This is a genomic window from Mesobacillus sp. (assembly GCF_057785455.1).
In genome coordinates this window covers 1-57,335 of the sequence record NZ_JBYNSB010000044.1, presented here as the reverse complement: position 1 = coordinate 57,335, position 57,335 = coordinate 1, and the positions used below count along the sequence as shown (strand labels likewise).

At 42.9% G+C, this 57,335-nt stretch carries 58 protein-coding genes and 2 pseudogenes (1 of these 60 running past the window's edge); 8 read left to right on the top strand and 52 right to left on the bottom strand.

What is annotated here, in order from left to right:
* The 12 genes and pseudogenes from AC3EBE_RS17525 to AC3EBE_RS17470 all read right to left on the bottom strand — a co-directional run.
* Positions 1-17, bottom strand: the 5' portion of a protein-coding gene (locus AC3EBE_RS17525; RefSeq protein ID WP_488596332.1) for a recombinase family protein. 1,552 nt of this gene lie to the left of the window's left edge; only the first 17 of its 1,569 coding nucleotides appear in the window; the start codon lies at positions 15-17; the stop codon falls past the left edge of the window.
* Between the two features lie 81 nt (positions 18-98).
* Positions 99-1,100 (bottom strand): annotated as a pseudogene (gene kamA, locus AC3EBE_RS17520) (lysine 2,3-aminomutase); the annotation flags it as partial.
* Positions 1,101-1,282: 182 nt separating this feature from the next.
* Positions 1,283-2,677: a sigma-54 interaction domain-containing protein gene (locus AC3EBE_RS17515; RefSeq protein WP_488596331.1), complete on the bottom strand. Its 1,395-nt coding sequence runs from the start codon at positions 2,675-2,677 to the stop codon at positions 1,283-1,285.
* A gap of 53 nt (positions 2,678-2,730) precedes the next feature.
* A complete protein-coding gene (gene ablB, locus AC3EBE_RS17510; RefSeq protein ID WP_488596330.1) occupies positions 2,731-3,597 on the bottom strand; it encodes a putative beta-lysine N-acetyltransferase in 867 nt (288 codons plus the stop codon).
* Between the two features lie 135 nt (positions 3,598-3,732).
* A complete protein-coding gene (locus AC3EBE_RS17505) occupies positions 3,733-5,154 on the bottom strand; it encodes an aldehyde dehydrogenase family protein (RefSeq protein WP_488596329.1) in 1,422 nt (473 codons plus the stop codon).
* 172 nt (positions 5,155-5,326) lie between these two features.
* Positions 5,327-6,592 (bottom strand): peptidase, encoded by a 1,266-nt coding sequence (locus AC3EBE_RS17500; protein ID WP_488596328.1) that lies wholly within the window; start codon positions 6,590-6,592, stop codon positions 5,327-5,329.
* Positions 6,593-6,606: 14 nt separating this feature from the next.
* Positions 6,607-7,272, bottom strand: a complete 666-nt coding sequence (locus AC3EBE_RS17495) for a 3-oxoacid CoA-transferase subunit B (protein WP_488596327.1) — start codon at positions 7,270-7,272, stop codon at positions 6,607-6,609.
* Positions 7,257-7,949: a CoA transferase subunit A gene (locus AC3EBE_RS17490; RefSeq protein WP_488596326.1), complete on the bottom strand. Its 693-nt coding sequence runs from the start codon at positions 7,947-7,949 to the stop codon at positions 7,257-7,259. The genes AC3EBE_RS17495 and AC3EBE_RS17490 overlap by 16 nt, the downstream gene beginning before the upstream one ends.
* Entirely contained in the window at positions 7,950-9,311 is a 1,362-nt protein-coding gene (locus AC3EBE_RS17485) for an aspartate aminotransferase family protein (protein WP_488596325.1), read from the bottom strand.
* A gap of 250 nt (positions 9,312-9,561) precedes the next feature.
* Positions 9,562-10,542 (bottom strand): S66 family peptidase, encoded by a 981-nt coding sequence (locus AC3EBE_RS17480; RefSeq protein ID WP_488596324.1) that lies wholly within the window; start codon positions 10,540-10,542, stop codon positions 9,562-9,564.
* Positions 10,543-10,608: 66 nt separating this feature from the next.
* Complete coding sequence (locus tag AC3EBE_RS17475; protein ID WP_488596323.1) at positions 10,609-12,075, bottom strand: NAD(P)/FAD-dependent oxidoreductase; 1,467 nt, start codon at positions 12,073-12,075, stop codon at positions 10,609-10,611.
* A gap of 234 nt (positions 12,076-12,309) precedes the next feature.
* Positions 12,310-12,483 (bottom strand): YjcZ family sporulation protein, encoded by a 174-nt coding sequence (locus AC3EBE_RS17470; protein ID WP_488596399.1) that lies wholly within the window; start codon positions 12,481-12,483, stop codon positions 12,310-12,312.
* A gap of 214 nt (positions 12,484-12,697) precedes the next feature.
* On the opposite strand from AC3EBE_RS17470, the gene AC3EBE_RS17465 reads away from it, so the two are divergent.
* Together AC3EBE_RS17465 and AC3EBE_RS17460 are read left to right on the top strand one after the other, a co-directional pair.
* Positions 12,698-13,786 (top strand): SGNH/GDSL hydrolase family protein, encoded by a 1,089-nt coding sequence (locus AC3EBE_RS17465; protein ID WP_488596322.1) that lies wholly within the window; start codon positions 12,698-12,700, stop codon positions 13,784-13,786.
* 75 nt (positions 13,787-13,861) lie between these two features.
* Positions 13,862-14,467, top strand: a complete 606-nt coding sequence (locus tag AC3EBE_RS17460; RefSeq protein WP_488596321.1) for a DUF502 domain-containing protein — start codon at positions 13,862-13,864, stop codon at positions 14,465-14,467.
* 42 nt (positions 14,468-14,509) lie between these two features.
* Here AC3EBE_RS17460 and AC3EBE_RS17455 read toward each other — a convergent pair whose 3' ends face one another.
* From AC3EBE_RS17455 to rsgA, 4 genes are all read right to left on the bottom strand, one after another.
* A complete protein-coding gene (locus tag AC3EBE_RS17455) occupies positions 14,510-15,010 on the bottom strand; it encodes a PTS sugar transporter subunit IIA (protein WP_488596320.1) in 501 nt (166 codons plus the stop codon).
* Positions 15,011-15,033: 23 nt separating this feature from the next.
* Positions 15,034-15,474 (bottom strand): peptide-methionine (R)-S-oxide reductase MsrB, encoded by a 441-nt coding sequence (gene msrB / locus AC3EBE_RS17450; protein ID WP_488596319.1) that lies wholly within the window; start codon positions 15,472-15,474, stop codon positions 15,034-15,036.
* A complete protein-coding gene (gene msrA, locus AC3EBE_RS17445; protein ID WP_488596318.1) occupies positions 15,471-16,010 on the bottom strand; it encodes a peptide-methionine (S)-S-oxide reductase MsrA in 540 nt (179 codons plus the stop codon). The genes msrB and msrA overlap by 4 nt, the downstream gene beginning before the upstream one ends.
* Positions 16,011-16,328: 318 nt before the next feature.
* Positions 16,329-17,420 carry a ribosome small subunit-dependent GTPase A gene (rsgA, locus tag AC3EBE_RS17440; protein ID WP_488596398.1) on the bottom strand — a complete coding sequence of 364 codons (1,092 nt, stop codon included), beginning with the start codon at positions 17,418-17,420 and terminating at the stop codon, positions 16,329-16,331.
* A 328-nt stretch (positions 17,421-17,748) separates the two neighbouring features.
* On the opposite strand from rsgA, the gene AC3EBE_RS17435 reads away from it, so the two are divergent.
* Positions 17,749-18,513: a DUF4397 domain-containing protein gene (locus AC3EBE_RS17435; protein ID WP_488596317.1), complete on the top strand. Its 765-nt coding sequence runs from the start codon at positions 17,749-17,751 to the stop codon at positions 18,511-18,513.
* A gap of 129 nt (positions 18,514-18,642) precedes the next feature.
* On the opposite strand, the gene AC3EBE_RS17430 is transcribed toward AC3EBE_RS17435, so the two are convergent.
* The 12 genes and pseudogenes from AC3EBE_RS17430 to ilvA all read right to left on the bottom strand — a co-directional run bounded on the left by AC3EBE_RS17430 (position 18,643) and on the right by ilvA (position 29,863).
* Positions 18,643-19,224, bottom strand: a complete 582-nt coding sequence (locus AC3EBE_RS17430; RefSeq protein WP_488596316.1) for a YpmS family protein — start codon at positions 19,222-19,224, stop codon at positions 18,643-18,645.
* Positions 19,225-19,258: 34 nt separating this feature from the next.
* Positions 19,259-20,065, bottom strand: coding sequence for an SGNH/GDSL hydrolase family protein (locus tag AC3EBE_RS17425; RefSeq protein ID WP_488596315.1), 807 nt, complete (start codon positions 20,063-20,065; stop codon positions 19,259-19,261).
* Between the two features lie 107 nt (positions 20,066-20,172).
* Positions 20,173-20,751, bottom strand: coding sequence for an SCO family protein (locus tag AC3EBE_RS17420; RefSeq protein WP_488596314.1), 579 nt, complete (start codon positions 20,749-20,751; stop codon positions 20,173-20,175).
* An 89-nt stretch (positions 20,752-20,840) separates the two neighbouring features.
* Positions 20,841-21,818 (bottom strand): nucleoside hydrolase, encoded by a 978-nt coding sequence (locus AC3EBE_RS17415; protein WP_488596313.1) that lies wholly within the window; start codon positions 21,816-21,818, stop codon positions 20,841-20,843.
* Between the two features lie 69 nt (positions 21,819-21,887).
* Entirely contained in the window at positions 21,888-23,513 is a 1,626-nt protein-coding gene (locus tag AC3EBE_RS17410) for an ATP-binding protein (RefSeq protein ID WP_488596312.1), read from the bottom strand.
* 728 nt (positions 23,514-24,241) lie between these two features.
* Positions 24,242-25,084 (bottom strand): DegV family protein, encoded by an 843-nt coding sequence (locus AC3EBE_RS17405; RefSeq protein ID WP_488596311.1) that lies wholly within the window; start codon positions 25,082-25,084, stop codon positions 24,242-24,244.
* A gap of 491 nt (positions 25,085-25,575) precedes the next feature.
* A complete protein-coding gene (locus AC3EBE_RS17400; RefSeq protein WP_488596310.1) occupies positions 25,576-25,827 on the bottom strand; it encodes a DUF2535 family protein in 252 nt (83 codons plus the stop codon).
* A 241-nt stretch (positions 25,828-26,068) separates the two neighbouring features.
* A complete protein-coding gene (locus AC3EBE_RS17395) occupies positions 26,069-26,284 on the bottom strand; it encodes an AIR synthase-related protein (protein ID WP_488596309.1) in 216 nt (71 codons plus the stop codon).
* Positions 26,280-26,821, bottom strand: a pseudogene (gene hypB / locus AC3EBE_RS17390) (hydrogenase nickel incorporation protein HypB); the annotation flags it as partial. The pseudogene hypB and the gene AC3EBE_RS17395, both read right to left, overlap by 5 nt.
* 531 nt (positions 26,822-27,352) lie before the next feature.
* Positions 27,353-28,126, bottom strand: a complete 774-nt coding sequence (gene tatC / locus AC3EBE_RS17385) for a twin-arginine translocase subunit TatC (RefSeq protein ID WP_488596308.1) — start codon at positions 28,124-28,126, stop codon at positions 27,353-27,355.
* Positions 28,127-28,218: 92 nt separating this feature from the next.
* The gene (locus tag AC3EBE_RS17380; protein WP_079509461.1) at positions 28,219-28,422 is read right to left on the bottom strand and encodes a twin-arginine translocase TatA/TatE family subunit; all 204 of its coding nucleotides are present in this window, start codon (positions 28,420-28,422) and stop codon (positions 28,219-28,221) included.
* A gap of 172 nt (positions 28,423-28,594) precedes the next feature.
* Positions 28,595-29,863 carry a threonine ammonia-lyase IlvA gene (ilvA, locus tag AC3EBE_RS17375; protein WP_488596307.1) on the bottom strand — a complete coding sequence of 423 codons (1,269 nt, stop codon included), beginning with the start codon at positions 29,861-29,863 and terminating at the stop codon, positions 28,595-28,597.
* A 160-nt stretch (positions 29,864-30,023) separates the two neighbouring features.
* Here ilvA and AC3EBE_RS17370 point away from each other — a divergent pair, with 160 nt between their 5' ends.
* Positions 30,024-30,245 (top strand): hypothetical protein, encoded by a 222-nt coding sequence (locus tag AC3EBE_RS17370; protein WP_488596306.1) that lies wholly within the window; start codon positions 30,024-30,026, stop codon positions 30,243-30,245.
* Between the two features lie 98 nt (positions 30,246-30,343).
* On the opposite strand, the gene AC3EBE_RS17365 is transcribed toward AC3EBE_RS17370, so the two are convergent.
* The 4 genes from AC3EBE_RS17365 to AC3EBE_RS17350 all read right to left on the bottom strand — a co-directional run bounded on the left by AC3EBE_RS17365 (position 30,344) and on the right by AC3EBE_RS17350 (position 33,333).
* Positions 30,344-31,075: a lysophospholipid acyltransferase family protein gene (locus tag AC3EBE_RS17365; RefSeq protein WP_488596305.1), complete on the bottom strand. Its 732-nt coding sequence runs from the start codon at positions 31,073-31,075 to the stop codon at positions 30,344-30,346.
* 119 nt (positions 31,076-31,194) lie between these two features.
* Positions 31,195-31,680: a dihydrofolate reductase gene (locus AC3EBE_RS17360; RefSeq protein WP_488596304.1), complete on the bottom strand. Its 486-nt coding sequence runs from the start codon at positions 31,678-31,680 to the stop codon at positions 31,195-31,197.
* Positions 31,677-32,471 (bottom strand): thymidylate synthase, encoded by a 795-nt coding sequence (locus tag AC3EBE_RS17355; protein ID WP_488596303.1) that lies wholly within the window; start codon positions 32,469-32,471, stop codon positions 31,677-31,679. Before AC3EBE_RS17355 ends, AC3EBE_RS17360 begins: the two co-directional genes overlap by 4 nt.
* 160 nt (positions 32,472-32,631) lie before the next feature.
* Positions 32,632-33,333 carry an anthrax toxin lethal factor-related metalloendopeptidase gene (locus tag AC3EBE_RS17350; RefSeq protein ID WP_488596302.1) on the bottom strand — a complete coding sequence of 234 codons (702 nt, stop codon included), beginning with the start codon at positions 33,331-33,333 and terminating at the stop codon, positions 32,632-32,634.
* A gap of 49 nt (positions 33,334-33,382) precedes the next feature.
* On the opposite strand from AC3EBE_RS17350, the gene AC3EBE_RS17345 reads away from it, so the two are divergent.
* A complete protein-coding gene (locus tag AC3EBE_RS17345; protein ID WP_488596301.1) occupies positions 33,383-33,625 on the top strand; it encodes a hypothetical protein in 243 nt (80 codons plus the stop codon).
* Between the two features lie 10 nt (positions 33,626-33,635).
* Here AC3EBE_RS17345 and AC3EBE_RS17340 read toward each other — a convergent pair whose 3' ends face one another.
* The 4 genes from AC3EBE_RS17340 to AC3EBE_RS17325 form a co-directional block, all read right to left on the bottom strand.
* Positions 33,636-34,214, bottom strand: a complete 579-nt coding sequence (locus AC3EBE_RS17340; protein WP_488596300.1) for a TerD family protein — start codon at positions 34,212-34,214, stop codon at positions 33,636-33,638.
* Between the two features lie 47 nt (positions 34,215-34,261).
* Positions 34,262-34,873 (bottom strand): TerD family protein, encoded by a 612-nt coding sequence (locus AC3EBE_RS17335; protein WP_488596299.1) that lies wholly within the window; start codon positions 34,871-34,873, stop codon positions 34,262-34,264.
* Positions 34,874-34,934: 61 nt separating this feature from the next.
* Positions 34,935-36,038 (bottom strand): toxic anion resistance protein, encoded by a 1,104-nt coding sequence (locus AC3EBE_RS17330; RefSeq protein WP_488596397.1) that lies wholly within the window; start codon positions 36,036-36,038, stop codon positions 34,935-34,937.
* Between the two features lie 4 nt (positions 36,039-36,042).
* Entirely contained in the window at positions 36,043-37,680 is a 1,638-nt protein-coding gene (locus AC3EBE_RS17325) for a YceG family protein (RefSeq protein WP_488596298.1), read from the bottom strand.
* A gap of 261 nt (positions 37,681-37,941) precedes the next feature.
* On the opposite strand from AC3EBE_RS17325, the gene AC3EBE_RS17320 reads away from it, so the two are divergent.
* Positions 37,942-38,208 carry a hypothetical protein gene (locus AC3EBE_RS17320; protein ID WP_488596297.1) on the top strand — a complete coding sequence of 89 codons (267 nt, stop codon included), beginning with the start codon at positions 37,942-37,944 and terminating at the stop codon, positions 38,206-38,208.
* 4 nt (positions 38,209-38,212) lie between these two features.
* Here AC3EBE_RS17320 and AC3EBE_RS17315 read toward each other — a convergent pair whose 3' ends face one another.
* The 16 genes from AC3EBE_RS17315 to AC3EBE_RS17240 form a co-directional block, all read right to left on the bottom strand.
* On the bottom strand, positions 38,213-39,013 hold the full coding sequence (locus tag AC3EBE_RS17315) for a Cof-type HAD-IIB family hydrolase (RefSeq protein ID WP_488596296.1): 801 nt from the start codon (positions 39,011-39,013) through the stop codon (positions 38,213-38,215).
* 6 nt (positions 39,014-39,019) lie between these two features.
* A complete protein-coding gene (locus AC3EBE_RS17310) occupies positions 39,020-40,117 on the bottom strand; it encodes a cysteine protease StiP family protein (RefSeq protein ID WP_488596295.1) in 1,098 nt (365 codons plus the stop codon).
* On the bottom strand, positions 40,117-41,475 hold the full coding sequence (locus AC3EBE_RS17305; RefSeq protein WP_488596294.1) for a phosphoribosyltransferase family protein: 1,359 nt from the start codon (positions 41,473-41,475) through the stop codon (positions 40,117-40,119). The genes AC3EBE_RS17310 and AC3EBE_RS17305 overlap by 1 nt, the downstream gene beginning before the upstream one ends.
* Positions 41,420-42,616 (bottom strand): HpcH/HpaI aldolase/citrate lyase family protein, encoded by a 1,197-nt coding sequence (locus AC3EBE_RS17300; RefSeq protein WP_488596293.1) that lies wholly within the window; start codon positions 42,614-42,616, stop codon positions 41,420-41,422. The genes AC3EBE_RS17305 and AC3EBE_RS17300 overlap by 56 nt, the downstream gene beginning before the upstream one ends.
* Before the next feature lie 81 nt (positions 42,617-42,697).
* Complete coding sequence (locus AC3EBE_RS17295; protein WP_488596292.1) at positions 42,698-43,486, bottom strand: TerC family protein; 789 nt, start codon at positions 43,484-43,486, stop codon at positions 42,698-42,700.
* 87 nt (positions 43,487-43,573) lie between these two features.
* Complete coding sequence (locus tag AC3EBE_RS17290) at positions 43,574-44,155, bottom strand: TerD family protein (RefSeq protein WP_488596291.1); 582 nt, start codon at positions 44,153-44,155, stop codon at positions 43,574-43,576.
* A 105-nt stretch (positions 44,156-44,260) separates the two neighbouring features.
* Positions 44,261-44,842: a YpjP family protein gene (locus tag AC3EBE_RS17285; protein ID WP_488596290.1), complete on the bottom strand. Its 582-nt coding sequence runs from the start codon at positions 44,840-44,842 to the stop codon at positions 44,261-44,263.
* A gap of 657 nt (positions 44,843-45,499) precedes the next feature.
* On the bottom strand, positions 45,500-46,276 hold the full coding sequence (locus AC3EBE_RS17280; RefSeq protein ID WP_488596289.1) for a class I SAM-dependent methyltransferase: 777 nt from the start codon (positions 46,274-46,276) through the stop codon (positions 45,500-45,502).
* A gap of 103 nt (positions 46,277-46,379) precedes the next feature.
* Positions 46,380-46,814, bottom strand: a complete 435-nt coding sequence (locus AC3EBE_RS17275; protein WP_488596288.1) for a BrxA/BrxB family bacilliredoxin — start codon at positions 46,812-46,814, stop codon at positions 46,380-46,382.
* A 79-nt stretch (positions 46,815-46,893) separates the two neighbouring features.
* Positions 46,894-48,606, bottom strand: a complete 1,713-nt coding sequence (gene ilvD / locus AC3EBE_RS17270; RefSeq protein ID WP_488596287.1) for a dihydroxy-acid dehydratase — start codon at positions 48,604-48,606, stop codon at positions 46,894-46,896.
* A gap of 164 nt (positions 48,607-48,770) precedes the next feature.
* Positions 48,771-49,901 carry a conserved virulence factor C family protein gene (locus AC3EBE_RS17265; protein ID WP_488596286.1) on the bottom strand — a complete coding sequence of 377 codons (1,131 nt, stop codon included), beginning with the start codon at positions 49,899-49,901 and terminating at the stop codon, positions 48,771-48,773.
* A gap of 122 nt (positions 49,902-50,023) precedes the next feature.
* Positions 50,024-51,907, bottom strand: coding sequence for an ABC-F family ATP-binding cassette domain-containing protein (locus AC3EBE_RS17260; RefSeq protein ID WP_488596285.1), 1,884 nt, complete (start codon positions 51,905-51,907; stop codon positions 50,024-50,026).
* Positions 51,904-52,551, bottom strand: a complete 648-nt coding sequence (locus tag AC3EBE_RS17255; RefSeq protein ID WP_488596396.1) for an HD domain-containing protein — start codon at positions 52,549-52,551, stop codon at positions 51,904-51,906. The genes AC3EBE_RS17260 and AC3EBE_RS17255 overlap by 4 nt, the downstream gene beginning before the upstream one ends.
* A 175-nt stretch (positions 52,552-52,726) precedes the next feature.
* Positions 52,727-53,578 (bottom strand): DegV family protein, encoded by an 852-nt coding sequence (locus tag AC3EBE_RS17250; RefSeq protein WP_488596284.1) that lies wholly within the window; start codon positions 53,576-53,578, stop codon positions 52,727-52,729.
* A gap of 98 nt (positions 53,579-53,676) precedes the next feature.
* Complete coding sequence (locus AC3EBE_RS17245; RefSeq protein WP_488596283.1) at positions 53,677-54,201, bottom strand: hypothetical protein; 525 nt, start codon at positions 54,199-54,201, stop codon at positions 53,677-53,679.
* Positions 54,202-54,222: 21 nt separating this feature from the next.
* Positions 54,223-55,911 carry a formate--tetrahydrofolate ligase gene (locus tag AC3EBE_RS17240; RefSeq protein ID WP_488596282.1) on the bottom strand — a complete coding sequence of 563 codons (1,689 nt, stop codon included), beginning with the start codon at positions 55,909-55,911 and terminating at the stop codon, positions 54,223-54,225.
* 169 nt (positions 55,912-56,080) lie between these two features.
* Between AC3EBE_RS17240 and metA the strand changes: the two genes are divergently transcribed.
* A complete protein-coding gene (metA, locus tag AC3EBE_RS17235; RefSeq protein ID WP_488596281.1) occupies positions 56,081-56,989 on the top strand; it encodes a homoserine O-acetyltransferase MetA in 909 nt (302 codons plus the stop codon).
* 174 nt (positions 56,990-57,163) lie between these two features.
* Entirely contained in the window at positions 57,164-57,322 is a 159-nt protein-coding gene (locus AC3EBE_RS17230; protein ID WP_488596280.1) for a hypothetical protein, read from the top strand.
* Positions 57,323-57,335 lie beyond the last annotated feature (13 nt).

The window sequence follows — 57,335 nt, the reverse complement described above, 5'->3', positions numbered from 1 at the left end:
TGGTGGTTTAACTTCATAGAAAAATCCCCTTATACTTCTCTTTAGTCCGAAGTATAGGCAGTTATTACGTTTTTCATACTTATATTAAAAAATCACGCAGGCACAGCATATCCGGATGTATGTCCTCTTAACCCTTCAATGATTTCCAATCCTTTTGAAACCGGGGCACGGAAATGGCCAATCCCCTCAGAAAGGTCACACTGATAGATATAATATGGCCTTACACGGATTTTGACGAGATCATGCATCAGTTTTTTCATGATTGGAACACTGTCATTGATTCCTGCAAGGATGACTGATTGATTCCCTACCGGAACTCCTGCATTTGCCAGCATCTCACATGCACGCTTGGAATCCTCAGTGATTTCAATTGATGTATTAAAATGAGTGTTTAACCAAATTGGATGGTATTTTTTAAGGATGGAGCACAGTTTTTCGGTTATTCTCTGCGGGAATACAACCGGTGCCCTCGTTCCAATCCTGATGATTTCTACATGATCAATCTCACGCAGGTTTTTCAGGATATATTCGAGAATATTATCATTAATGAGCAAACCGTCTCCGCCAGAAATCAAAACATCTCTCACTTCAGGCGTCCTGCTGATATATTCAATCGCTGCATCAAGCTGCTTTTTAGCAACTCCCATGCCGATTTGGCCGGAAAATCTCCTGCGGGTACAATAGCGGCAATACATGGAGCATTGATTTGTCACCAGGAATAAAACCCTGTCAGGGTATCGATGGGTCAAGCCTGGAACGGGCGAATCCTCATCTTCATGCAACGGGTCTTCGAGGTCGTATTTAGTTTTGTGAATTTCCTTTGAAATAGGAACTGACTGCATCCGAATCGGGCATCGAGGGTCGTCTGGATTCATTAAGGATGCATAATACGGCGTTATATTTAGCGGGATAGTTTTAGTGGAAATCCTTACCCCTTCTTCTTCATCTGGTGTAAGATTGATGACTTTCTTCAAATCTTCAAGTGTCCGGATTGTATTCGTGAGCTGCCAAAGCCAATCATTCCACTGTTCCTCTGTCACATCTTTCCATAGCTCGATATCCTTCCAATGCCTTGCAGGTTTATATAAAGATTGTTTCATCTTATTTCCCCCTTGTGGAATTTGTACATAAATTAAATGCAAGTTCCGTGCCAAAAAAGACGTTATTTTCAAAAATTAATCAATCGCCTATTCAGCTGGGATTTTAAATTGATTATAGGTTGCCAGTTCCATAAAAAATAAAAAATAACCTGCTGAATTCCCGGCAGGTTATAAATTGTTTTTTATATATTCAGTTTCTTTATTTTATATTGCAGGGTCTGCCTGGGGATTTCGAGAAGCTTGGCTGCCTTTTGAATATTGCCCTCACAGGCTGCCAATGCCTCGGAAATCAGTTCCTGTTCAACCATCATCAGCTGCTCCCGAAGTATGAAAGAGCTTCTTTTTGGACCTGTGAATTCCCTGGCGCTCGGTTTCTGCTGAAGCATGACCGGCAAATCGTTCAATGTCAGGTATTGGCCCTCACACACATTCATCATATATTCAATCGTATGCTTCAGCTCCCTGACATTTCCAGGCCATGGATGATCTAGAAAAGTAACACTTACCTCCGTGTCCATGCCCTTAATTTGCTTATGCAGCAGATTGTTGTATTGATTGATGAACATATTGGACAGATACAGGATATCTTCCTTCCGATCACGCAATGGTGTCAATTGAAAGGTCAGGACATTCAGCCTGTAAAATAAATCAGTCCGAAGCTGGTTCTGTTCCATTGCTGCACCAGGAAAGACATTCATGGCAGATATTACCCTGACGTTAACTGATTGGATCGTGGTGCTCCCTACCCTTCTTACTGCACCATCCTCCAGCACTCTTAAAAGCTTTGCCTGCAGGTCATAAGGCATGGAGTTCAGCTCATCGAGGAAAAGGGTCCCGCCATTGGCAAGCTCAAACAATCCTGGCCTGTCCATTGCACCCGTATAGCTTCCCTTGGAGGTGCCAAATAGGATGCTTTCCAGCAGATTTTCGGGAATGGCAGCACAATTTTGCGCGATAAACGGGCCACTGGATCGGTATGATGCATTATGGATAGCTTGGACGAATAATTCTTTCCCTGTTCCGCTTTCACCGTAAACAAGGATGGGAGAGTCAGATTTTGCAAGCTTTTCGGCCTTCTGTTTGATCTGGAGAAATTGGGGATTATTTGTATGCAAATCGCTGAAGGTATATCCTGCTTGTTGTTTGATGGCCTTGCCGCTTCGATGCTTGATGGATTTCTGTACGTCGAGGAGCCTTTCAGATAGCTGCTTGATGCGGGAATAATCCTTGGCAATCTCTACAGCTCCAATCAACTCGCCCTGTACAAAAATAGGCAGTGTAGTATTGACGGTCTCAATTTTCCTGCCGTGCAGATTGACAAAGGTTTGAGTTTCATTGTAGATCGGTTTTTTTGTAAGAATGACCTTCAATAAGGTGCTTGACTCCTCGTTTAGTGAAGGGAAAACGGTTAAAAGCGGCTTTCCTATCACCTCTTTGATCTCAAGGCCATCATGTTTTGCGGCTACTTCATTATAAAAAATCGTGATTCCATCTGTATTGACAACATGAATGGCCTCATCAATGCACTTCAAGACTGCACTTAATATTTCCTCAGTCACATTTGAAATTGAATTCATCCCTATCACACTCCCATGATAAGTATATGACAGTGTGCTGAAAATCTGTCCTTTTACTGCCTAAAATTTGGCGGCTTTGCCAAATCCTTCACCCAAACATTCATATTCTCGATTTTATCATATATATAAACATTGTTAACAAGCCTTCCTCTATAAGCATAGCCCAGCTGGTACAATACAGCATTCATTCCAAACGAAAGTGCCCTTGCAATCGAATATGAACAGAAAATCCCATTCTCGATCAACTCCTGCTCCAATCGGTTCAGCAGGATTTTCATCAGGCCATGTTTCCTGTGCTCCTTGAGTGTGGCACAATCGGTTAATTCCGCATTCCGATAAAAGGTATTTAATTCAGCAGACGCAGCACTGACCACATTGTCACCCTGGGTGAATCCGTAATATACAGTCCCTTCCTTCATGGTCTGCATGATATAGTCTGGATTATTAAGCGGTGTCGGATAAACCTGGAAGACGTTCTTATATAGCTCGGAAAGCCGGGCAGCATCCGATTGTTCCATTTTTTTCAAAACATATGTGTTAGGCGGGAGGATGGTTTGTTTGGGTTCAGCAAGATGGTATACACTTTTTACGATTCCATCTTCTTCAGTCCAATGGAGGGATTTTTGCCGTTCTTCACTAAGAAACTTTGAGAAAAATAAACAATGAGAACCCAGAAAATATCCATCAATCGCAGCTTCAAATCTATAGCCTTTTTCAAGAAGCTGGGCAAAATGCTCTTGTCTTCCTTTAATAATCAGCTTATCTGCTTTTTCCCTCCCAGCCATTTCCTCTGAATATTCCAGCACAGCAGCTAAATCACCTAAATAATCATCCACTCTAAGCCTTCGGTTTTGTGGATCAACATAAACCTTAAGCTGATAATTCCCTTTTGTTATCTCTAGTGTTTTGCCGGGATGCATGAACGACTCCCCCTTCTCACTTAACTATGATAATGGTTATTCAGAAAAAAACGATCTTACACTTCTTATTATTGAATCTTTCTGTAACTGTTAATTAAAATTGTAAAAGGAAAGCCTGGCACAAGGCCAGGCTATTTAATCAAGCTTGAACGATACCAGCTTTAGCTCGGTCATTTCCTCAATTGCGTATTTTATACCTTCCCTGCCTGTTCCGCTCATTTTGACGCCTCCATACGGCATATGATCAACACGGAAAGTAGGAATATCATTTATCATCACACCGCCAACATGAAGTTCCTTCGACGCCTTGAATGCTTTCCCCAAGTCATTTGTGTAAACGCCTGCCTGCAGCCCAAATTGTGAATCATTTACACTCGCAATAGCATCATCAAAGTCAGTAAAGGTATTGATATTGACGACAGGGGCAAAAACCTCTTCACATGAAATCTTGTCAGTCGGTTTTGCGTTGAGCAATACAGTAGGATTTAGGACCTGCTGGTCACTGTCTCCGCCAAGAGCGAGCTCAGCACCGTTCTGGACAGCAGATTGAATCCATGATTTTGCCCTTGTAACATCATTTGCGCTGATCATTGCTGAAATGTCAGTTTCTTCATTAAGAGGGTCACCTACCCTCAGCTTTCTTGACTCCTCTATAAATAATGAGGTGAACTCCTGAGCCATTGAATCATGGACAAAAATCCTTTGTACTGAGATGCAAACCTGACCCTGGTTTGAGAATGAACCTGTCACGATCCGCGGCATTACCTTTTCCAGATTTGTTCCTTCATCGACAATCAGGGCTGAATTTGAACCAAGCTCGAGCGTCACTTTTTTCAGTCCCGCTTTCTCACGAATATATTTACCTACAGCCGGACTGCCAGTAAAGGTTATTTTCTTCACCCGGTCATCCGTTACTAAAATGTCCCCGATACTTTTTCCGCTCCCTGTCACAACATTCAACGCTCCTGATGGCAGCCCTGCTTTATGGAAATACTCAGCTACCTTGTAAGCAGAAAGCGGTGTCTGGCTTGCAGGCTTGAGGACGACTGTGTTTCCTGCGGCAATGGCAGGGCCGATCTTATGCGCTACAAGATTCATAGGGAAATTAAATGGAGTGATTGCCGCTATAACACCCAGGGGTTCCTTAACGGTATAAGCTACACGTCCTTCTCCACCCGGAGCTGCATCAAGCGGAATTGTCTCTCCATGGATTCTCCTTGCTTCCTGTGCTGCAAAGCTATAAGTCATGATCGTCCGGTCCACTTCCGCTCGTGCTGCTTTAAGGGGCTTGGAGGCTTCTTTCGCAATCATTCTTGCGCATTCCTCGCGTTCTTCACTGATTAAATCTGCAACTCTTTGCAAAATATCCGCACGTTTATGGGCTTCCATTTTTGCCATTGTCCTTGCAGCTTTATCAGCAGCTTCAATTGCACTAAGGACATCCTCACTGCTTGCTTCGGAAATTTTTGCAATGATTTCTCCGCTGAAGGGACTGTACAGAGGACGATACGTTTCTGATTCTGCAAATTCTCCGTTAATCCAAAGGGACTGTTTCACTTTTTACCTCCTCTTGCTCACAGCCTGATTGTATTTGACTGGAGTCTTGAATTACTGATCCTGAGTAGTATCTCATCAGGTGATCTTCTTCCTTATCTATTTTAACGATTTATCAAGCAGCTGCACAACCGGGAGGCTCTCAATCAACCAAATGCATGTAAACTTTATCCTCTCAGCTGACTCCGCACCATTCCAACAGTGTCAGTGCCACGATTTCTGCTGTATCGAAAACATCTTCCAGTCTGATATATTCATTTGCCTGATGTGCTGTTTCTGTTACACCAGGACCGAAGACAACGACAGGTACTCCTCCGACCCTTGAAAGAATCCCTCCGTCCGTGGCCCATGGAGAAGCTTCAATGAGAGGAGAGCTTTTCCTTACATTTTTAAAGCTGTTGGATAAAACAGTAATCAATTCATGATCAGGATCGAGATCACCAGGCAGCCAGCTTGCACCAAACCATTCCAGTTCAGGCGGATGCTCCATAAGCCAGGAATCCTTCTCACAGAGTCTGGCTAATGCATCCATCAGTTCCTGTTTTGCCTGAGCCTGGCTTTCATTTGGAGCGACCCCAATCCTGCCTTCAATCACGGCTAAATCCGGAACAGATGAAGGCCAGTCTCCTGAATGGAGCTTCCCTATATTGATTGGAATAGGGATGGGAATATTGCTGAAAAATGGATCGGTAATTTTCTTATTTCTTTCATTTTCAAGCTCTCTTAATCTTTCAATCACCAACATCGCTTTTTCGATGGCATTTACACCTTCATATCTTGTTCCGCCATGCGCTCCTTTTCCTCTCACTGAAATCCTGAACCACATAGAGCCCTGCTGCTTTGGAAAGATTTTTAGATTAGTCGGCTCCGGGATGATCGCGCCGTCGGCCTTGTATCCTCTTAAAACGGCTGCAAGTGTCCCTGCACCTCCGCTCTCTTCTTCAATGACACTTTGAAAGATTACATCACCCTTCAGGGTAATATCTGCATTTTTAATAGCCTCTATCGCCATCAACAGGGCAGTGGTTCCTCCCTTCATGTCCGTAGAGCCTCTGCCATATAGTTTGCCGCATTCGATATGCCCGCTGAAGGGATCACCTTCCCAATCATTTAGATTGCCAGCTGGTACCACATCGATATGCCCATTCAGGATCATCGATTTCCCCCCGCCGCTTCCCTTCATGATTCCAATTGCATTTGGGTTGCCTTTGAAGCTCTGGCGATCAGAACAAAATGCCGGATGTTTTGTTAATCCATCCCCGCCGATTTCCCAGATATCCATTTCCAGTCCAAGCTCCCGGCATTTCTCGATAATGACGGCCTGAGCTCCGCTTTCATTCCCTCTTGTACTTGCCTCCTGCACAAGCTTCTGTAATAGCCGGGTCCCTCTAATCCTGTTTTCCTTGATGTATTTCCGCACTTTCTCCTCAGCAGTATGCATGGTAACAGCTCCTTTCAGTATTCAATGACACGGATTTCCTCAGCGATTGAAAAATCACAGGAGGTTTTGGCAGCGATGTCAGCAACAGTGTGCGGTGCAAACCTTTCGGTCAAAACTAAAGATCCATTTTCAACTTTGAAGACACCAAGGTCTGTGATCACAAGGTCTACACATTCCGCGGCAGTCAAAGGGAGTGTGCATGAATCTACAATTTTCGACATTCCGTTCTTATCAGTATGATTCATCAACACTACTACCCTGCCAACTTTTTGGGCCAATTCCATTGCGCCGCCCATTCCCGGTATCTTTTTTCCTGGCACTATCCAGTTTGCAAGATCCCCTTTTTTGCTAACCTGCAGAGACCCAAGTACCGTCAGCTCAACTCTCCCTCTTCTAATCATTCCAAAAGCTGTTGCGCTGTCACAATAAGATGCACCGGCAACAAGGCTTACGGGGAAACCGCCTGCATTGCATAAGTTTTCATCCTCCAGCCCCTTTTCAGGCGACTCGGCCATGCCTACTATTCCGTTTTCGGCATGGAACATCACTTTCATATCAGAAGGAAGGTGATTTGGGACAAGGGAGGGAATGCCTATTCCTAAGTTGACGACCATTCCAGGACCTATTTCTTCCGCTGCCCGTTTGGCCATTCTGTTTCTGATATCTATTCCCATGCCCATTTCCAATTCACCCCACTCGAAGGAATCACCATATCCACAAACACTCCAGGAGTAACAATTTCTTCTGGATCGAGACTTCCAAGAGGTACTATTTCTTCAGCCTCAGCAATGGTAAAATCACCCGCCATCGCAACAAGCGGATTTGTATTTCGGGCACTTTTATCAAAAACGAGGTTTCCATAAGGGTCTGCCTTCCTGGCAAAAACGATGGAAACTGCAGCTGTCAGTGCCGTTTCAACAAGGTATTCCTTGCCATTAAGGTTCATTTTCTTTTTACCCCTTGAAACAAATTCATGATCTGCACCCACATCTGTCAGGATAGCTCCGAGTCCCATGCCGCCAGCCCTTATCCTTTCTGTCAAAGTCCCTTGCGGTGAAAACTCGACCTCCAGCTTCCCCTGGGTCATTAGTTCACCAGCAACAGGATTGGATCCAATGTGGGATGCAATAATTTTTCTTGCCCTTCCCCTGCTGACAATCTTTCCGATGCCGATTTCAGGAAAACCTGTATCATTTCCAATCAAAACCAGATCCTTTATGTTCTTATCAAGGATCCCATCAATTAGTTCAGGCGGTGACCCAACCCCGCCAAAGCCGCCAAACATAAGCGTCATACCATCGTGGAAATGTTCCATTGCCTGTTCTAGAGTCCCGATTTTGCCGAATGGGTTTTCCATTTATTTTTCAGCTTCCTTTCCTTCTGGCAATCCCAATAACTTAAAAGCTTCAGCTAATGTTGTTTGTAACCGGGCTGCGAGCTCATCTAATTCACGTTTCGTTATCGTTAAGGGAGGGGAAATGATTACGGCATCCCCGGACATTCCATCGAGACCCGCCCCTGCTGGATACAGAAGGATCCCCTTCTCCCTTCCTATTTTCACAAGCGTTTCAGTCAGCTTCACTTTTCGGTCAAAAGGTGTTTTCTTTTCTTGGCACTGGACAAATTCAACCCCCAGAAGAAGTCCCTTCCCTCTGATTTCTCCAATAAAAGGGAATTGCGCTTTAAGTCTATCAAGCTTATTTCTCAAATAAGTAGCTTTTGACTCTACTTCCTTCAAAATCTCTTTTTTCTCAAGATATTCAATAACAGCCAGCGCCGCCGCACAGGACTGGGGATTGGCGCTGAGGGTGTGACCGCTCATAATGATTTTTGAACCATGCCTGATTGGCGCAATAACTCGGTCACTGACCAGTGTGGCAGCAATCGGCGCATAGCCTGCCCCCATTCCTTTTCCTAGTGCGACAATATCAGGAATGATACCCCATTGCTCACATGCAAGCATCGTCCCAGTCCTTCCGAAGCCTGTCATTACTTCATCTGCAATGAACAATATATTATGATCCTCACAAATCTTTTTAATTGTTTTATAGTAGCCAGCAGGTGGAGAGATCGCTCCTCCGGCTGCGCCAATTACTGGCTCTGCAATGAATGCGGCAATATGATCAGCACCAATCCTTTTTATCGCAGCCTCAAGCTCATTTGCGCATAAGAAACCGCATTGAGGGGCTGAACTTTGATAAGGACATCTGTAACAATATGGCGGAGAGATAGCAGGGAATTCCTCAAGGAGCGGAACAAACCTTGCCCGTCTTCCAGGATGGCCTGACATGGACAGGGCACCAAGAGTAATGCCGTGATAGCTGACCCATCTTGATAGAATTTTGGTTTTGGATTTCATTCCTTGTTCTTGCCAGTATTGGATCGCGATTTTCAGTGCAGTCTCCGTTGCCTCAGAACCGCTGTTGACGAAGAATGACCAATTAAGGTCACCAGGCATGGAATCGGCAAGCTTTTGGGCAAGCTTTTCAGCTGCTTCACTCGTGAATTGTGAGCGGTACACAAAAGAAACCTTCTTCGACTGTTCATGCATTGCCTGGATTATTTCTTCCACTCCATGTCCGATATTTGCTGTAACAGCACCTGATGATGCATCCAAATATTGCTTGCCTTCTTTGTCATAAAGATAGACACCTTTGCCATAATCAATTTCAGGGTAGATGTCATCAAGGGCAGGTTTGATTAAATAGGACGGCTTCATAATTTCACTCCATTCACCGCATTCATTAAAATGTTTGGACATTCTGTAAATTGTATGAGTTGAAAGCGGGAATATTGCGTTTAAGAGGAAAATTTCAGTTTTATTGAAGGAGCCTAAAGAGTTGGCGTGGAAACCCTGGGCGTTTTTGACAGATTCCCCCTGGACATGTCTGTTATTATACCGGGCCTAATCTTTAGGTACCCGATAAAAGAAAAAGACACCTATTGATTAGGTGCCTTACGTTAGTGAACTATGCTTTTTGTTCTATAAAGATCTCTGTTTCTCCGCCCGCGGCCTTCACAGTTGCGGTTGAACCGATTGGAATTGTTGCGATTGGCTGGACATGACCAAAATTAACGTTCGCTATAATGGGAATGTTCCTTAGCTCTTCCTTGGAAAAAATGATTTTCCTTAATGCTTCTTCGGTAATTCCTGAGTTTTTCTGGAACCGTCCAATCAGGAGTGCTCTAATGGAATCAGCATCCGGAAGATGAAGCAATGATTGCAGGTCTCTGTCAAAGCTCCTTGAATGGCTCTCTTCATCATCCTCGAGGAAGAGAATGCTATCCTTAAGGTGCGGCATGAATTCAGTACCCTGAAGAAGATTAATTGTAGAAAGATTTCCGCCAATCAGCCGGCCTTCTGCTTCGCCTTCCTGGATGATCGTATATGCGCTTTGTTCATGAAAGGTCCTGTTTTCCTGGTCAAGATACCATAAGTCATCTGTCCAGAAAGAAGAAGGATTTATTTCAAAAGGTGCATCATTTGTGACAGCATCCAGGAACGATTCAAGTGTATATTCAAAACCGTGCTTGACACCAAAGCTGGAAAGATGAGGTCCCGAATAGGTAACAAGCCCTGTTTTTCTATAAATGGCAAGCTGTAAAGCTGTTATGTCACTAAACCCGCAAAATACTTTTGGGTTAGCAGCAATCAGGCTGTAATCAATATATTTTAGAAGCTGGTTAGAATTGTAGCCGCCTATCGCAGTTATTATACCTTTTACCTTTGGATCGGCAAATGCATCATGCAAGTCTTCGACCCTTTCAGATATCGATGAACTGAAGAACTCATCATGCGCATCGGCATTCTTGCCAAATGTCACCTTAAAGCCCAGCTTGGTCAGCCTTTCAACCGCGATTTCAATTTGTGCCTCCTTCAGGATGATCATGCTGGTTGCTGGAGCAATCACTCTAATTTCGTCCCCAGGAGATAATTTAGGTGCAAACATATTTTCCCCGCCTCTGCTCTGTTTATATCATTATTTTAACAGAGAAGCAGAGGGCTGTATGCAGGTTTAAACTAACGCCGGTTCCATGGTCTTGCCCGTTTTAGCCTTTTCGATGATATCTGTTGCAATCCAGACTCCGCAGGCGCTTGCCTGGGCCAATCCCCTTGTAATACCGGCTCCATCACCGCCGACGTACAGGCCGTCAATTTCTGTTTCAAATCTGTCATTTAATTTTGGCCTTGCTGAATAAAATTTTGCTTCAACTCCATAAAAAAGCGTATGCTCTGATGCAAGGCCAGGAGTGACTTGATTCAATGCTTCGGTCATCTCAACCAGGCTTTTCAGCGTATTGTATGGGAGCACAAGCCCTAAGTCCCCTGGAACTGCTTCCTTTAAGGTAGGCTCAAGGAAGCCTTCTTTGATTCTTTTTTCCGTCGATCTGCGGCCTTTTAAAATATCGCCATACTTCTGGACAATCAATCCGCCATTAGAAAGGCTGTTCGCCAATCTTGAAATTTCATGGGCAAATTCATTTGGCTTATCAAAAGGCTCCGAGAATGTGTGTGAAACCAGCAAAGCAAAATTTGTGTTCTGGCTGCCAAGCTTTGGATCTTTATAAGCATGTCCGTTTGCCAGCATAATGCCCGAGTGGTTTTCTACTACAACATGTCCTGATGGGTTGCTGCAGAATGTTCTTACCCTGGTACCTACAGATGTATTGAAGACAAATTTGCCTTCATACAAATGCTCGTTTATTTCCTCCATGACTACATTCGATGTCTCAACCCTTACTCCAATATCAACCTGGTTGTTGATCATCTTAAACCTTCGTTTTTTCAGGATGTCGGTCAGCCATTTTGAGCCATCACGTCCAGGCGCAACGACCACCTTGCCTGCAAATAGCTTTTCCCCATTCTTGAGTTCAACGCCCGTCACCTTATGACCTGCTGATGTTTTTTCTGTGATCAAATCCTGAATTTCGGTCTTGAATGCCATATCAACTTTATCTTTTAAGTATTCAAATATATTCTTTAAGATTTCAAGGTTCTGCTCAGTGCCTAAATGGCGCACCTGTGCCCTTAAAAGCTTAAGCCCGGCGGCATAGCCCCTTCTTTCAATCTCACGGACCTTTTCGGTCATTGGGTCTGTTATGCTTTCTGTCGCGCCGTGTTTAAGGTTGATTTCATCAACATATTTAATTAATTCCACAACTTTGGAATCAGGCAGATAATCAGTCATCCAGCCGCCAAATTCACTCGTAATATTGAACTTCCCGTCAGAATAAGCTCCTGCACCGCCAAATCCATTCGTGATTGAACAAGCGGGCAGACAGCCAGCGAAATCCTTTTTCCCAGCCGGCGGCGGGCATTTTTCAATCTTCTTCTGAAGAATCGGACAATTCCTTTTATAGATATCGTGACCCTTATCAATAAGCAAAACCTTTGCTTCAGGCATCTTTAAAGATAATTCATAGCATGTAAAAATCCCAGCTGGTCCTGCTCCGACGACGATCACATCATAGTTTGTATTCATTTCGCATCCCCCGCCAATCTGTTTTTTCCTTAACCCTTGGTAAATATAACAAAAACACAGGGGAGAGTCAATAATAAAACGAACTATAAAACAAACAACCGTTTTAATGTTCGTGTTTTACTTAATTTCAGATTGTTCAATCTACTAATCTCTTGAAATAGAAAAAATAGACTGTCCGCATCGTTGCGGGCAGTCTATCCAGTCGAAACATTATTTTTATTATCAGATGGCCGCTTACCAGATATGGCTGCAGCAAGCACCGATGATGATCAATAGAATGAATAATACTACGATTAAAGCGAATCCGCCATAACCATAACCACCATATCCACAGCCTGCTCCTGCTACTCCTGCATATGGGTAACCTCCGCCGCAGAAAGTGCCTTGAACTGGGCTAGTAACTGGCATTGGGGCATTATCGTATCCGTACATTAAAAACCACTCCTCGTTTGTTTTTGATTTGCTTTCCCTTTACGTTATGATATGGGTACTTGACCCGTTTGTGCATATGCCCATTTTTTTAAATTTACAGAGTATCAAAATAAATATTAAAGTACTTTTATTTGCAGCCGAAATAAGGTACATATGTGTTATGCACCAGTTTTTGGAGGAATTATTCAGCATGAAAATAACGAAAAAAATCCTGGGTATGATTTGTTTGACAGCTTTCTTTTACATAATGTTCATGCAAGCAGAGCATTATTTGTCTAAAGATCTGACTATCTATGAGAAAATCGCGGAAGGCAAACCATATAACTACTTAATTATCGGAGACAGCATCGGCAGAGGTGCAGGGGCCGAAAAAAAGCAGTCCCGGTGGTTCAATCAGCTAGAAAGCCTTATTAAGGACTATTCAGGGTCAAAAGGCCGGAGGAATATGGTCGTCCAGAGCGGTTCAACTGCATTTGAGGGGATCTACAAGCTGCAACACGCGCCGAAACCGAGGGACATAGATCTGATTTTCATTGTCTTTGGTGAAAATGATCGAAAGTATATGGAAGCTGATCAATTTGCAAATTTTTATGAAAAATTGATTAGAGATGCAAAGGACACCTATCGGGATGCTGAAATTATCACCATAATAGAAAGCCCTTTAAAACAGGAGGAATTCGCTGAAGAAATTAAACGGATTTCTGTTCATTATGCAGCCAAATATCTGGATATGAGAATCCCCTTCAAAGAATCTGGCATGCTTACAGAACAGTTAACAGCTGATATGATCCATCCAAATGGGAAAGGATATCGTCTTTACGCGAATGCAGCCTTTAACCTGATTGCTGATCAGGTTGAGAACGGGGCTGAAGTTGCCAATTTTCCAAAACCATTGACCAGCAGGGAACCTTACTTTCTTGCTGAACAAAAATCCATCTCTGTCAATAATGGATTCAGGCTCGAAAATGGATCTTATGTTGGAAGAAGCCCTGGCAATTATCTCGAATACGAATTTCAAGGTCCGATACTTGGTATTAATGTTACCAGAAGCGAAATGGGCGGAATGATGAAAGTCTATATAGACGGGGAATATATGACAACCATGTCAACATGGTGGCCGTTTGTCCGCGAACGGCATTTATATATAACCAGCGGCCTTGAAGACAGACCGCATGTTGTACGTTTTGAAATGATAAAAGACGTTTCTGCAAGGAACACATCACGGAAATCCCTTCTCCAAATCTCGTCAATCATCGTGGCAAAAGAGAAAGATAACTAACTCGGGGATTTTTTTATTGAAATACTGATATGGAAAAGGTATGTTACTTTCATATAAAAATTTGGGGGAGCAGGAATGAAAAGTTTATTAAAAAATTTCATGAATGGGATTCTTACGATCGTCCCGATCATTTTAGTTGTCTATGTAATTTATAAAACATTCATGTTTTTGGATAGCCTGCTGGGAAATGTGCTAAGACCATATTTACAGGAACGTTATATACCTGGCGTGGGACTGCTCACTACCCTTGTCCTGATTACGGTTTTAGGCTGGCTATCAACCCGCTTCATCACTGGAAGCATTATCAAATTAATCGACAGGCTTTTGGAAAAAATCCCGTTTGTCAAAACAATCTATTCTGTCATAAAGGATACGGTCCACTCTTTCCTTGGCGAAAAGAAATCATTTTCCAAGGTCGCCCTTGTTACGATTCCTGGTACGAATATGAAGAGCCTTGGTTTTATTACTACAGAGAATCTGGATTCATTTTATGAACCTTTGGCTGAACATATTGCAGTTTATGTGCCGCAGACGTTTCAGGTAGCAGGTTTTACCTTCCTGATTCCAAAAGAAGATATAGAAATCATTGATGTTAAGCCGGAGGATGCAATGAAGTTCATCCTGTCAGGGGGCATGACGTCAAAAAATGCAGAAAGTCCGCATAAACAAAACAGCCACTGATTTTTCAGTGGCTGTTTTGTTATGAAAAGATTGGCCTGATATTTAGTTGAATGTTACTTCCAGGACAGGTGTCGTGCCGCGTGCCACCTTGCCTTGTGTTAACTTTTTCAACTCCGAAGCCTGGTCTGTATTTGTAATGATCAGCGGTGTTACTGTACTCTTGGCTTTTTCACTGATGACAGCCAAGTCAAAAGTAACCAGCTTGTCTCCAGCCTTCACCATATCACCTTGCTTTACATGGGTTTCAAATCCTTCCCCTTTTAAGGAGACTGTTTCCAAACCAATGTGTATCAGGATTTCAGCACCGTTGTTTGCCCTGATTCCTACAGCATGCTTTGTTGGGAATACCTGCATGATTTCCCCATCAACCGGTGATACAACTATACCCTCATCTGGCTGGATTGCGATTCCATCGCCCATCATTTTTTCTGAAAAGACAGGGTCTGGGACCGATGAAAGATCCACAGCTGTACCACTCAGCGGGGACATTAACTGGATTGTCTTGACAGGCTCCTCTTTTTTGCCGAATAATTTTTTAAACATGATGATCATCCTTCCTTAAATGACTATTCTTGGTCGTTGAAAAGCTTGAGATATTCTCCGTATCCTTCTTCTTCTAATTTTTCCTTTGGGACAAATCTAAGTGCTGCAGAGTTAATGCAATATCTTAATCCATTTTCACCTGGACCATCATCAAACACATGGCCAAGATGGGAGTCTCCCGATTTGCTTCTGACTTCAGTTCTTACCATAAAATGGCTGAAATCCTGTTTTTCAATGATTTCTTTATCTTCGATTGGTTTCGTGAAGCTTGGCCAGCCGCAGCCAGCATCATATTTATCCCGTGAACTGAATAAAGGCTTGCCTGATACAATATCTACATAAATGCCCTCACGCAGATCATTCCAGTACTCATTCCGGAATGGCGGTTCAGTCCCATTATTTTGAGTTACTTCAAATTGCATTGGAGTAAGTCTCTGCTTTAATTCCTCTAAATCCTTCTTCATCGTTTATCCTCCCAGTGCCTTTTAATGAATGCTTCCCTGCCGGAACCTTTATGGTAGGCATTATATCGTTCTGGATTTTTTTTGTAAAAGCCCTGATGATAGGTTTCAGCGGGATAAAATTTCTTGGCAGGCAAAATTTCTGTGACAATCGGCTTCGGGAATCGGCCGCTTTCATCAAGCACCTTCCTGGAAGCTTCGGCTAGTTTGCGCTGTTCTTCATTGTGATAGAAAATAGCCGTCTGATAAGACTGGCCACGGTCATAAAATTGCCCTCCCGCATCAGTAGGATCTATCTGCTGCCAGAACAGCTCCAATAGCTTGTTATAAGGATATATTGCAGGGTCAAAGGCAATTTGCACTGCTTCATAATGTCCCGTTGTGTCTGTGCAAACTTCTTCATATGTAGGGTTCTCAGTAGTGCCTCCTGTATAACCTGATACAACACTGACAATACCCGGCTGTTCATCAAACGGCTTGACCATGCACCAGAAGCAGCCTCCGGCGAAAGTAGCAAGCTCGAAATTTTCTTCACCCATGTCGTACACTCTCCTTTTTGGCTCCTTCATATGAACTCATAAAGCTTCTTTCATACTTATTCCCTATTGTATTACTTTTAAAGCAAAAAACACATCGATAAACCTCAGCTGTACCACTTAGAACTTTAGCAAGGGAAGTGCGATGGTTAAAGGTATGTCGACTTACTTTGCCTGCTGACAATTTTTATTTTGACTAAGTTCATCCTTTTTTCATAATTCTTAAGAGGAAACGGCAGCGCCTGTAACGTAATTCAACAGCCTTATTTAACAGAGCATCCTAATAAAAAATAAAGCCTCTTCAAATGAAGAGGCCGGGATTCACGATGATCTGAATTTAGTTTTTTGCCGGTTTTCTTTATTGATGCTCTTCCAATGGCGCTTTTCCTCAGCCTGGGCTTTTTTATCAACTTTTCTGTCAATATAAGCCAGCTCTTTAAGGAGTTTTCTGTAACTGTTGAACCTATCTTCGTCAAGCCGCCCTTCGTCAATAGCTGCTCTGACCGCACATCCAGGCTCATTATTATGCTGACAATCCCGGAATCTGCAAGCTGCAGCTGCCGCCTCCACATCTGCAAAGCTTTCACTCATGCCTTCATCGCTTTGCCAGAGTTGAACCTCCCGCATACCCGGAGTGTCAATCAGGATCGCCCCGCCTGGGAGAAGGACCATTTCCCTGTGAGTGGTAGTATGCTTCCCTTTATCATCGGTAACTCTTATCTCCTGGACCGACTGTTTTTGGTATCCTGTAAGATGGTTTACAAGGCTGGATTTTCCGACACCTGATGAGCCGATTAGCGCTACCGTTTTACCAGGGGCAAGATAACTTTGGAGCTCCGCTGTACCAATTTCATTCAGGACACTGATTGCAAATACCAGTACACCCAGTGCTATAGCGGATACCTGTTTCATCTTTTCATCAAGTTCGGTCGTAAGGTCTGCCTTGCTTAAAATAATGACGGGATTGGCACCGCTCTCCCAGGATAACAGCAGGTATCGTTCTATTCTGCGAAGATTCAGGTCATCATTAAGTGAGTTCACAATAAAGATTGTATCAACATTGGCTGCAACAATCTGTTCTTCTGTCACAGTTCCGGCTGATTTACGGGAAAACTTGCTCTTCCTCGGCAGGATATGATGGATTGCTCCTTTCATTTCACCTGGAGACGCCTTCACCGCCACCCAATCCCCTACAGCCGGCAGGTCTTCACGAGTCATTGCAGCAAATGCCAATCTGCCGGCAAGAGTGCACAGATATTCACCATCTTCCATCCATACCCTGTACATATGCTTATGCTCAAGCGCAATTCTGCCTAATTTAAATCCTTTTTCTTGATATTCTTCAAAGCTATTCCTTATATCATCGGTTAAACCAATTTCATTCAAATTTTTAATCAATGTCTTTTCCTCCATCATACTGAAATATAAAAAACCACAGGCACACACGGCCCGTGGTTCATAAGCATTAGGAAAAAGACATACGTCGATTGTTCCGCTTAGGTTAGTGGGCCGTGCAATCAGTAACAGTCAGCTTTAATCCAGCAATTAATTTTCTCATTGCACTCCACCTGCCTCTCAATTAGTTAGTTTTAGTATATGGAAAAACATACCTGTTGTAAAGTGTTTTTCCTGAAACTTTTTTCGCGCCTTCCCTGACTTCCTCTATTTTTCAATACCATCACATGACATGCCCAACCAGCATAATTTATTGAAGAAATTTACTAAAATAGGAGTGAGGGGTATGAGCCGTTCCAGATCAGCAGATGAATATTTTCACAAAGCAGCGGTATATTCATTATTAGCCGATTACTATAAATACCTGGATCCAAACATGCATGTCATGTATTACTATAAGCACCTAAGAAATATGAAAAAAGCGGTACAAATGATGAGCACTACACCATTGCCAGGAATCCAAAGAGAATCCGCTCCTGCAAAGCTGCGATTTTTGCACGCTTCTCCAGATGTAAAAACCATTGATATTTATATCAATGGCAGCCGTGTACTTCGGGATTTTGACTATAAGAACAATAGCAGCCATATGCAGCTTCAGCCTGGGAAATACCAGGTAGACATTTATCCTGCCGGAACTTCATCGACAACAGTCATAAGCAAAAAGATCACCCTCGAGCCAGGGAGAATCTATACTGCGGTGGCTGCAGGACCGGCGTCTAAGCTGCAATTGCTTATGTTTGAAGACCATCCCTACACACCAGTAGGTGAAACGAAAGCACGTTTCATCCACCTTTCTCCCGATGCCCCTGCTGTAGATATTGTCGCGCAAAATGGAGATACCATTTTTCCTAACGTCTCATACAAACAGGCAACAACGTATTTGGGACTGATGCCGATGACTGTTACGCTTGAAGCAAGAGTTGCCGGTACCAAGAATACAGTGTTGACGATCCCCGAAGTAAAGCTTGAACCGAATAACGCTTATTCAATTGTTGCAGTAGGAACAGCGAAAGGTGAACCGCCGATTGAAGTTTTATTAATACAGGGCTGAGTATTGCTGGCCGGTAATCCGGCCTTTTTCTTTTTTCACGTCGTTAAAATAACTCATTCACTATGTATTAAGTTAAAATCTTCATATTTCGAGCTCAACTTACAAAAAGACACTCCCTTGAGGAAGTGTCTAATCCGCTGGTACAAATAATGTGAATCTGATATGGTCCTTTTTTAAATCAAATTCATTTACCCTTACTTTAATATCACTTTTCAGTTTTAGCCTTTGCATGGAAACATATACTCTTTCCTCTTCTGGCTGAATGTTGACTGCTGCCGGAAGGCTATAGCTGTCACGGACAAATTTCAGCACTGTCGATACAGGGAGCTTAAGCTTTCCAACAGAAATAGACTTTTGATTTAGGATTAAATCTCCATTCTCCAAGGCCTTTGGTTCAAATGTCAGCCTTAACTCCAGCTCCTGGCTGAACAGCGGGAGAGTACCATACAGCTCTACCTCATCTGTCAGCAAGACCTGATAATCAAATTGGCTGTTCTTTCCTTCTTCCTCAATATAATGATTGATGACCCTGTTGAGGTCCCTCTTGTTTGTCGCTACCTTGAATGCAACATCTTCTTGTTCTGAAGCATTATTCACGGGCTCCATTTTCGATTTCTCCCCTGGAGCCGTCACCATGAAGAATAAATACAGCATGATTAAAATTAAAAGGCCTAACAAAACAATAAATGCCAGTTTCCACTTGTTTTTCATAAAATATGAAGCTCCTATCCTTTACTAGTGGCAATCATTGACCCAGTGTCTTGATTACATCATCCTCAAGAATTTCGAAAACCCTGTTGGCAATCAACTCATAACCCCTGTCATTTGGATGGAAATAATCCGTGAACAGCAGGTTTTCTTCATTATTCAGGAAAATGTCGTGGATATCGACGAAGTATGCGTTGCCATCATTTAACACAATGGTTTGACTCTGCCCATTCCACTCATCTACTATCTGGTTCATTTCCTCAACATCGGCAAACCAGTTGTAAAATGGATTGTACAGGCCTATCAATACAATTGGTGCTGAAGGATTTTGATCCCGGATCGTTTTGAATATTTCTTCCAGCCTTTTTTTGAAAACTTGCTGCTCAAACCTGAATTGTTCCACCCCAAGGCTGGAGAAGTTTTCTTTAACCACCTTCATCAAGTCATTTCCGCCAATGGTTAGAAGGATTAAATCGGCTTCCCCGAGTGAAGTTTGCAGTTGCTTGCTGCGGAGCCTGGCAAGCAGCTGGTCAGCACGATTTCCCCTTACACCAAAGTTTTCGACATTTGCATTCCTTATGGTTTTTTCATCTTCGAGCCGTTTAGATAAATAAGGGATATAGCCTCCAGACTCTGTACTGTCACCAACCCCCTGGGTCAGAGAGTCTCCTGCAGCCACAATGTGTATTTCTTTAGGAAAAAAAGAGGACGGAATAGCATCCTTAAGCCCAATTCCCGAATCCTTCCCCTTATTCATATTCCCTTCCAGGATCTTGTCAAACTGGCTGCACGCGGAAAGAATCAATACCAGACAGATGTAAAGTAAGGTGAGTTTTCTTTTCATTGTTCTTCACCTGCCTTTAAAATTAACATCATTATACCATTTACCATCATTCCATCCTATTGTAAGGCACACAGGAATACATGAAAAAATGGCCACAAAAGTGGCCACTACTGCAATGTTTTTATATCTTTAATAATTTGTTCAAACGGTACTTCTTTAAACCCTGAATATGTTTTTCTCATCACGCCGTCCTGGTCCACTAAATAAAAATCTGTCCCATGGATGACCTGATCACCACTTTCAGGTTTTTTCACCAGAGCTTTGAAACTCTCTCTTGCAAATGTCTCGATTTCTTCCTGTGAATATCCAGTCAGGAAAGACCAATTATTGAAATCGACATTGAATTTCTTTCCATAGTCTTTCAGTACTTCAGGTTGATCAACCGCAGGGTCTACACTGAATGAGACAATTTCAACATCTTTTATCCCTTCCTTTTTCATCATATCCTGAAGTTTAGCCATGTTCGCAGTCATAGGCGGGCAAACATCGGCACAGTTCGTAAATACAAAGTCTGCAACCCATACTTTTCCCTTTAAATCTGCTTTACTGAAGGCTTGACCATCCTCGTCAGTATAGGTAAAATCCTCAATTGGATAATCCAGCGCATCCTTCAAACCGCCGCCTCCACAACCGGCAGCAAATAGGACAACTGCTGCTAAAAATAAGAATCCCATGCCTTTTTTCATCTAATCACCTGCATCCTCTATTTCTGTCCACAATCATTCTAGCAGACCAGTTTAATAGAAGAAAGAGAAAGGTTTACGAATTCTATAAATTAACGCTCCGCCTCAGGAGAACTATGTGAATTTTTCATGGTCCGGTAAAAATCACTGATAAAATCTGTATAATTAAAGTTAATTGCTACTTTATTAATTGGATATTCTGCCTTGTCAATCATGTTCCTGAAATCCCCAATGCTCTGGCCAAAAGCCTCCCCGATATTGATGACGATTTTAACTGGAATATCCCTGTAAACCATATGGTCTTCATTCAGCACAGCCCATAGAGTAAGCACATCATGAAGCGGGGCACCGGTCAGCTGAGGGTTCCTCGATTTATAAAATTTATAATAATAATCGAACATGGGCTTAACGAGCTTTCCTATTTCACTCCCGACCGACTTATAATAAGCATCCAGCTCATTGATGATGGCCGGGGTGACAAGCGCGCCGCTCGTCACATTAAGAGGGATGATTTTCACCTTGCCGGCAGCCTGGTTCAAGACAATATTGGCTGCATAGGGGTCACCATGAAAATTGGCTTCTGCCACCGGAGTAACATTCCCCGGTTCGTTGAACGACCCGCCCATGATGAAGAATTCTTTCACTTTCTTCATTGTTCCCGGATAGAGAATGAATGCCGCCGCCAGTGAAGAAAGCCTTCCAACGTTAACGATGATAATATCATCCGGATTCTTCTCAATAATGTCTTTAATGCCATGAAAATTCTCTATAAAAACATCTACATCAATGTCCGGGATAATCGGTCCCAACCCTTCTTCTCCATGGACATCCGGCACGTACTCTGGGATCATCCCGGTCAGGGGCAGCTCTGCTCCTGCAAAAACAGGTACATCCTTAATTCCTGTAAGCTGTTGAATATAAGCAGCATTCCGCATGGCATCCTGCTTGGAGACATTGCCATAATCGGCTACTACTCCAACGATTTGCAGTTCTTTATTGAAAAAGGCATATACAATCGCAATATTATCATCGATCCCGAAGTCACTGAAAAACAAAACCTTCTTTACCATTCCGGCACCCCCCATACTATTTATATTTAGCCTGCCGTAAAAAATGGCAATAAAATAACAGACCTGAATTTATTCAGGCCTGTCTTCGCATGTGGGAATCATTATTTCAAAAGTGGTGCCTTCACCTTTCTTGCTTCTAACATTAATCTGTCCTTTCATTCTCTCCACAATTTGATAACATACCATCAATCCCATGCCAGTTCCCCGTTCCTTCAATGAATAAAAGGCAGTGCCCAGCCTGGCTAGTTCTTCGTCAGTCATCCCAATCCCGGTATCCGCAATGATAAAGACACCATAAGAACCTCGCCTTTCAAGAGTCAGGCTCAGCCAGCCTCCGTCCTTCATTGCTTCAATGCCATTTTTCAGGATATTGATCAGGACCTGCTTCAGCTCATTTTTATTCCCCTTAATCTGTACATCTTCTTTGACTTCTATATGCAGAGATATGTTTTTTGACATCATCGCATAGGAAGCCATTAAATCCATTACCTTCTCTGCCATGTCCCTGCCGTCAATGACCTCCAGCTTGCCGATATCAGGTTTTGCAAGGCTTAAGTAGTCATTTATAATCGTTTCTGCGCGATTCAATTCATCAATCATGAGCTTGATATACATATGCTCTTCCTCAGTAAGATTCTTAGTAAGAAATATCTGAAGGAATCCTTTAACGACCGTCATTGGATTTCTTATTTCGTGGGCTACAGAAGCAGCAAGCTGACCTATCGCATTCATCTTTTCGGCACGCTGAAGTTCTTGCTGCAGTTTTGTTCGTTCGAAAATATCCTCCATGGTATTAATTACTTCTTCGAGGAGAAGGGAATCGCTCCCCTTTTCTGACCTATTCCCCAGCTGCTTAGAAGCTGCCGATACACGTTCAAACAGCTGTGACAGCTGGTCCGCCATTTCATTAAAGCGGTAAGATAATAAACTGAGTTCTGACCGGTCATAGACAGGGAGCCGGACATTGAAATTGCCGGCACTGATTTCCTTTATGCCAAAAAACAAATCATCCACAGGCTTTAAAACCCTTTTAAGACCTCTGCTTAAAATAAGGTAGACAGCTATGATCGTAACGGCCATTTCCAAAAGGAGAATTTTTAATATTTCAGCTTGATTAGTTTTGATGACAGATGCCTGTGAGTCAATGCCCAGTATTGCTACCAGTTTCCCATTATCATCTTTAATAGGTGCAAATGCAGTTATCCAAGAACCAAATTGATCTCGATAAATTCCTGTGCTGGATATTACCTTATTGTCCCTTGCATTTTTAAAAGCTTTTAAAAACTCTGGTCCCGCATCATAATACATTTGGGAATGAAAGGAATAGCCTTCGTAAAAATCAGAGGCAGATAATATGTATACTTTATTTTCAAAATATAAATCTGGCAGGACAATATATGCTCCCAGGAAAGAGGCATTATTGTCACTAACCATACCGAGCAGCCTCTCCAGGCGTGCACTCGCTGGATGGGAAGCATCCCTGAATTCTTCAGCTTTGGCCACATCGTCCGCAGATAGGGTTGAGGACCAGAGACCGGCCACTCCTTCTACCCTGTCCGTTATTTGCGTTTTCAGCTGCCTTAGCTGAAGGTAATAGCTGCTTCCAAAAATAGTCACTACTACAGTAACAGTGATCAGGAAGGAGAACAGCATAATTTTTTTAAACAATGGATTGTATTCGCTATTTAGCTTCATGGCTCCATGGTCACATTCCGATCCGCACAAAATGGTGTTTTTGAAGTTATTCGACGAAACCTCCCAGAATCCTGTTTACTGCTTGCTGAAATCGACTTTTTATCGACTTAAATTTACCGATTTCTTGCTTTTCCCAAAAGTGTTAGAGTTTTTAAGTAAATTGTTAAAGCAGGATAATGAAGGCAACAATCTTTGCGAAAATAGCATTCATTTAAGAACGAAATACCTTAAATCAACTTTATAAAGAGACAATTTGGGATGATATAGCAACATCTATATATTAAGCGACAATAAAAAAGCCTCAACCAAATAATAGGATGAGGGCATGTTTCGTGTTTTATTAAGGTAAATTCTTAATTGCGTAATCAGCTTAATTTTTGTGTGAATTTTTCACCGTTTACATGGAAGGGATTAGAAAGAAGGAGAGCTAACTTAAAGAATTCCACGACAAATTTTGTTCCCATGACGCGGTTACCCATTTTCATAGGTTTTAATGTAGCCTTTCTCCTAATTGAATCTTTTTACTACTCTCACTAGTCTTTGCATTCTTCGCAGTTGTGGCCATTGGTTGCTACAGCTAAAGTGATTATTAGTCTTGTTTCCTCCTCGTTCACCTGTATTAAACTAGCAAAGTAACTTATAACTGCCTTGCTGTGAAGATGCAGTTGGAATTCCCCATGCTCGGAGATAAAAAATATCCAAAGTCAAAAGACTTTGGATTAAAAAAGTTATTCGAAATAATACATAAACCCGATGGCACCGACGCCAGTATGTGTACTGATGATTGGAGTCGTATCTCTAATTTGTATATCGCTGTAGCCAGTCTGCTCCTGAATGGCCGTCTTAAGCTTGTTTGCCAGATCAAGGCCTTCGGCATGCACAAGGCCGACCCCTTTTATCGTCTTTCCTTTAACATCTTCCGCAAATTGGTTTTTCAAGTATTTCACAACCTGTGAATGGCTTCTTGCCTTCGAAACAGGTGTATACTCTCCGCCTTCAAGCGATGCAATCGGCTTGATATTTAGAAGCGATCCAATCATCGCCCGTCCTTTTCCAATGCGCCCGCCTTTTACTAAATTCTCTAAAGTATCGACGACTACGAACAAACGTGTTTGTTCCCGTACCTTGTCCAGTCTTGAAAGAATTTCTTCTGATCCTTTTCCTTCAGCTGCCATCTTTGCAGCCTCCAGTACTTGGAAAGCCAGTCCTTTGGAAATGAACCGCGAATCGACAATGGATACTTTTGCACTGGTCATTTGAGCGGCACTTTCCGCAGAACGGACCGTTCCACTCATCCCTCCAGTCATATGGATGGAAATCACTTCATATCCCTGACTGCCAAGCTCATCATAAATTTTCAGGAACTCCCCTGCAGGAGGCTGCGAGCTTTTTGGCAATTCAGCAGATGCTTTCATTTTTTCGATAAATTCCTTCGGTGTAATGTCCACCCTGTCTAAAAAGTTTTCACCGTCAATGGAAATAGATAATGGGACCACAATAATCCCCAACTGCTTAATGATGTCATCATCCAGGTCACAAGTGGAATCAGTAACAATCTTAATTTTAGTCATAAAATTCACTTCCCTATCAAAAACCTACCATCATTATACATCTTCCTAATATCATTTTAAAAATATTAATACTGTTACTCGCGTTTTCCCTTTTATCTATCACATAGAGAGCGATGCCATGACACTTCAATCGTTTTATTACTTCCGAACTGTAATGAGATCATCCCTCATTACACTTCAAATCGTTTAATTACTTGCGAACTGTATTGAGATCATCGCTCAATACACTTCGAACCGTCTTATTACTTCCCAACTGTATTGAGGTCATCCTTAATTACACTTCAAACCTGTTTTTCGCTTCCGAACTGTAATGAGAGTCTAATATAAAGTAATTAAATTCAGTTTTTCCGTCAGTGAATTGGTATTGGTCAGTATTTTTTCAAAACAGCAGGATATACCATCTTTACCACAGAATCAAAAAATTATCATACGACATTGGCAAGGACAATAAAAAAATAAAAGCGCCTCTCAGGCGCTTCAAAAAGAAAACTTTATGCATTATTTTTCAGTTCGGCAGACTTGAATAATTGTTCATAGTCAGGCCATTTCATGACTCGCTTTAAATAATCCTTATACGAGTAGAATTTTTTTGCGCTTCGTTCCCGATAAATCGCTGTAATAAAAGTTTGCAAACGGACCTGGATCATAAAATAATATGGGCTATCTTCCTCCAGTACAGGAATATCCACGACTTTAACCTTCTGTCCAACAACATTTTTGAACTCTAGGCTTTTGAATAGCAAAATATCAATCCTCTTTTATACCCGTTTGATTATATTATACCCCAATTGCTGGTCGAAATGTGTCTGTTTCCGCGGATAAAAAAATATTTTTTCCATTCCCTCGGTTTTCTTCTTTTAGCAGCAATTATCTTTAATTTAGGCTATTTTCTCAAACTTAGTTGCTATTGACTACAAAATAAGATTGAATTACTCAAGTTTCTTCCCAAACTTACCACTTATTATGAGAAAAGACCTTGCTAACTTAGTAACAACATGGCTTTTTCACGTTAAAATCGGCTTTTGCCCCAAGAGGCGTTTCGAGCAGAAGACGCCCCCTTTGAGTACTGGTCACCTTGCCGATAACAGCTGCTTCATGACCTTCAGGAAATGCTCTTAATTGGCTCATGATCCTTTCTTCGCCCCTTTCTGAAACAATCAAGACAGCCTTCCCTTCATTTGCTAGATAGAGAGGATTCATTTACGGCTTCATCCAGGTCAAATTCGAGGTACAGAAGCAAATCGACCTTATTCAAGAGCACCAATTCAATCCTGAGAAACATCGAAGGATATTTAGGTATCTTGTCATTCCCTTCATGAACGCTCAACACGGCAACCTTATGCTGCTGGCCAAGGTGATATCCAGCCGGGCACACATGGTTGTCTGCATTTTCAATGAACAATACATCGATTACACTTAGCTCGACTCAGGCAAGACAGCCGCAATCATCCTGGCATTCAGATGGCATCCTCCATGCGTATTGATTTGAATAGCCTGGGCACCAAGACATCAGATCCTGTCAGCATCCTTCTGAGTTGCCAAGTCTCCCTGAATAACAGCTATCTAGTATTGCTTGGACAAGTGCCTGTTTGTTTCTTCCAATATAGAGGTTTTGCCAGCACCAGGAGAGCTCATCAAATTGAGCACCAGGGTATGCGAAGCATCAAGAAGGTTCCGGTTATACTCAGCTGCAATATTGTTATTGGCCAATACGTCGGTTCTCAGCAGAATTTTCATCGGACTCACTCTTGATAGGATAAAACCTGAAGGGTTTCACCCGATATAATTTTTCCTGATGAAAGATTGCAGTCAGGGCAAAAGGGTATCCTTTCTTCAGGTGCATATGTTTCCGCAAACAACACACTCTGCTTCCCCCAATTCAATCTAAATCGAAAGCGTTGCATATTCAGCAATGGCACCCTGGTTTTGGTGCTTATAGATATCAAAAGCCATCATTAAGGGTTCAGGCATGGCATTGCTAAGCTGCCCAACCAGCAGCTCAATGCTCTCGATTTTGGATATCCCTCGGTTGCAGCGTCCTCCTGAACAAGCTGCAAAATCTCTTCCCTTAAAGCGATTTCATACACCCGGATCATTCCTGCCGAGTTATTTAAACATCTGCTTTTTTAGTTCCATATCCCAATAGCCTAAATCTTTGTTTCACCCTATGCCTGTTCCGTACAATAAATGTAGCAATATCAAGAAATAAACAATAGCAAACCAGGATTTTGTACCAAAAAAAAACTGTCAGAATGAATCTGACAGTCTTTATAATTTAGAACCTTCACTATTCTCTTCTTCCAGATCACCATATTGTTCCTGCCATTCGCTTTCTTTCTTAAGCTTGCGTTTATAGACCACCTTGGATAAATTGATGCTGATTTCGTATAAAAGCAAGAGCGGAATTGTGACAATGATATCCGACATGAAATCAGGCGGTGATATGACAACTGAAATGACAACAAGGACAAAGTAGGCATACTTACGGATTTTCACCAGTACATATGGGTTTATGACACCTAGAGAAGTCAGGAACATGACAACAACAGGAAGCTCAAACAATATGCCAAACGGAATCGTCATATGCATGATGAACTTGAAATACCTGTCTGCAGTAAAGTTCGTTACCAGCATATCACCGCTCAATTCTACCAGGAAGTTCAGGACTGTCGGGAAGATGACAAAATAGCCAAATGCCAGTCCGACAATGAACAGGATAAATAATGCTGGTATATAGGAGAGCGAAATTTTTCGTTCGATCGGCCGCAGCGCCGGTTTTACAAAGAGCCATATTTGCAATGCAAGGACGGGAATGGTTCCCGCGATCGCAATGATGGTCGCCAGCATGAAATAAATCCAGATAATATCACTCGGACCTAAAACGATCAGCTTTACATCAAGGTCCTTTACAAAATAACTATAAATTTCTTCAACGTAGGCAAAACCTATCCCGAAAAATACAATAAAGGCTATTACAGATATGATCAGCCTTTTTCTGAGTTCATCAAGGTGCTCCACGAGGTTTAATTCTTTATCTTCCATACCAATCCCCTGCCAATTCCATTTGTAGCATTAGAAATCCAGTGCGATACTGCCTGAATAAAAAAGGTGTAAGACAAAAGCATCTTACACCCTTATTTAGTGACTTTTGTAATTTCCTTTTTTTCGTCTTCGAACTCTTCCATAACATCACTGGTCAATTCACGTGTTGATTTTTTGAATTCACGAAGTGTCTGGCCAAATGCGCGGCCAATTTCAGGCAGCTTCTTTGGGCCGAATATAATAAGCGCCAAAACCAGGATCAAAATTAATCCTGGAACACCGATGTTTGATAACATATCAACATCTCCTTTTTATTTTTGTAAATCTACTATGATTATAGTACTTTAACTCCCCGAATTGGCGGAAAGCCGTGAAAGTTCATAAGAAATTCACAAAGGCTGACAAAACTTATTCGTTTGTGACATTTCTTATTTTATATTATCTTTCCTTAATTATCTATTATTAATATTATACCAATAAATTAAACAGCTGATTATCTTTATTTAATTCCATGAAGGTAAACCCTTTCCTGTCCATGCTCTCAATCAGACGGGAATAGTCCTTTTTATCCTTCAGTTCAATTCCCACTAGCGCTGGCCCGCTTTCTTTATTGTTTTTCTTGGTATACTCGAATCTAGTGATATCATCCCCTGGTCCCAATACATCATCCAGGAACTCTCTGAGCGCTCCAGCACGCTGTGGGAAATTGACGATAAAATAATGAAGAAGGCCTTCATGGAGGAGGGAGCGCTCCTTTATCTCCTGCATCCTGCTGATATCATTATTTCCGCCGCTTACGACACAGACAACAACCTTTCCCCTGATCTGTTCCCTGATAAGGTCAAGCGCCGCGATCGGCAGTGCTCCTGCTGGTTCTGTGACTATGGCATGTTCATTATACAGCTCCAGGATGGATGTGCAAACCTTTCCTTCAGGGACCTGGACAAGCTGATCAACATGCTCCCTGCAAATTTCAAACGTCTTATTGCCGACACATTTAACGGCTGCGCCATCAACAAATGTCTCAATTTCCTCTAAAGATATCGATTCACCATGATCAAAGGCAGCCATCATCGACGCCGCTCCGCCCGGTTCTGCCCCAACCAGCTTTGTTGCAGGTGAAACACTTTTTATGTATGTGCTCAAACCAGCCATCAAACCGCCTCCGCCGATGCTGGCAACTACATAATCTACAGACTCCTGGCAGTCGTTTAATATTTCAACCGCAACGGTGCCCTGGCCTGCAATCACTCTCTCATCATCAAACGGATGAATGAATTCCCTGCCTTCTCTCTCAGCGCAAGCACGGGCTTCCCGGTAGGAATCATCAAATGTATCACCTGTCAGGATGATTTCTACAAAATCACGGCCAAACATTTCTACTTGTTTTACCTTTTGTCCAGGAGTAGTCGCCGGCATATAGATTTTACCGCTTACGCCAAGCTGCCTGCATGCGTATGCAACACCTTGAGCATGATTGCCTGCACTGGCACAGACTACGCCACTCTGCAGGCCGTCCTCCCATAACAGCTTCAAGGCATAATACGCACCTCTCAGTTTAAATGACCTGACATACTGAAGGTCTTCCCTTTTCAAATAAACTTCTGCCCCATATTTTTCGGATAAGCGATTATTCAATTGCAATGGTGTATGGGCAACAATTTCTTTAAGATGCCGATAAGCGATTAAAATATCCTCTACATTCACCCATTTTTTCTTTAATGTCTCATGTTCCATATTATCACCCTCCACCAAAAATATTAATTTGTCCATTATATCACAATCTCTAAAATTTTCGAGGTAATTTTTTTAATATTTAAAATCTTATCATTGCTTTTTGAATAGAATGGCTGTAAATGAACATATAATAAGGAAAATTTGTTGGAGGGAATCGTGAATGGAATTCTCATTGAACAGTTTTGATGGGGCCTTGCCAGTAGAAGTTACGGTCGATGAAGATAATGGTCGTTATATGATCCGCAAAAGCGATACTAGTGGAGAGTATTTTAACAGCGCTGGAGAAATGGTCGAATGGATAAGAGCCAACCTGAGGGCCGATGATTTTTGCACCCCGGCTGAATTTACCCAGATGATGGAGAGTCTTGCTAGATTCGAATAATCATTCTTTTATCAAAGGACTCATTCCGTACTATCAATGGGCTTACATCCCATTACGAAGAGAACCCTTGCACATGGCAGGGGTTCTCTTCGTTGTGTTTAGGATGCAATCCGCTTTTCCTTTCGGGCATCGATAATTATATCCCGTACATTTCCGGCAATGTTGATTAAATCCTTATCTTTATAGTCTTTGTTGTAGACTGGTGGGCAGATTGTGAGTTTGATCCTAGCTGGTTTGACCAGCCTGCCATTTTTCTCAAACACATCTGCGGTTCCTTCGATCGAAACAGGGACAATGGGCACTCCGGATTCCACTGCAAGACGGAAGCCTCCAGCTTTGAAAAGGCCTATTGGCCCGCCCTTACTGCGGGTACCCTCAGGGAAAATCACAAGTGAATGTCCCTTTTTTAATAACTCAGCCCCGTTCAGGATTGACATTGCAGCCTTTTCGCGATTACTCCTGTCCAGGAAAACGCAGTTGATCATTTCCATCCAGGATCTCAGGATCGGTACCTTTTTCGTTTCAATTTTGGCGATGAAACCGAAGGGTTTATCAATTGCACCTATCAGGACAGGTATATCAAAATTCCCTTCGTGATTGCTGGCAAAAAGAACTGGCCCTTCCGGGATATGGTGAACCCCCGTGACCTCGACTTCGGATCCGGTTAAAGCCATAAACGTCCGTGACCAGTGCTTAGGCGTTTCATGCCTGATCAGGTTCTTTTGATCAAGCGGCATGTCTGCCGGCAGTTTTTTCAATCTTGAAAGCTTAGGCAAACTCCATACAAGGTAGCCACCCATGTACAAAAAACATGATATCAGTCGAAGCATTGTATCCTCCTCATGCATTTCTGTAGCCATTATATAGGAAATGGTCAGCCAAAACTACATAATTTCGTAAAATAAACATTAAAAAACAGCCCTTGAATAAAGAGCTGTTTCAGAAAGGATTACTTACGCTTAAAGACCAAAAACTCATAATCATAAGGGTTTTTCTCATCTTTCAAGCCCTGCTCCCTGGATTCCAGCTGCCATTTATCTATATCGAAAACAGGGAAGAAGGTGTCTCCTTCAAATTGTTCATGAATCATTGTTAAATATAGCTTGTCTGCTTTTGGCAGGACCTCTTTGAATATTTCCGCCCCCCCGATCACAAATACCTCATGATCAGGAAGAGCTGCAAATTCAAAGAATTCGTCCATTGAATTCATTACTTTACAGCCATCAGGATTAAAGTTCTGGTCACGGGTAATGACGATATTCTCTCTGCCTGGCAAGGGCTTTCCAATTGATTCAAATGTTTTCCTGCCCATTACAATTGGGTGTCCCATTGTGACACGCTTGAAAAATTTCAAATCCTCAGGCAATCGCCATGGAAGCTGGTTGTGATGCCCAATCACACGGTTTTCATCCATTGCCCAAATAAGTGATATCATACACTCACAACCCCTTTAATATGTGGATGCGCTTCATAATTGACTAATTCGAAATCCTCATATTTAAAATCAAAGATTGATTTTACTTCAGGATTGATTTTCATCTGCGGAAGCGGCTTTGGCTCACGTGTCAGCTGGAGTTTGACCTGTTCAATATGGTTTGTGTAAATATGGGTATCTCCGAAGGTGTGAACGAAATCACCTGGCTCAAGATCACAAACCTGTGCAATCATCATGGCAAGAAGAGCATATGACGCTATATTGAACGGAACTCCAAGAAAGACATCAGCAGAACGCTGATAAAGCTGACAGGAAAGTTTGCCATCTGCAACATAGAATTGGAACATGCAATGGCAAGGCGGAAGGGCCATTTTGCTTATTTCTCCGACATTCCAGGCATTGACAATCATTCGCCGTGAATCCGGGTTATTTTTAATGGTATCAATCAATTCAGATATCTGGTCAACTGTCTGTCCATCAGCACCTGTCCACGAACGCCACTGATGTCCATAAACAGGTCCCAGGTTCCCATTCTCATCCGCCCATTCATTCCAGATGCGCACACCATTGTCCTGTAGGTATTTTACATTTGTATCTCCATTCAAAAACCAGAGAAGCTCATGGATGATCGATTTAACATGAAGTTTCTTGGTGGTAAGCAAAGGAAATCCATCCTGGAGATTAAAACGCATTTGATAACCAAATGTACTGATTGTACCGGTGCCTGTCCGATCCTCTTTTTTTACCCCGGTTTCCAATACATGTTCACAAAGCTCTAGATACTGTTTCATGAATTACCCTGCCTTTCGTACAACTTAATTCCTTTTATTTTAGCAGATATATCTTTTTTGTTCGAGTGGGAGAGAACAATAGGAAATAATTTTATCGCCAATAGTGATTGCAGCAAATTGAAAAAGCTGCATGAGACAACTCTCATACAGCTTTTTATTATTATCTCAGTTTTTCGATATAATGATAGGTTTGAGGCGCAGCTTCCTTCAGCAGCTGGGCAGGAATTCCACCGATATAGAACATCGCAAAGGTTTCCGCAAAATATTCTTCAGGATAATCCAGAAAATAGGCTCTCCCTGGAAATAACACCCTGCTTTCCTTCCGCCAGATTTCCAGAAAACTTGCTTCTTCCCTTATCCCTCCATATACATGACGGTCTAGCGAATGAGCCAGCTCATGCAATTCCAGATTGACTGAGCCATGTCCCTTCCCTTTCTCGCTGCTCCCAATCTTCACAAGGACGGTCCTCGCCCCTCCGATTCCCGGAACCTGGTCCCATGTACGGTCAGTTGTATACCCCCGTGGAACGACACCTTTCAGGTGGCGAGCAGAAGGGTTATCTGTCAGATTCCCTTCAAATAATTTAACAGTGATATTGTTTCCAACAGCTTTCTTCAGCATAGTATCAGGCAGCAGGGCAAGCCTAGAGATAATTGCGGCAGCCTCCTGCTGGTCAAATTCATCTTCTGGCAGAACAACCAGCTGTCCCGCCAATTTGATAGATTCGGGACTTAGCGAATTATATAGAATTGATTGTTTAGGAAATTCATCCAGCAAGATGCCATCCATGTTGGCATTGGAACTGCCAAGCAGGGTAAAGGAGAGCATAATTACAATGAAAACCTGTGCAATTTTCCGCATTGATTGACTCCCTTTCTAGATGTTAACGCATAGAAGCAGTTGGGATTATGTGGGTAAAAAGCTGGGGTACTTTATAATATATCAAGCTATTAAAATTATAACATATGGCGGCTTTTTACAGACTGAGAATTTCAGGAAGGCATTCGCTGGAGGCGCTGATAGAAAGTCTTCAATCGTTTATCCTTTAGACTTCAATAAAATTGCAACACAAAATGTTTCCGCTGCTCATTGTTTAATTTCCCGTGAGTCCGGATTATTGAAAAAAAACCCATCCAGAGAAGGATGGGGTTAGGTAAATCTGATTAAACGTCAAGTCCAAAATTGCGGCAAAGAGCTGCAAGGCCTCCTGAAAATCCGCTGCCAACAGCATTGAACTTCCACTCAGCGTTGTGGCGATATAATTCACAAATGACTACAGCTGTTTCAACTGAAAAATCCTCGCCAAGGTCAAAGCGTAGTATTTCCTGCCCATTGTCTTCATTCACGACGCGTGCAAAAGCATTTGAAACCTGTCCAAAGTTCTGCCTGCGTTCCTCTGCATCATGGATGGTGACCGCGATGGCAATCCGCTGTACATGAGAAGGCACTTTTGAGAAGTCGATCAGGACCTGCTCATCGTCCCCATCTCCTTCTCCAGTCCGGTTGTCACCTGTATGTTCCACACCGCCGCTAGGATGCTGGAGCTGGTTGTAAAAAATGAAGTCAGAATCCTGCCTGCACTTTCCATTTTCATCTGCCAGAAATGCGGAGGCATCAAGATCAAAGCTGCTGCCGCCGGTATAGCGATTTGTATCCCATCCAAGACCTACGATTACTCTCGTTAAACCTGGGTTTGTTTTAGTCAGATCAATCCGTTGCCCTTTCGACAGGTTGATTCCCATTTCCTTTCCCCCTCAATTCTTTAGCAATTTTGTAAAAAGTATAGTTATTAAGTATAAGAACGGACAACTTCACTTAATCCAGAAGCATTCGTTCCTGTGCCGACTGCACCGAACTTCCACTCATTTCCGTGGCGGTAAATTTCCCCGACAATAAGGCTTGTCTTTCCGCTGTAATCGTCACTAAGGTTATAGTGAATTAATTCCTGGTTATTCGATGGGTTCACAACACGGATAAACGCATTGCGAATCATGCCAAAGTGCTGCTTGCGTTTAACAGCATCATAGATATTAACCACGAATACAAGCTTTTCAATATGGCCAGGAACCTTGCCTAATTCTACGAACACTTGCTCGTCATCTCCAGCTCCCGCCCCAGTCAGGTTGTCGCCAGAATGAGTTACACTTCCATCCTTGCTTTTCAGGTTGCCAAAGTAAATGACATCATTGTTATTTTGCAATTTATCGTTTGCACCAAGCATGATAACAGAGGCATCACAGTCGACATTTGCTCCTCCTCCACCTCCGAACAATCCGCCAAACAGGCCGCCTCCTCCGCCTTTCTGGACTTCATCCCAGCCTAAGCCAACCATTATTCTTGAAAGTCCCGGATTTCCTTTTGTTAAATCAACACGCTGGCCTTTTTGTAAGTTAATTGCCATTACCTTCACCTCTTAAAAGAATTTTAGTAGATTTATAAATAAAATGAGCTGGCAAGCCATTTTATTGCTGTTTCGCTTTTTTAAAGTTTTCCTGAAGCTGCAATAAACGTTTTGTACCTTCTTCTCTAAGGCGCTTATTTTCTTCCTCAATGGACTTTGTTTCCTGCATGCCCTTCATGATGATATTCCAGCTTTCTTCAATCGTTTCAATTTTGATGCTTGGTGCACCAGAAAGACGGGCAATATCCACACTCTGGCTTGAGATGTTCTGCGCATTCCTGACCAGCATCTCATTTGTACGGCGGTCAAGCTCATTCATTGAATCCGCCACAAGCTTTTGTCTTTTTGCGGCAACTGCCTGGATCAACCCATTCTTGAAAATAGGAATAGTTGTAACAAAAGCTGAGTTGATCTTGCCAATCAGTTTTGTATTCCCCCGCTGGAGCAGCCTGATTTGCGGCGCAGTCTGCAGAGCAACCATCTTGGCCATTTCAAGATCATAGATCCTTTGCTCAAGAAGCTCGATTGCATTGCGCAAAGTGTCCAGCTGCATGGATGCCATCTGGTCACCAGAAGCCGCCTTTGCCTCCAGCTGGGGCAATTGGCTGGATTTCAGTTCGTTCAGCTTCAGTTCACCAGCGACAACATACTTCTCAAGAGTCAGGTAAAATTGATAGTTTTGTTCATACATGCGTTCAAGCATGTTAGTAGATTCGACCATCTCACTCTGATACTTTGAGATTTCTACGTAGACATTGTCAATCTCCCTGCCCATGGTCTGATATTTGCCGAAAAGCTTTTCAACAAGCTTCTCGCTCTTCTTGAACAGCTTGCCAAGCAAGCCCCCGGACGTTTTCTCGAAATCCTTTTTATCGAATCGATCCATAATTTTACCAAGCTGCTTCAAAAGCTCTCCAGAGTCTTCCACCTTGGTTGTCCTCATGTTGCCAAGAATCTGGTCTGAAAATCGGGAAATTTCCACAGCTGGTTCTTTACCAAATTCAAGGATTTGAATCTGGTCACGCTCATCAATGCTCCGAGCCAGATTCTGGACCTCTGGCTCATTCCGAAGAGCAAGCTTCAGGTCAGATACCGTAGCTTCAGACAATTTATCTTCAGGATTAGCTGTTACTAGGCTGACATCTTGATTTTGAGTTGGATTCATCAAGTCAATCTCCCCTTAAATTTTTTAATATACCTTGAAAAATAACCTTCTTGATTATTGATGGTTCCCTGAATTCCTGTTCAAAGACAACATCCTCGAGCCAGTGAGCATCAAAGGCGCTTTCATCAATGAAATTTTCAATATCATTGTGGCCTGGAGGATTGTAAATGATCAGGTCAATCCCCAGCTGATTAAGCAATAGAAGCAATGCAGCGTCAGATCTTGTCATCGTACCGTTTAACTCATTATTGTATAAGACGAGCTTCGGGACATCCTGAGAATAGTCGAACCTTTGGAGCATCTTCAAGATATTTTCAGGAACCTGCATCGCCTGAGTAAAAAGATAAATCCTTAGCTCTTCTTCATTTTCCCGCAGCTGAGGCTTAAGTTTCGGGCTTATGCACAGGTTCCGGATAGCGGCTGCAAGCCCTTTCTGAAGCCCGGTCGGCAAATGTTTATATTTCCAATAATGAGTCCCGGCGATTTTCTCAGGATCGAGCAGCCCATCCTTATCGAGGGCATTACGATAATGAAAGCGAAAATCACTGTTGGCACCAGATGAAAACGGGAAGCTTCTTATTAAAGTCACATTCTCCAGGTTCATCAATGTGTGGAGGCGATCCCAATATTCGCGGCGGTTCCTGCTCACCCCATTGATTTTTGAAAACAATGCCGGAATCCGGACAGTACCATTCTTCACTTCAAAATTAGGCCGGATCATCGCTTTTTCCTTTGCGAGAAGAAACAATTCATCATAAGTTGTTTTCAGTGTGATTGATGCTGGCTCATAATCTCTTAGCTGCCAGGGCTTATAAAGACCTGAACCTTCATGGTTTAGAATCGTCTCGATTTCCCGCGAAGCTCTGTAGGCGACAGTTGCAGTTCGTTTGCGTCTTTCTGCTGGGAATGGCTCTGAAGGCCTGGTTTCAGGAAAAACATGGACAAAGGATTGCTCTTTATTAGGGTCCGCGAGCGAGAAGGCATCATTGCCTTCCGGTACGAAAGCCACAATATCACAGCCAATTCTTGAAATGAAATATAGGAGGTATTGATGGCTTTTCTTAAAATCCCCATACCAAAGGAATGCTGGCATTTTGTTCTCCGGGTTTGCATCCTTTAGAGGAGCTTGAAGGTGATTGAAGGACCATTTGATTACATCGACAAGCACTCTTCTGAGCTCAGGGCTATTTAGCCCGCCTTCTTCCTCACGGGTGAAAAGTTCCAGCAAATCGATGGCTGCTTCTCTGATTTTCCGATGTATAAGTGAATTGCCGGACGATATGATCAGCTTCTCGCCATCAAGAAATGCAACAAACCGATTGATGGATAGACTTTGCTCCTTATGGATATTGATCAACTTCTGGATGGATTGAAAATGGGCATTATCTATCGTTTTATCGAGTGTAGCATCGCTCAAAAGAATCAGGCCGTTCTGATGGACATAATCGAATAACTGATTATAGTATTCGTCTCCATCAAGCTGAATGCCCAGAAAACGGGCAATGACCTGGCCAATATGCAAAGCGGTTCCTTCCTTGTTAAAAAGCGGCCGCTCACCTGCCGGCTTCTCAATCAGAGTTAGCCAGTTGTCATATGTAACAGGCAGGGTATGTATTTTTAATTGGTTCATCGATGGATACATTTAATCACTTCCCACTTAGCGCGAAAGTATTGAATCAGTTTAATTTGGCATCTTTTTCACCAATTAACGTTAACCTGATGATTAAAAGGAGCCTTTATTTACCATCATAACATACATAGAGCTCTATTTTATCAATATTGTATTAGCTAGTACGTAAGAACCCCCTTGAAGGTTTCATATAATTGCAGGATTCCTGATTTTTCACCTTTATTCTTGTCCATGCATATAGTTGAATACCAAGAACAGGAAGGTGGACTTAACATGCGTTTCTTTTATAAAAGACAGCCCGCCGACGAGCTGGAGCTTGAAATAGACGACGTGCAGCAGGCAATGTGCTCTGGCAGTCTCGTAATGTTTGACCTTTTTTTCTATTCCTTCTTTTTCGCACTGTTACTAATGCCGATCAAGGCAAGTTTACTGCATTTTGGCGGGCTATTTCTATTTGTATATGTCCTATTCGCCAGTATTTTTTTGATTGTTCGCAAGGTCATGGACAAGAAACAGGACTGTAACGATATAAAAAGCTAATCGATCAGATGCTTTTTTTGAGAAGCATATTTATGCTTTCCAGTAGTTCTTCTCCGGCATATGCCCCTCTATTTTTCGTGAAAATATACGACATAAGCCCATGATCCCCTGCAAGCTCTCCATGTGCTGGAATAAAACTATGATCACATCTTACCAGGAAGTCTTCATCCAGCAGGGAATCACCTGCGCCAATCAAAGTATGGATGCCTTCCCTTTCCTTGACAAAGGATACTGCCTCGCCTTTACTGATCGGGTTAGGCATAAAATAAAGCTTCCTTCCTTGATATGATATTCTCCATCCATAGGAAGAAGCTGCTCTTTTGAATTCCTGGACCTGATCCGTGCTTAGCCTTTCCTCCAACAGATAATAAAGGAACAGTCCCTCAGCAGACTTTAGTTCTCCCTTAACCTGGCAGAGATTTTGTCGCAAAATGTCCTTTAACTCTTCAAGAGAAGAGCATTCCTGTTTAAGCCTGTCTGATATACTTTCCCTCCAATCAGGCAGAGGCTCTCCTTCATACAAAATCTCTGCTCCATTAAATGTAATGGCGTATTTAACAGGAACATGATCACCAAAGATGAAAATCCGTCTGAACTGGCTCGTCGTCCTCGTGGTCACTGGCACAAGCAGCATTTCCTGCGAGATTTCCTTAAGACTATCAAAAGCTTTTTTGGTCATAAAGGCGATTTCGCTGTCTGCCTTTTTTTCAACGGCATACAGCTGATCATTCACGGCAGGGCCAAGATCCTCCAGAGCCTTCTTTGAATAGATGATCGTCCGGTCTAGATCTGTTGCAAACATCATGGTGCCTTACCCCTTTACCTTCTTAATTAAGCCGCAGCAAGCATAGTCCATTACCGGATAATGCACCACTTCGACCTTTTTCTCTCTTGCAAGCAAAAGAATATGCTTAATATACGGACTGTCAAAATCCTTGACAAGGATTTTCCATGGCACTCTGCGCAGCAAGACTCTCGTAGTTTCTCCGACTCCTGGTTTGATCAAATTCATATTATCAATGCCGTATTCCCGACCGATTCTTTGGACTGTCTCCATTCCTGTATAATCAGCAATTGCCTTTTCATTGAGAACCTGCAATGCCTGTTCTTCGGCTGCATCGTAAATATTCTCAAACTCGCTGGTTATAACTTCTATAAAATCCCTGGAAACATCAAGGTCCTCAAATTCCTGATAATATTTCGCTCCATGGAAATCTCCCGGATTTATATATACTTTGTTTAAGACCGTCCTGCTGATAAGCCCAGATACGGTAGAGTTCAAGCATGCGCTTGGCAAAAGAAAATCATCCCTAGTTCCAAACAAGGTGGAGCAGTGCCCGGGATCTGCCAAAACAGCTATATTATCATCCAGCACGACACCAAGCTTTTCATAAATGATTTTACAGGATTTCTGCAATTCAAGAGAAATTGCCCCTTTTCCAGTCCAGCCGTCTACAAACTGGATGCTTTGACTATCATGACGATCCAATATATATCGGATAGCATTCTCATCAATCCCCTTGCCCCTGATGATGGAGATGCTGTAATGAGGAAGGTTCACTCCATATTTTGAGAGAATATATCTTTTTATTAATATTCCTACAGGTGTACCTGCCCTTGCCAGGGATACAAGTACCGCTTCCTTTCCTTTTGAACGATAAATCTGTTCTGCAGCAATTCCTGTATATAAAGCAGCCTGATACTTGTAGGAATCCAGCATGCTCCAGAACAGCTCCATATATTCCTTCCCAGGCGCTTCTTCAATCGGCAGCGTTTCACTGTAGTGGCGGCCGCTTTGAATCTCTTTTTCTCTTTTTTCAGAGGAGCCCTCCAAAAGGATGCCAGACAGGTCCTTCAAAAGAAAAATGACATCCTCTTCATCATAAGAACCAAACCCTATATTGGACATTAGCACCCCGCCCTTCTTCCTTGTAAGAAGATCAGATTGACAGAACCAATCCCTGCCTTCTGGAATTCTTTCATCATGGGTTTAAGCCATTCATCTGGAACTTCCCTTTCAAAAAACAATAAAGCATGATCATACTGAAAGGGTGCGATGTTATATAAGTAATGCTGGATGTCAGGATCTTCAGGGTTCGGGAAGGCCATGCCGTATCGAGCACCGTAATCTTCCCTGTTTATGATATGAATAGGACTCCTTGTAGTAGACTGGTAGCTGATGTTACCCTCCATACTTGCAGCAATTGCCATTGGAATATACATAAATTCACCAGTACCAATACATATCACCGATTTCCCAGCTAAACCTTGTGAGAGCCTTGCAGCAGCATCAGAAATGTTGGAATCCAATTCCGATCTTTCTTGTTCATTCAGCCCGAATCTGCCGCTGAATGAAGTAAAAGGTATCCCTGACAGCTTTCCCCCAAGATAGCTTGATGCCTGGCCTGAATTAAGCTCGTGAAGATATGTTTTTTCAATGCTTGGGTAGGTCATTGTCAAAGCCTGTTCTTCTTGTGATTCTTCTTTCTCCGGAGACTGGCCACTGACTTTGAAGTTCCCTCGCAGCAAACTTACACAGCGAAGATTAATGCCTAGTTCTGCTTCAAGATTCTCGAACTTCTGGACATCTTCATCCGAACGCCAGTCTAGAATAGAGACGACCGTGTAAGATTCGCGGGGATATTCAGCCTGGATCGAACGGATAATATTAATCGCAGTCTTCCCTGTTGACATCTCATCATCTACCAAAACGATTTCCCGTTTATTATCCAATAGATTCCTTGAAACATAACAGCGGTGGGAGGTTGCGTGCGAGTGTTCCTCCTCGAATGTAATGACAGGCTGCTGCCCGTCAATTACCTCTCTTGTTGTGTGGAAATAATCCGCCTTTTTAAAGGCAGCAAAAAAAGCCTGTCCAAGAGCTGTAGCTGTCTCCGCAAAACCAATGATAACCGGATTGATCATCTCAGGGATGAATGCGTCAGGAACCGCCGGATTGTCCTTTAAAAATTGTTCGCCAAGGTTCAAATCCTCTGCAAATGCTCTGTCCGAAGTTTGAGATGCATAGCGCTCAGCCAGTAATTTGCCTGTCAGCAGTCCTTTTACTGGATTGATAGGCAAATGTTTACCGAGGATTTTGCTGACGAATAAGAAGGATCGTTTCTTATTTCTGCGGGCTGCCATGACAAAAAGCTCCTCAAGCGGGAGCATATAAGGATTTTCGGTAATTTCTAATTCAATTGAAAGGCTATCAAGAATTTGATATGAATATTTCCTGTTTAAGCAAGTCGATGTTTGTAATTCCATCTTGAAGCACCCCATATACCTTTGATTTCCGCAATATTTTTTGTGCCCAGTAATAATGCGGTTTGACTTCATTCATTTTATTTGCGAAGGCACTTTTTCGTACACCGTTATGGCTCTCAGCTTCTTCGACAATATTTTTCGCGTCAATATATTCCTCATAGCTAACTGCATTTAAGGCATGGACGGCTTTAATGTGGCTTGGATGGATGATCGTTTTGCCGGTTAGCCCATTCGCAATGTCCATCAGGATTTCCTGGATCAAACCATCCATATGGCGGTCAATGAGCTCGCTTCGCCATTTCAATCCTTCCTGCCCGAAGGACGTTTTAAAAGGAGTCTGTCTCAGCTGAGGCTTCAGGATCCTTTGTGTCGAAGAGAAATACTCCCATACAGGGCCTGAAATGACATATGGACTGTCATAACGAAGGAATACATTGACGATATCTGAAATGCAATCCCTGATTACTCCGATATCATATACCGTCGTATCCGCATTTCTCCTGATGCCATATAGACCGCTGAAGTCGGTAGCCCCTATTCTTACATTCAGGATCAACTCATTGAATTCATCGACCACTCTCTTTATCGCCAGCAATTCTTCTAATCTTGTCTCTTTTTCTATGATTCTCTTTGTTTCAAGTATTGGCATTGCATAAATAGGGGATACAGTAATATTAAGGTTTTTGATAAATTGCAATATCTCTCTGCCTGCTACGGGTTCAAATTTTGGGATGACAATTCCCGCTAATACTTTCATGGATTCCGCTGCTTTAGCAGCTATACTCTTCAACTGGTCAAGACTCCTGATTCTGATAAACACCAAAGGCAGCTCTTCAACTGTAATATATCCTTTGTCAATCGCCTCATTAAGGTGGTTTAGCTCTGTTACCAGCTTGGTTTCTGCGTATTCAACCTCATGGTCAGCTATTGAATCTTCAAGGCAAATTACCATTGATGCCAATCCATCATGTTTTTTTACCATGAGCTCCTGATGGATGCCTTCCCTGGTGGCTGGCATGTACAAAGTTGCGCCCAGAGCAAAGGCCAGCTCTTCCTGTTTAGAATATTTGCTGAATTTTCCGGGTTTCTGGTAGAAAAGGCTTTCTAATTCTTTTTCATATAAATTTGAAAATAGTTTCATGGGAAATTTCCCCTTTTTTGGGTGTTTTGGATAAAAAGAAAGGGAGCGGACATCAGTCAGTTCCCTTAAGGTAATATGTTTTTATTGAACATTCTTTTGCTGCTCATTTTCTTCTGCTTTTTTCTTGTTGATATAATGGACAACAAAGGTTGCTGTAAAGGTCACCAGCAGCAGGATAAAGAAGTGAAGGTGTTCGACATGGACGCCGAACACGCCAGCAAACATTTTGACTGCAATAATCAGAATCAAAATGTATGCAGTTGTTTCAAGCTCCGGCACACGGTCGATTAACTTAAGGAATACACCAGCGACACCACGCATCATAAGCACGCCAAGCATACCGCCAAGCAATAACACCCAGACTTCCTGGGAGATACCAAATGCTGCAAGGACGCTATCGACCGAGAAAGCGATATCCATAATTTCAACAGCAGCAACTGTTCCCCAGAATGTACCGAACAAGCGGATAAGCAATCCACCCTGGTTAACGCCTTCAACCTCCTCGATATCCGGCTCCTCGCCTTTTCTCTTATCCATAAAGTATTTAATTGCCAGCCACGCCAGGTAGGCTGCGCCAAGGACTTTGACCCACCAGAATTCAATTAAATATACACCAACTCCGATTGCGATGAATCGGAATGCATAAGCACCCAGCAAGCCATAAAATAATGCTTTCTTCCTCTGCTTTTCCGGTAAATGTTTAACCATTACCGCCAAAACGAGGGCATTGTCCGCTGACAGAAGGCCTTCCATGATGACCAATGTACCAATCAGTCCCCAGCTGACAGGATCAGTTAAAACCCTGACCCACATATCCCAATCAAAAAACTGGGCGTAAGTATCTATAAAACCTTGTAAAATTTCAGGCATTCTTGAAGTTCCTCCCACTCTGTTCTCTCTTTATTCTCTATAGAAAGACCCGGCAACGGCCGGGCCTTTTCTCCAGCATATATAATTTTACCCTACTTGAAGGCCAAAGTCTGTAGCAAGTGCTGCCAATCCACCCTGATAGCCGCTGCCAATGGCACTGAATTTCCATTCGTTATTGTGGCGGTAAAGCTCGCCAACTACGATTGCAGTTTCGATTGAGAAATCTTCTCCCAGGTCATAACGAATCATTTCTTCGTTGGAATCAGCGTTCAGGATCCTCACGTAAGAATTAGATACCTGTCCGAAGTTCTGGCGGCGTGCTTCGCCATCGTGGATTGTGATCGTGAAGGCGATACGCTGAACACTTGCAGGAACTGCACCAAGCTCAACTGTGATTTGCTCATCATCGCCGTCTCCAGCACCCGTACGATTATCCCCAGTATGTACAACTGAGCCATTTCCGCCAGTCGTATTATTGTAGAATACAAAGTCGCTTTCGGATCCGACCTTACCGTTGTCTCCGAGTAAAAACACAGAAGTATCAAGGTCAAAATCGTTGCCGCCATCATATTTATTTACATCCCAGCCCAATCCGACGATCACTTTTGTCAAACCAGGGTTCGTTTTAGTTAAATCTACTTTTTGGCCTTTCGCTAAACTGATTGCCATTATTTCAACCTCCAAAATTAGTTTCAATTGTAATACGATTGGTGCCCATATAAGTTTCAATATCTTTTAATATTTTTTCATAATTTCGCGTTAAATTCAAATATGTTAACTTTTCCATTTTGGGGGCGTGTTCTTTGCCCAGAAAATCGAACCCAGCCCATAATGAGTCTGAAAGTTGTCATGATAGGTATGATAGTGGAAATTGAACCAATATCCAGCCTTCGGAGGCTGATCCCTTCTTACATGGAAACGGATTATATCCTTTCCTTCACCGCCGATAATATGGAAGATTTTTTCCGACTCACCTCCACTTGGCATCTCCGTAATGCTGAGCGAATGCAATTCCTCTCCTGGATACTGAGTGGCTACCATCTCAATTGCTTTCTCAATATTTGGCAGGATTGTCTGCCGGAATTCATCCTCAATCACTGGGCCGATTTTAGCACCAAATTTTTGCAAGGACTGCTGTTCTGCTTCCCTCATCGCCCAATCTAAAAACTTTTCCCGCTCGGCTTCTTCATCCAGAGGTGATTCCAGTGTATCGATGATAGAGGTTTCAGCTGATTCGGATTTTACTGCCCGGTCATTTGTGGTAGTCAGCAGTACATTCGCCTGGGCAGGAGTAACCATCCCAAATGTAAAGATGGAAATCATGACGACTAGCGATTTGCGAAGCCACGCTGGCATGTCGATCACTTCCTTATGTATGAATTTTTTCTTGAAAATTATTAATCTATTAAGGGTAAAGGTATATTCAAAATCAAATGATTATTATTTTCAACCTCTAACGGTTAATAATTCATTACTTTGGCAAGGATATTTTCATAAAGAAAGGCTCTTTTCTAATACTCTGTTGCTATTTTATATACTTACGAAAGAAATTCCCATTTTCTAAAAGTTTTTTAAAGAAGGGTTTGTAATAAAATGCTGTTGATTTCCGTTCCAGGCGCTTCGCTTTCCTCGGGGCGTGCGGTGAGCCTCCTCGTAGCTGCGCTCCTGCGGGGTCTCACCTGTCCCGCTAAATCCCGAAGGAGTCTGCGCGCCTTCCACTACAATCAACAGGATTTTAATTCAACATTGGAAGGCAACAATCTTTGCGAAAACGATCTAAAAAAAATATATATAGCATTATTATAACTTGTTTATACGTAAAATTGGGCAAAGGGTTTCAAATTTTCCGGAATTGGTTAAAAGAAATTATAATGGCCTGTATGAATTTTTATTTAAGGAGGTTTTCCTATGGAGTGGGGTATTGCTGCAGTAGCTTTTATCATGTTGGCTTATTTTGTTTTCCTGGCAATTGCGGATTAATTCGAAGTATGAAAAAAGAATGAGGCAGCCTCCTCATTCTTTTTCTATGATTCCAAAATGAAATTTTGCTGATTTCCTTCGATAAACTTTAAAATCCAATTCTTCAAACCTCTTGCTTCGAAAATGGTCTTTTAGAATAACACGTTTTTTCGCGACCCTGATTGCCTGTTCAACGGTTTCTTCAGAAAGTCCTTCATACACTGCGAAGTGGCTTAATCCTCTAATCCCATCAGATTCAAGAATTGATTCATCAAACATTGGATCAAAATATACACAGTCATAGGTGTTATCCTCAAGCCCTTTTAAAAAATCGAGAGAGTACCCTTCTATCACTTTGATTCTCCTCATTGCCTGATTAATTCCCTCAAATCCTGAATCCCAGGATTTCAATCCATTTTTGACGATGAAAGATAGCTCAGGACGAGCTTCTATCCCGGTTACACTGCCGCTCTCGCCAGCGACGAAGCTGGCAACAATGCTGTCAGACCCCAAGCCAAGGGAACAATCCAAAAAGCTCATGCCTGGTTTTAGTTTAGCGGCTTCAACCAGCGGATCATTTTCTGACTTCATCAGCCGCTTGATCCTGAACATCGCGGAATTTGGATGAAAGAAAAAGGGGTCATTTTCTCCAAGCGGGAACAGTTCCAGCCTTTCTTTCCCAACAATAAGGCAATCATCGTGATAGAGCTCCTGAAGTGCCATAACAGACCTTTTCTTTCGCGGCACGAATATTGCCCCTAATTCCTCTGAAATACTCCGGGCAAGGGTACTCATCTCTTCATTCGTCCTGCCAGCAGTAGTTACGAACACATTACCCACCTCAACATATCTTGTAACGGCTATTTACCATAGTATTGGATGCCGAACGTTCATAAGAAAAAGGATGCCAGAAGACATCCTTTTTCATTCAATATTAGCAATTCTCTTCGAATGCAGCAGTCAAATTTTCCATGATTGCTTCCATTGGCTGGCCTTCAATATCATGGCGCGGAATGAAATGAACAACTTCTTTTCCTTTTAACAGTGCCATTGATGGTGATGACGGCTCAAGCCCATCGAAATATTCACGCATTTTTGCTGTAGCCTCTTTATCCTGTCCTGCAAAAACTGTTACCAGATGATCTGGTTTCTTTTCGCTTCTTAGCAGAGCCTGCGTTGCTGATGGACGGGCTAGTCCGGCAGCACAGCCGCAAACTGAGTTTACGACAACAAGGGTTGTGCCATCAGCATTTTCCACGAAATTTTCTACTTCTTCAGCTGTAAGCAATTCTTTAAATCCAGCACGTGTGAGCTCTTCACGCATCGGTTTGACCATCTGTCTCATATATTCTTCATATGCCATTGACATAAAGGTATCCCTCCCAACAATAGTTCAGTGTTAGCATACTATATTATGATTGCTTAACGCAATAATATAACAAGCTGGCTTAAGAATGAACCGGGAGCTGTACCGCTTTCTCTTCAAATGCGTCGGTAACCGCACCTTTGGATGAACATGAAACTAACCTTGCGTATTTGCCAAGTGTCCCTCTTGCTGGTAAAGCAGGCGGACTCCATGACTTCCTGCGGGCAGCAAGCTCCTCATCACTGAGATCCACAGCAAGCAGCTTTTGTTCACTGTCAATCGTGATGATATCTCCATTTTTAATTAGAGCAATTGGGCCTCCTGCCTGGGCTTCTGGCGCAATATGTCCGATTACAAGACCATGGCTTCCTCCTGAAAATCTTCCATCAGTCAGGAGAGCTACACTTTCGCCAAGACCCTTTCCAACAAGGATCCCTGACAGCGACAGCATTTCAGGCATCCCCGGTCCGCCCATTGGCCCTTCATAGCGGATGACAAGGACATCACCGGCAACAATCTCATTTGCCATGACCGCCTTTGAAGCTGATTCCTCATCATCGAAAACTTTCGCTGGCCCGGTCATGCTTTTGACCTTTAATCCTGAGACCTTTGCTACTGCACCATCAGGAGCCAGATTTCCTTTCAGGACTACCAATGGACCATCTTTCCTCAAGGGCTGTCCGACTGGGTGGATAACCTGCTGGCCTGCCTTCAATGCCGGCAGTTCCTCGAGATTCTCTCTGAGCGTCTTACCGGTAACAGTCAGGCAGTCACCATGCAGAAGCCCTTCCTCTAACAGAAGCTTCATTACTGCTGAGACACCGCCAGCCTCAAATAAATCCTGCATGACATATTTTCCGCTTGGCTTCAGGTCAGCAATATGAGGCACTCTTTCCTGAATCCTGTTGAAGTCTTCAAGCTTGAGGTCGACCTCAGCTGAATGGGCGATCGCCATCAAGTGAAGGATTGCATTTGTCGATCCTCCTAAAGCCATCACAACCGTTATCGCATTTTCAAATGCCTCTTTTGTAAGAATTTGCCTTGGGCGAATATCTTGTTCAAGCATTTTATATACTGCCTGACCTGCCTGGTAGCAATCATCTCGTTTAGCATCCGTTTCTGCTGGATTAGAAGAGCTTCCAGGCAAGCTCATTCCCAGCGCTTCGATTGCACTGGCCATCGTATTGGCAGTGTACATCCCTCCGCAAGATCCTGAGCCTGGACATGCATGGCATTCAATCTTATGGAGCTCATCCTCGCCAATGGTTCCTTTGTTGTATTGTCCAACTCCTTCAAACGCCGACACAATATCTAAATCTTTTCCATCAAGCTTGCCCGGCTTGATGGTACCGCCATATACAAAAACGGACGGCAGATCCATTCTGGCAATCGCCATCATGCAGCCCGGCATATTCTTATCACAGCCGCCAATCGCAACAAATCCGTCAAGGCTTTCACCCTGAACAACCGTTTCAATAGAATCAGCAATTAAATCCCTGCTCGGCAGCGAGTATCTCATGCCGTCTGTTCCCATCGATATGCCATCTGAAACAGTAATCGTATTAAAAATCAGCGGAGCCCCACCTGCAGCTCTTGCTCCTTCTTTTGCTTTTACAGCTAGTTTATCGATATGTATATTACATGGTGTGACCTCGCTCCACGTACTGGCGATTCCAATCATCGGTTTCTTGAAATCCTGATCGCTAAATCCTACTGCCCGAAGCATTGCACGGTTCGGCGCCTTTCTGGCATCATCACTGAAAACATGGCTTTTGATACGTAAATCCTTTTCCATAGCTGTCCCTCCTGATTTTTTATTCACTACATTAAACGTTTTTCATTATGATTGCAATAATTTTCTAAAAATTTAAAAAATGTAAACGTATCCATTTTACCAGTAAAAAAACTAGCCATGTATTCACGGCTAGTTTACATAAAAATATTATTGTTTAATCAAGTTTATTGTTTTCGAGCTTCGGTCATCTGCTTCCATACAGAGCCCTTTGCTTCCTCTCCATGTTCAATTCTGGCGATCGCCAGCTTGACCTGCATTGCCACCTCGAATTCTGGATCTTCCTCAGCCTCTTTCAAGGCATGCAAGGCTCGCTCGTCACCAACCTCGTAAAGAAACATAGCAGCTCGCCAGCGGACAAGCTTGCTGGAATCACTCAAGGCCTGCATCATTTCATTCATTGCCTCAGGGTGCCCAAGATCTGATAAACAGTCACCTGCAGTTCTTCTGACCGTAACTGTTTTATCTTTTAAAGCTTTGTAAAGCAGAGGCAGCGCTTGTTTATCTTCAATCATTCCTAAATACACAGTTGCCAGCCTTCGGATTGAAGCCTTCTCATCATTTAGGGCTTTCTCCAGCATCGGCAGGTCATCAACTGTCGGATCTTCCATTTGCTCAAGCAGCTGATAACGCATACGCCAATCGGGATGATCAAGATCAGAACCTTGTACCCTTACTTTTTTCTTAGCCGATTTTAATTGGGCATCCTGTGATGGGTTTTTGGCACTATTCACAAGCTCTTTCAGCCTTTCGGGAGGATAGGCTGCTAAAAGCTCTTCTACCACCTCAGCACCAACTTGTTCAATATCACCATATCTGACGCCAAGCTCCTTCCATCGGCGAACCATGACCACGTTATCCTCTGGTGTTTGGACTTCTCCCACACTTTTGACAAAGATATCCGGAAGGCCAAAACGCTTCTCTTCGTTACCATCTGTCAACTTAACCTGCATCGGAATTCCTTTGTATATCTGTAGCAGGACTTTGATTTCACCATAATGCTCATTGATTGCTGCCGAACCATCCCCAGCTGATTCAGCATCCTCTCCAAACGCTTTCCTTACCTCTGGCAAAATCACCTTCCAGTCAAACTTTGCGTTCCTTTCCACCGCAAGGAAATCAGCGACGTGGTATACCCCTTTTACTCCTTCTATATCAAGTATTTTTACTACAATATCCGGTGCGCCTGCCGCAGAGTCTTTTTTATAGTTATTGCTTTTGCCCATAGGCAGTTCTTCATCCAGGTTGATCTTCATTGTATTCGGGCTCGGTGTTGGTTCAATCGATACTATTTTCACAGTCCCACCCCTTTATATTTATTGAGAATGATGCCATTTTATCATATTCATATGGAGTTATCATGCTCGGCTGCTCGCCGCAATGACAGAGTCCAAACAAAAATAAGGCCGTATTTCAGGCCTTATTCACTTTCAGCAATTTCAGATAGATAACTCCATCTTTCAATCAAATACTCAAGCTTTTCGTTCAGTTCTGCTTCCTCTCTCATCAGTGCCTGGCCCTTTTCGAAATCACTGCCGATGTTTGCCATTTCCCCCTGTACTGCCTCCAGGCGAGCTTCTGTATCGGCAATATTATCATCGATTTCAGACCATTCTTTTTGCTCCTTAAAAGTCATCTTCTTTTTCTTTTGCTTTTCCGGCTGCTCCGTTTTCTCCTTTTTCGGGAGGACAGTTTCACTCTCAATCTTTTGGCGTTTCTCGAGATACTCCGTATAGTTACCAAAATATAATGTTGTTTTCCCCTCTCCCTCTAATTCAAGAAGCAGGTCGACAACTTTATCAAGGAAATAACGGTCATGTGATACGGTAATGACTACACCGGGGAAATCCTCCAGATAGTCCTCCAGTACTGTCAAAGTCTGGGTATCAAGGTCATTTGTCGGCTCGTCGAGCAACAGGACATTCGGCTCTTCCATTAAAAGTTTTAATAAATATAATCTCCGCGTCTCTCCGCCTGAAAGCTTCCTGATTGGAGTACCATGCGAATAAGGGGGGAATAGAAACCTTTCTAGCATTTGAGAAGCAGATATGGTTTTCCCGTCTGTAGTATGGATAACTTCTGCTGTTTCTTTCAGGTATTCGATCACACGTTTATTTTCATCCAGATCCTCATTTTCCTGGGTATAATAAGCGATTTTCACTGTTTGTCCTGTAATCATTTCTCCTGAATCAAGTTGAATCCTGCCGGCAAGGATATTCAGCAGCGTCGATTTTCCAGTTCCATTCCTGCCGATGATGCCCAATCTATCGCCAGGTTTTACAAGCAGGTCAAAACCATCAAGAATGACTCTTCCTCCATATCTCTTAGAAGCATCCTTCAGCTCTAGCACCTGCTTGCCCAGCCGGCTCCCACTTAAAGCGATATCAAGCTTTTCAGAGGACTTAACATTTGATACCTCTTCATCGAGCTTTTCAAATCGCTGGATCCTGGCCTTTTGTTTGGTTGTCCTTGCTTTAGCGCCTCGCCTGATCCACTCAAGTTCCTGCCTGAATAAATTCTTCTTTTTCTCTAAGGTCGCCGCTTCATTCTCTTCCCTTATTGCCTTTGCTTCTAGAAAGCTTGCATAGTTGCCTTTATAGCTGTACAGGGATCCTCCGTCCAGTTCAAATATCCTGTTTGTCACCCTGTCGAGAAAATATCGGTCATGGGTAACAAGCAATAGGGATCCCGAATATCTTGAAAGATAATTTTCAAGCCATTTGACTGTTTCATAATCCAGATGGTTAGTTGGTTCATCAAGTATCAGCAAATCAGGAGCTTCAATCAGCACTTGCGCCAAAGCTACCCGCTTTTTCTGGCCGCCAGACAGCTCTTTCATTTCCCGTGTAAAATCAGTGATCCCAAGCTGCATTAATATCGATTTAGCTGCAGTATTGGCATCCCAGCCATCCGAGCTGTCCATTTTTCTTTGAAGGTCATAGAATTTCTCCTGAAGGACAGAATCATCCGGCTTGGTGGCTAGCTCTGACAAGACCAGTTCATACTCTCTCATCAATTTGAGGATAGGGGCCTCCCCACTGAAGACCTGGTCAAGGACAGTTCGATCAGGCTCCATTTCAGGCTGCTGGGAGAGGAAAGAAATCTTATAATCTTTCCCTAAAATAATTTCACCAGCATCTGGCTGGTCAATTCCGGCGACGATTTTCAGGAGGGAAGATTTTCCAGTCCCATTCACACCGATAAGTCCTATTCTTTCCCGTTCGCCAATTGTAAAGGTAATTCCATTGAATAATTCTTTTTCACCATATGTTTTCGTCACATTCTCAATCGTGAGCATCTTCATGCCTTACCATTCCATTCATTGTAAAATTGTTCGAGGAAACCTTCCATGTAAGTGTGCCTCTCTTCGGCAAGCTTCTTTGCCTGCTTTGTGTTCATCTTATCTTTCAGTTTCAATAGTTTCTCATAAAAATGATTGATTGATGAACTGTTGCCAGACCGGTATTCCTCCAATGTCATCTCTTCCCTTGTTGTAAGGCTTGGGTCATAAATCGGATGACCCTTTTTGCCGCCGAAAGCAAATGTCCTGGCAATCCCAATGGCTCCCAATGCATCCAGACGGTCTGCATCCTGGACGATTTCAGCTTCGATGCTATTCAGATTTATTGCACGGCCGCCTTTAAAGGAAACCGTTTCGATACAATCCTTAATATGGTTAGTAATTTCTTGATCAAGGTCCAAGCCAGCCAAAAATGAATCAAGCTTCGCCCAGCCAGCTTCCTCCGAATCATTCAGTTTTCCATCGGGGATATCATGAAGAAGGGCTGCCATTTCAATAATAAACCATTCCCCTTTCCGTTCCCCGCTCCAAATCATATGTGCATTCTTCCTGACCCTGTCTATATGGTGCCAGTCATGTCCGGAGGAATCCTTTTCAAGCTCTATTTTCACAAAATCTTCTGCCTCTTTTAAAATATCTTTCAAAATCTGCACCTGCCTTCTCTCGGAGACTATTTTACCATATTGAATGCAAACGGCTGTAGTTATGTATTTTCACAGAAATAAACAGGCACTTTCATAAAGTTTCAAAGGGCCCTTCCTATACCTAAAGGAGAAAGGTTACATGTAAAATCCTATATAAAAAAAAGTGCCCAGAGGCACCTTAAACACTCGCATTATTCCAGCTGATTCCAATCGTATGTTCTCCGGCATGAACTCCGATGACAGCCCCGATTGGGCAGCTAAGGAAAGTGATATCAGGAAACTCGCTTTCAAGCTGGGATTGCCACTCATCAGCTACTTCTTTGTGCAGTCCATATAAAATATAAACTTCCCTGAGATCAAACCTATCATGAGATGATCTTAAATAACCGAAAATTTTCTCTCGGGCTTTTTTATCACTTCGCACTTTGTCCTTCGTATTCAGTACACCATCTTCAATACTGATGATTGGTTTTACATTCAGCATGCTTCCAAGATAAAATTGGACTCCCCCCATGCGGCCGCTGCGGTGAAGCTGTTCCAGGCTGCCGATCATCACATATGTTTCATTGGAATCCCGTATGATCTCCAGCTTTTCTTTGATTTCTTCAATTGAAGCACCCTGTTCCGACAGCTTGATTCCCTTTTTTAATTGGGATGTCAGCGGGTAAGTGAGGATCTTCGAATCGAATGTTATAACGGGAACCTTTTCGATTGCCTGTGCTGCCTGTACACTTGAAGCAACAGTCCCGCTAAGCTTCGAGGATATAAGAATCGCAAATATAGCATCATATTCGCTGGCCAGTTTTTCATATAGCTCCATAAAAACACCAACCGGAGGCTGGGAAGTTTTTGGAGGTGTTTTGACAGAATTCAATTTTTTATATAATTGTTCCGCTGTTAAGTCAATACCATCTAAATACTCTTCCTCATCCAATACAATTGTCATAGGCACCTGATATACGTCAGGGTGGTTCCTTAATGCTTCATCCAGATATGCAGTACTGTCTGTTACCCAGGCGATTTTTTTCAAGCGCTCTCCCCCTTAAAATATATTACTTCTTCCATTACCGTTTATAGATTATTCTGAAAACACAAAGCAAATTCCTGCCTGAGGGCAGGAATAATGATCTATAGAATAAAATTTTCTAGTTTTAACAGAGATTCAATCATATACCCGACCATCTCTGATAAATCCCCTATCTGATCCTCATATATCATTCTATTAAACGAAATTGTTGCACTGATTTCAGACTTGGATGGTGTCCCAAAAGGATGGAATGAGGCGGCTTGATCAATCGTCCGCCCCTTTCCCCATATATTTTCTAATACATCCTGGACGGATTGATAAATACCCTCTTTATCAGGATGAGGCATATTGAAGCGGATCAAGGCAGAACATCCGGCAAGAAGATCGGAATTGCCCAGCAGCTCTGCAGAAAGATTCTCGAGCCCTGCCTCAAGGGTCAGGGTGGCGGCGAGTCTTGATGATTTGCCATTAGCCAGAGCAAAGGATATTTCGTATTTGCGTGAAAGCTTGGCAGTATTGATCCAATCATTCCGGTCAATGACGACAATTTCACCGCTTAAATCCCGGTCGTAAATTTCGCCTTCTATTACTACCTTGATATTTTCAAATGCTGTCGGATCAAACATGCCATATACACTCCTTTGTCTCTAGAAAAGCCCCACCGCGTTGCCTTCCTCGTCAACATCCATGTTCAATGCCGCTGGAAGCTTTGGCAAACCTGGCATGGTCATGACTTCACCTGTCAATGCTACAATGAAACCGGCTCCTACAGAAGGCTTCAACTCCCTCACAGTAATCGTGAAGCCTGAAGGCCTTCCTAATTTTTGCGGATCATCTGATAAAGAATATTGTGTCTTTGCCATACACACCGGAAGGACTCCCCATCCATGGCCCTCAAACTCAGCAAGCTGCTTTTTCGCTTTTGGCGAGAATTCCACTCCATCGGCTCCGTATACCTGGCGGGCAATCGACTGGATTTTACTCTCCAGCGAATCTGATAGATCATATAAGTGAGCGAAGTTGTTTTCATTACTTTCAATGACTTCCAGTAATGTTTCAGCAAGGGCAACTCCTCCTGCTCCTCCCTTTTCCCATACCTCTGTAAGAGCTGCTGGAATACCTGCAGCTTCGCAAAGTTCCATAAGAGTCTTTGTTTCCTGTTCCGTATCCGTTATAAAACGATTGATGGCAACAACATATGGCAATCCAAACCCTGCAATTGTTTCAATATGCTTCTTAAGATTTGTAAAACCATCCTTTAAAGCCTGGACATCTTCGTTCACCAGCTCTGTCTTCTTCATGCCGCCATGCATTTTCAAGGCGCGGATCGTAGCTACGATCACCACAGCTGCTGGCTCGATTCCTGCACTTCTCGCCTTGATGTTGAGGAACTTTTCAGCACCAAGGTCAGCACCGAAGCCTGCTTCTGTAACGACAAAGTCCGCAAGCTTGGAAGCCGCTTCTGTAGCGATTACACTATTGCACCCATGTGCAATATTTGCAAATGGCCCGCCATGAATCAAGGCAGGTGTATGCTCAATCGTCTGGACAAGGTTCGGTTTTACCGCTTCTTTTAGAAGCAGAGTCAGTGCGCCTTCAACACCAAGGTCACCTACTGTTACAGGCTGTCTGGCATAATTGTAGGCAACCACCATTTTTGAAAGTCTGCTCTTCAAATCCTTTAAATCGCTGGCAAGGCAAAGCACTGCCATGATTTCTGAAGCAACCGTGATATCGAATCCATCCTCACGCGGAACTCCCTGCAGCGGTCCTCCAAGTCCGATGACTACTTTCCTTAGTGCGCGGTCATTTAAGTCAAGGGCCCTTTTCCATACAATTCTGCGCTGATCGATGTTCAGCTGGTTCCCCTGCTGGATATGATTATCGATCAAGGCAGCCAATGCGTTGTTTGCAGTCGTGATAGCGTGCAAATCTCCAGTAAAATGGAGATTTATGTCCTCCATAGGAAGTACCTGCGCATAGCCGCCACCAGTAGCTCCGCCTTTAATTCCCATCGTCGGCCCTAGAGAAGGCTCCCGCATTGCAATCATCGTTTTTTGTCCAATCCGGTTTAAGGCATCCGCAAGTCCTACTGTAACAGTTGATTTACCTTCTCCAGCAGGAGTAGGGTTGATCGCAGTGACGAGGATGACTTTTCCGCTTTCCATCGTTTTTAGCTTAGCAAGTGCCTCAGAGGACAGCTTGGCTTTGTATTTTCCAAACAGCTCTATTTCATCGGCGTCGAGGCCGATATCCGCTGCAATTTCAGTGATTGGTTTCATTTTACTTTCACGAGCAATTTCAATATCTGACTTAACTTGAATATTCGTTTCCATTTCCATCCCCCCAGATATTCTCTATATGCTTTCCATCTTATATTCTACCATTTTCGAAAAGTTATCAGGTGAAAAATATTCAGATGAAACGAAAAATTCGCTTTAGTCAATTGCTCCGCCAAAGAATTCAGATTATAATAAAAATTATTGCCTTAAAGGGGGTTCCACATTGCCAATTAAAATTCCATTCCATCTTCCAGCAAGGGAAGTTCTGGAGGAGGAAAATATTTTCGTCATGGATGAAGGCCGTGCATCGCAGCAGGATATAAGGCCTCTCAACATCCTGATTCTCAATCTTATGCCTGAAAAGGAAAAAACAGAAAGACAGCTGCTTCGCCTGCTTGGAAATACACCACTTCAGGTCAACATTACATTCCTAAAAACAGCTACATACGAATCTAAAAACACATCGCCCTATCATCTCGAAGAATTTTACCAAACATTTACCGAAGTAAAAGGAAAAAAATTTGATGGGATGATCATTACAGGTGCACCGATCGAACTGATGGATTTTGAACAAGTAGAGTATTGGGGTGAGCTGACTGAAATTTTGGAGTGGACAACCGAGAATGTCACCTCCACCCTCCATATATGCTGGGGAGCACAGGCTGCGTTGTATTACCATTATGGAATCAAAAAATACGAGCTTCCGAAAAAATGTTCTGGTGTCTATAGTCACCAGGTTCTGGACAATAAAGAAAAGCTGCTCCGTGGATTTGATGATTGGTTCAAAGCCCCGCATTCCAGGAATACTGATATTTCCATGGTTGACTTAAACACAAAGAAAGAGCTAAAACTGCTGGCAGCTTCAGAGGAAGCAGGACCGCTAATCATATCCTCAACAGATCGCAAAAGGATCATGATTACAGGGCATTTGGAGTATGAGGCATCAACATTGGCAGAAGAGTATGAGAGGGATCGGCAAAAAGGGCTGTCAATCAGCATGCCAGAACACTATTTTCCTGGCAATGACCCAAAACAGCAGCCTGTTAACACATGGCGTTCACATGCACATCTATTCTTTTCAAACTGGCTAAATTACTATGTCTATCAGGAAACTCCTTATGAATGGGATTAATAAGAAAAGTTCAAGCGCCTTGTATTAAGGAACGGCGACTAACTTCGCCACATCCTGTGGCAACGTCGCCGTCAGCACATCCTGTGCAAGTCCGACAAGCGCTTGCCGACTAAGACCGCCACGTCCTGTGGCAACGTCGGCACTAGAACATCGTGTCCGTCGGAGGTCCTGCCAATGAAGTCGTTCTTTGACTTCATTGGCAGGACCGAAAACGAAAAGTATAGCCGACTGCCCAGAAACGCAGAAACTGGAGACTCCGACAAAGAAGCGCTTTTTGCTTCTGCCGGCGGAGTTGAAGTTTCGGAGTTTCTAGGAGGCGAAACTAGACAATAAGAAACGCGGAGGC

Excerpts from the sequence above, each read along its gene's own strand:
- msrB (WP_488596319.1), bottom strand. The coding sequence starts at position 15,474 with ATGAAGAAGGATTTAGAGGAATTAAAGCAGAGACTTACTCCAATGCAA.
- AC3EBE_RS17305 (WP_488596294.1), bottom strand. The coding sequence starts at position 41,475 with ATGGAATTACAAACATCGACTTGCTTAAACAGGAAATATTCATATCAA.
- AC3EBE_RS17425 (WP_488596315.1), bottom strand. The coding sequence starts at position 20,065 with ATGAAAAGAAAACTCACCTTACTTTACATCTGTCTGGTATTGATTCTT.
- tatC (WP_488596308.1), bottom strand. The coding sequence starts at position 28,126 with ATGGAAGATAAAGAATTAAACCTCGTGGAGCACCTTGATGAACTCAGA.
- AC3EBE_RS17285 (WP_488596290.1), bottom strand. The coding sequence starts at position 44,842 with ATGCCAGCGTGGCTTCGCAAATCGCTAGTCGTCATGATTTCCATCTTT.
- AC3EBE_RS17260 (WP_488596285.1), bottom strand. The coding sequence starts at position 51,907 with ATGAAGATGCTCACGATTGAGAATGTGACGAAAACATATGGTGAAAAA.
- AC3EBE_RS17355 (WP_488596303.1), bottom strand. The coding sequence starts at position 32,471 with ATGAAACAGTATCTAGAGCTTTGTGAACATGTATTGGAAACCGGGGTA.
- AC3EBE_RS17485 (WP_488596325.1), bottom strand. The coding sequence starts at position 9,311 with ATGAAGCCGTCCTATTTAATCAAACCTGCCCTTGATGACATCTACCCT.
- AC3EBE_RS17350 (WP_488596302.1), bottom strand. The coding sequence starts at position 33,333 with ATGCGGAAAATTGCACAGGTTTTCATTGTAATTATGCTCTCCTTTACC.
- AC3EBE_RS17415 (WP_488596313.1), bottom strand. The coding sequence starts at position 21,818 with ATGGTAAAGAAGGTTTTGTTTTTCAGTGACTTCGGGATCGATGATAAT.
- AC3EBE_RS17275 (WP_488596288.1), bottom strand. The coding sequence starts at position 46,814 with ATGTCAATGGCATATGAAGAATATATGAGACAGATGGTCAAACCGATG.
- AC3EBE_RS17320 (WP_488596297.1), top strand. The coding sequence starts at position 37,942 with ATGCGTTTCTTTTATAAAAGACAGCCCGCCGACGAGCTGGAGCTTGAA.
- AC3EBE_RS17310 (WP_488596295.1), bottom strand. The coding sequence starts at position 40,117 with ATGTCCAATATAGGGTTTGGTTCTTATGATGAAGAGGATGTCATTTTT.
- AC3EBE_RS17370 (WP_488596306.1), top strand. The coding sequence starts at position 30,024 with ATGGAATTCTCATTGAACAGTTTTGATGGGGCCTTGCCAGTAGAAGTT.
- AC3EBE_RS17360 (WP_488596304.1), bottom strand. The coding sequence starts at position 31,680 with ATGATATCACTTATTTGGGCAATGGATGAAAACCGTGTGATTGGGCAT.
- AC3EBE_RS17465 (WP_488596322.1), top strand. The coding sequence starts at position 12,698 with ATGAAAATAACGAAAAAAATCCTGGGTATGATTTGTTTGACAGCTTTC.
- AC3EBE_RS17315 (WP_488596296.1), bottom strand. The coding sequence starts at position 39,013 with ATGATGTTTGCAACAGATCTAGACCGGACGATCATCTATTCAAAGAAG.
- AC3EBE_RS17430 (WP_488596316.1), bottom strand. The coding sequence starts at position 19,224 with ATGAAAAACAAGTGGAAACTGGCATTTATTGTTTTGTTAGGCCTTTTA.
- AC3EBE_RS17240 (WP_488596282.1), bottom strand. The coding sequence starts at position 55,911 with ATGGAAACGAATATTCAAGTTAAGTCAGATATTGAAATTGCTCGTGAA.
- AC3EBE_RS17395 (WP_488596309.1), bottom strand. The coding sequence starts at position 26,284 with ATGAATCCTCTCTATCTAGCAAATGAAGGGAAGGCTGTCTTGATTGTT.
- AC3EBE_RS17460 (WP_488596321.1), top strand. The coding sequence starts at position 13,862 with ATGAAAAGTTTATTAAAAAATTTCATGAATGGGATTCTTACGATCGTC.
- ablB (WP_488596330.1), bottom strand. The coding sequence starts at position 3,597 with ATGCATCCCGGCAAAACACTAGAGATAACAAAAGGGAATTATCAGCTT.
- AC3EBE_RS17380 (WP_079509461.1), bottom strand. The coding sequence starts at position 28,422 with ATGTTATCAAACATCGGTGTTCCAGGATTAATTTTGATCCTGGTTTTG.
- ilvA (WP_488596307.1), bottom strand. The coding sequence starts at position 29,863 with ATGGAACATGAGACATTAAAGAAAAAATGGGTGAATGTAGAGGATATT.
- AC3EBE_RS17365 (WP_488596305.1), bottom strand. The coding sequence starts at position 31,075 with ATGCTTCGACTGATATCATGTTTTTTGTACATGGGTGGCTACCTTGTA.
- AC3EBE_RS17230 (WP_488596280.1), top strand. The coding sequence starts at position 57,164 with ATGAAGTCGTTCTTTGACTTCATTGGCAGGACCGAAAACGAAAAGTAT.
- AC3EBE_RS17420 (WP_488596314.1), bottom strand. The coding sequence starts at position 20,751 with ATGAAAAAAGGCATGGGATTCTTATTTTTAGCAGCAGTTGTCCTATTT.
- AC3EBE_RS17335 (WP_488596299.1), bottom strand. The coding sequence starts at position 34,873 with ATGGCAATTAACTTACAAAAAGGCCAGCGTGTTGATTTAACAAAAGGA.
- ilvD (WP_488596287.1), bottom strand. The coding sequence starts at position 48,606 with ATGGAAAAGGATTTACGTATCAAAAGCCATGTTTTCAGTGATGATGCC.
- AC3EBE_RS17455 (WP_488596320.1), bottom strand. The coding sequence starts at position 15,010 with ATGTTTAAAAAATTATTCGGCAAAAAAGAGGAGCCTGTCAAGACAATC.
- AC3EBE_RS17500 (WP_488596328.1), bottom strand. The coding sequence starts at position 6,592 with ATGCATACTGCTGAGGAGAAAGTGCGGAAATACATCAAGGAAAACAGG.
- AC3EBE_RS17470 (WP_488596399.1), bottom strand. The coding sequence starts at position 12,483 with ATGCCAGTTACTAGCCCAGTTCAAGGCACTTTCTGCGGCGGAGGTTAC.
- AC3EBE_RS17515 (WP_488596331.1), bottom strand. The coding sequence starts at position 2,677 with ATGAATTCAATTTCAAATGTGACTGAGGAAATATTAAGTGCAGTCTTG.
- AC3EBE_RS17480 (WP_488596324.1), bottom strand. The coding sequence starts at position 10,542 with ATGTTTGCACCTAAATTATCTCCTGGGGACGAAATTAGAGTGATTGCT.
- AC3EBE_RS17475 (WP_488596323.1), bottom strand. The coding sequence starts at position 12,075 with ATGAATACAAACTATGATGTGATCGTCGTCGGAGCAGGACCAGCTGGG.
- msrA (WP_488596318.1), bottom strand. The coding sequence starts at position 16,010 with ATGGGTGAAGAAAATTTCGAGCTTGCTACTTTCGCCGGAGGCTGCTTC.
- AC3EBE_RS17340 (WP_488596300.1), bottom strand. The coding sequence starts at position 34,214 with ATGGGAATCAACCTGTCGAAAGGGCAACGGATTGATCTGACTAAAACA.
- AC3EBE_RS17490 (WP_488596326.1), bottom strand. The coding sequence starts at position 7,949 with ATGGAAAACCCATTCGGCAAAATCGGGACTCTAGAACAGGCAATGGAA.
- AC3EBE_RS17495 (WP_488596327.1), bottom strand. The coding sequence starts at position 7,272 with ATGGGCATGGGAATAGATATCAGAAACAGAATGGCCAAACGGGCAGCG.
- AC3EBE_RS17290 (WP_488596291.1), bottom strand. The coding sequence starts at position 44,155 with ATGGCAATCAGTTTAGCGAAAGGCCAAAAAGTAGATTTAACTAAAACG.
- rsgA (WP_488596398.1), bottom strand. The coding sequence starts at position 17,420 with ATGGAGGAAAAGACATTGATTAAAAATTTGAATGAAATTGGTTTAACC.
- AC3EBE_RS17295 (WP_488596292.1), bottom strand. The coding sequence starts at position 43,486 with ATGCCTGAAATTTTACAAGGTTTTATAGATACTTACGCCCAGTTTTTT.
- AC3EBE_RS17330 (WP_488596397.1), bottom strand. The coding sequence starts at position 36,038 with ATGAATCCAACTCAAAATCAAGATGTCAGCCTAGTAACAGCTAATCCT.
- AC3EBE_RS17410 (WP_488596312.1), bottom strand. The coding sequence starts at position 23,513 with ATGAAGCTAAATAGCGAATACAATCCATTGTTTAAAAAAATTATGCTG.
- AC3EBE_RS17405 (WP_488596311.1), bottom strand. The coding sequence starts at position 25,084 with ATGACTAAAATTAAGATTGTTACTGATTCCACTTGTGACCTGGATGAT.
- AC3EBE_RS17325 (WP_488596298.1), bottom strand. The coding sequence starts at position 37,680 with ATGTATCCATCGATGAACCAATTAAAAATACATACCCTGCCTGTTACA.
- AC3EBE_RS17435 (WP_488596317.1), top strand. The coding sequence starts at position 17,749 with ATGAGCCGTTCCAGATCAGCAGATGAATATTTTCACAAAGCAGCGGTA.
- AC3EBE_RS17300 (WP_488596293.1), bottom strand. The coding sequence starts at position 42,616 with ATGAAACTATTTTCAAATTTATATGAAAAAGAATTAGAAAGCCTTTTC.
- AC3EBE_RS17245 (WP_488596283.1), bottom strand. The coding sequence starts at position 54,201 with ATGTTTGATCCGACAGCATTTGAAAATATCAAGGTAGTAATAGAAGGC.